The following is a 57,671-nucleotide window of genomic DNA, read 5'->3' on the forward strand; positions in this document are numbered from 1 at the left end:
TCGTTCTCGTGGGTCAACTCGCGGAACAAGCAGCCGCTGGTCTACCACGAGCTCAACGTCGCGGGGATGGCCGCGCACCGGCGGCTGGCGGCGGAGGTTCCGCTCGGCGACTGGTACCACGGTGGCGGCGGCATCGAGTGGGGCGACGAGGAGGCGTTGCGGGCGAAGGTCGACTCGCTCAACGGCCTCGGTTACCGCGCCGAACTGCTGACCCGCGCCGAGGCTTCGGCGCTGGAGCCGGGCATCGCCCCGGAGCGGTTGCCGGATGGCGGGATCGCGTACTTCCCCGACGAGGGGTGGGTCGAGCCGACCCGGTTGATCGCCCACCTGCTGGCGAAGGACGTCGAGGTGGTGGCCGGCGACGTGGTGACGGGGTTCGACCTCCGCAGTGACCTGGTGCGGAGCGTGCGGCTGGCGTCCGGACTGGAGCTCGCGGCAGACGCCGTCGTGAACTGCGCCGGGCCGAGGGCGGCGGAGGTGGCGGCGATGGCCGGGCTGGCGTTGCCGATGCGCAACCTGCCCTGCGTGCTCGTCTACACCTCGCCGGTCGCGGTGCCGTTGGCACGGGTGGTGCACGCGCCGGAGGTCCACCTACGGCCCGAGGGTGACGGTCGGATCCTGCTGCACTCCAGCGAGATCGACCGAGACGGCCAGGTCGAGAAGCTGCTGCGGGACGCCGCGTCGGTCTACCCCGGCATCCGGGCCGCGAGCGTCGAGAGCGTGCGCACCGGCGAGCGGCCGATTCCCGCCGACGGCCTGCCGGTGCTCGGGCGGGCTCGGGACGTGCGCAACCACTTCTTCGCCGTCTCGCACAGCGGGGTGACCTTGTGCCTGCACGCGGGTGGGCTCGTCGCGGACGAGGTGCTCGGCGAGGACCGGGACGACGCGCTGGCGGCGTTCCGCTTCGAGCGGTTCGAGGAGCGGCGATGACGACCGTCGTGCGGGGCGGCGACCTGGTGGACGGCCTGGGTGGCGACCCGCGGCGCGGGGTCGACGTGGTCGTCGAGGGCGGCACGATCAGGGAGGTCGTGGAGCCGGGCAACGGCGAGTACCCGTCGGCGGAGGTCGTCGACGCCTCCGGGTTGCTGGTGATCCCCGGCCTGATCAACAACCACACGCACGGAACGGCGTACGGCCCGTTGTTCCCCAGCGGTCACGAGCCGCTGCCCGTCGCGCAGGTCGACGCGAACCTCGACCGCCACCTGCTGGAGGGGACGACGACGCTGCTCTGCGTCGACGGGTTCATCACGGCGGAAGCGGCGGCGAGGACCGACGAGGCTCATCCGATCACCGTGAAAGCGGCCTCCTGCAACACGCCCGCGTGCCTGGAGGCGGCGGCCATCGCCGACGGCGGCGGGCTCACCGACGAGCACAGGGCGTTCACCGCCCGCCGGGCCGTGGCTGAGGGCGCGGTCGCACTCGGCGAGATCGGCGCAGGTCACACGCTCGGCGGTGGCGGAGCCAGCTACCTGTACATCCCCGAGCAGATCGCGCGGCGCACGGGCGTGACGGTGTCGGCGGTGCAGGCGAACGACCTGAAGGTCGCGGTGCTGGGCAGGCACATCAGCACGTCCGCGTTCGACCGCGACGCGGTGGAGGAGGCGCTGGCCGGCGCGGGACTGGCCGGGAAGCTGTCGGTCGAGGACGCCCGCGAGATCGTGTCGCGGGTGGTCCTGCCCGCGTTCGACGTCGCACTGCGCGGCCTGGCGGAAGCGGCCGAACTGGGCCGCGACCTGGGCGTTCCGGTGCTCGTGCACAACGCGGCCGCGTCGATGACCCAGGTCGCCGCCATCGCGGGCACGGACGTGCGGCTGGTCGCGGGGCACTCCAACCACCCCAGCTTCACGACGCGCGAGGCCGTGCGCCACGCGGAGTCGTTGAAGGAGAAGGGGGTGGTGGTCGACGTGTCCGTCCTGGACACCTTCGGCGGCGAACGACCGCACCTGACGGACCTGCTGTACGCCCTGTTCGAGGCGGGGCTGGTCGACACCATCTCGACCGACTACGCGGCGGGCCGCCACGACCCGATCCTGCTGGCGATCGACCGCGCCACCAGGGCGGGTGTCGTCGGCCTTGGCGAGGCGGTCGCGATGGCCACCTCGGCGGTCGCCGACGTCTTCCCGGGACTGGCACCGCGGCGCGGCCGGGTCGTGCCGGGCGCGGTCGCCGACCTGGTGGTGACGTCCCCGGCGGCGCTGGAGAATGTCCGGACCGTCATGATCGGCGGCAAGGTGGTCGTCCGGGAAGGCAGGCGGGTCGCGCATGAAGCGAGTCACGATCGGTGACGTCGCAGCGCGCGCAGGGGTGTCCACGGCGACGGTCTCCCGCGTGCTCAACGGCGGACTCGTCGCCGAGTCGACCGCCGCGAAGGTCCGGGAGGCGACCGAGACCCTCGGCTACAGCCCGAACGCGCTGACCAGGAGCATCTTCGCCGGGCGCTCCAGCACGATCGGCGTGGTCGTCCGCGACCTGAGCAGCCCGTTCTACCTGGACCTCATCCGCGGGATCGACGAGGTGGCCGCGGCCGCCGACAGCCCGGTCATGCTCGCCAACACCGACCGCGACCCCGCCCGCGAGGCCGCCCAGGTGCGGGCGATGGACCAGCAACGGGTCCGCGGCCTGGTCATCACCACCGACGAGACCGCCGACGACCACGCCCGGCGGATGGCGTCCAACGGCACGCCGTGCGTCGTCATCGCGCGCACGGCACCGGGCCTGCACTCGATCAGCCTCGACGACGTGGCGGCGGGCTGGCTGATGGCCGCACATCTCGCGGAACGGGGCCGGTCGCGCGTGGGAATCGTGAGCGGCCGAGACCGTCCGACGCAGGTCAAACGCGGCGAAGGGCTGCGGCTGGGTCTGGCCGGGCACGGTCTGCGGGCGCCCGACGAAGTCCTGGTGGCAAACGACGACGAGGTCGACGAGGCAGTCGGCTCGTTGTTGCGGCGCAACGACACAGTCGTGTGCACGACCGGCCGTCTCACCGTGGCCGTCCACACGGCACTGACAGCGCGTGGCCTCACGATGCCCGACGATGTCGGTTTCCTGACCATGGACGACTTCCCGTGGGCCGGGGCGCTGGGGATCAGCGTGGTCGCCCAGCCGTCGTACGAGATGGGGCGCAGGGCGGCGGAGATCGTCGTGGCGGAGCCGGCGGACCCGGTCGAGGTCGTGTTCGAGCCGACGCTCATCGCTCGCGGTTCGTGTTAGCGATCAACCGCTCCGCCAGCGCCCGGATCAGGTCGCGCAGCTCGTCGGGCTGCTCCACGACGAACGGCCGGTCGAGCCGCGCCAGCAGCGGCGGGATCCAGTCGAGGTTCTCGGCCCGGATCCGCACCCGCGTCCACGGTCCGTCCTCCTCCAGCGAGGCGATGGCCGACGGGAAGACGGCGCGGATCTCACCGGCAGTCGACCGGATGCGCACGGACACCTCGTGCCGGTGCGGGGCGCCGGCGATCGACGCCAGCACCTGTCGGCCGGGGTCGAAGCCGGCCGGGACGTCGAACGTTCCGGCGCGCGGTGCCGCGGCGGTGATGCGGTCGACGCGGAACGTGCGGACCTCGCCGCTGACCGAGTCGTGGCCGGTCAGGTACCAGCGGCCGGAGTGCGCCACGACTCCGTACGGGTGGACGACCCGGTCGCTGGCACCGCCGTGACCTGCGAGGTAGGCGAGTGCGATCGGGTGGCGGTCGCGTGTGGCGAGAGCGACGGTCAGCAGGACGTCAGCGTCGGCGGGGAGGGCGGGTTTCGCCGGAGCGGTGAAGTCGGTGACCTCCAGGAGCGCGTCCAGCCTGGGGCTCAGCGTGGTGGGCAGGACTCGGCGGACCTTCGCGATCGCGCTCTCCACGGCGGCGACCGAGGTGGTGATCTGGCCGGAACGGCGGCCGGTGACCAGGCCCAGCAGGACGGCGAGCGCTTCCTCGTCGCTGAGCATCAGCGGGGGCATCCGGTAGCCGGGCGCCAGGCGGTAGCCGCCGTAGCGGCCGCGGGTCGAGCGGACCGGGATGTCCAGGTCGAGCAGGCGTTCCACGTAACGGCGCACCGTGCGGTCGTCGACGTCCAGGCGTTCGGCCAGGTCCGCGACGGTGTGCGTGCCTCCGCCCTGGAGGATCTCCAGCAGGGCCAGGACGCGGGCGATCGGACGGGTCACGGGAAGATCCTGCTGATACCGGGCGGATCCTGTCCAGTATCGCTTCTAGCGTGGCGGTGTTCCCGAGGAAAGGACCCGCTGTGCAGTTCGTTTCAGTCCGCGTCATCACCCACGACGTCGCCCGCCTCGCCGAGTTCTACGGACGGGCGACCGGTCTCGAGGTGCGGTGGCGCGCGGAGCAGTTCGCCGAGCTTTTGGGCGGCTCGTGCACGTTGGCCATCGGCAGCGCGGAGACGATGACGTTGTTCAGCGCCGGCGCGGCCGTGCCCGAGTCGAACCGGACCGCGATCATCGAGTTCCGCGTGGACGACGTCGACGCCGAGTTCGAACGGCTCACGGATGCCGAGATCGTGCAGAAGCCGACCACCATGCCGTGGGGGAACCGTTCGCTGCTGTTCCGCGACCCCGACGGCAACCTGGTCAACTTCTTCACGCCGCCTGCCTGAGAATGGGCTCATGGTGATCAGGCCTGCCGAGCGCAGGGACGTGCCCGCACTGGTGGAGCTGCGCCTCGCCAACGCCGAGCGGCACGTCGAGCTCGACCCCGGGCTCTTCCGGGTCCCGGACGTGCGGGCGGTGCGCCGGTACTTCGAGGACGTCGTCGGGCACGCGCTGATCTCGGTCGCCGAGCTCGACGGCGAGGTGGTCGGCATGACCGAGGTGGTGCTGATCCCGCACGACCCGCCGGACCACCAGATCCTGGCGCCGCGGCGCACGGCCGACGTGCACACCGTGGTGCTGGACGGCCACCGGGGACGCGGAGTCGGCGCGGCTCTGGTGGCGGAGGCCGAACGCCTCGCCGCCGCTCACGGGGTTGAGCTCGTCTTCGCGAACATCTTCGCGCCCAACGACAAGGCGCACGCGTTCTACTCGCGGGCGGGGTTCGGGCCGCGCGGGATCCTGCTCAGCAAGCGCGTCACCGGCTGACGCACCCCGGACAGCACAGAGCCCCGGCGACACCGTCGTGTCGCCGGGGCTCTGCTTGTTACCGGAGGAGGGTGTTGCGCACTGCGGGGTGTGTTACAGCTGGCCGGTCACGGTGTCGAACAGGTGAGCCGGGTCGATCAGGGTCATCGCCGGAGCGGCGAACGGCAGCTGCGGCAGCGCGCGCTCCTGCGCCGGAACCAGGCCCTGGGTCGGGTTGAGGTTCAGGCCGGAGAGCGACGCGGGGCCGTCGACCGGCAGGCCCGGCAGCGAGCGCTCGGTGGGCAGGCCGGGCAGCTGCACCGGCAGGGCCGGAGCGGCGACGGGGAGCGACGGGACCGACGGCAGCGAACGGCCGGTGGCACCCACCGGGACCAGGCGCTTCGCGGCGTCGAGCACCTGGCCCAGGGGCAGGCCCTGGACGTTCGGCGTGATGCCGGCCGAGCCGCCGTTCAGCGGCAGGGACGAGCGCTCCTGCGCCACACCGGGCAGAGCCGGGGTGGGCAGCTGGCCCATGGGCAGCTGACCCGCGAGCGCGGTCAGGCCGGACGGGCTCGGGAGGGTGTTGACCGGCAGCTTGCCGAACGGCAGCTGGCCGATGCCGTGGAACGCCGGGACCTCGTCGGCCTTCATCAGGCTGTCGACGCCCTTGGGCAGCTGGATGCCCTTGAGCTGCGTGGCACGCAGGGTGCCCTCGTCCTCGCCGGTGATCTGCGTGTCGGCGTCCGAGCCGATCGTGGTCGCCTGGCCGACGACCTCGACGGGGATGCGCGCGAGCTTGGCGGCCGCCTCGACGGGGACGGTCATCTCACGGGCGGTCAGCGGTCCGCTGCCCTCCGTCAGCATCTCGCCACCGGCCTCGGTGTTGGACACCTTGTCGGTGGTCGTCGTGGCGTTGCCCGCCACCGCGACCGCGTCCGCGAACACGCCGGCGACGGCGTTGGCGGGGACGTGGAGCAGGTTGCCCGAGACGGAGGCGTCGTGGGCCTTCGAGTAGCTGTCGCCACCGGAGACGACGTTGGTGTCGCTCACCACGTCGGAGGTGGTGATGCCCGCCGCGGAGACGGTGTTGCCCGGAACGGCCGGGAGCACCGCCGGCTGCGCGCCGATCAGGTTGCCGGAGACGGCGCCGCCGTCACCGTTGCTGTTGACGTCGCCGCCCGCGACCGACGAGAGGTCGTTGGTGGCCACGGAGTCGACGTTGCTGCCGCCGCCGACCGACCAGCCGAGCACCTGCGTGCCGGTGGCGACCGGGGCCGAGATCGCGTTGCCCGCGATGGAGCCCTGCTCGCCGGTGGTGATGGCGTCGCCGCCGGCCTTCATGTCGGTGGCGTTGTCACCGGTGGTGGCGTTGTTGCCCACCAGGGTGACGCCGTCGGCGAAGACCTGGGCCGGCGTCGAGGTCGGGACCTGGACGATGTTGCCGGCGACCGAGCCCTTCTTGCCGGACGCGTGCGGGGCGTCGCCCGCGGTGACCGTGGTGTCGTTCGCCGAGTCCGACGCGGTGTTGCCCACCAGGCCGGCCGTGACCGCGAAGACCTGCGGCGCGGCGGCGGTGGGGGCGGTCACGATGTTGCTGGAGACCGTGCCGTTGTCGTCGTGGCTGTTCGGGGTGCCGCTGGAGCGGACCGCCTTGACCTCGTCGGCGGAACCGGTCGCCTGGCCACCGAGGGTGGCGGCGAGGCCGTAGACCTCGGCGGGCGTGGCGAACGGGGTCGACACGATGTTGCCGCCGACGACGGAGTCGTTGCCGAGCGTGCCCTGGTAGCCGCTGGTCGTCGACTTGACGTCGTTCTCGCAGGTGCCCACGGACTGGCCGGCGAGCGAGGCGCCGTTGCCGCACACGTCCACGGCGGTGGCCGGGGGCACGTCGGCGATGTTGCCCGACAGCACCGAGTTGTCGCCGATGGTGAAGACGGTGCCGCCCGCCGTCGACGTCGCCTCGTTGGAGTGGTCGGTCAGGGCGTTGCCCACGATCGACCCGCCGTTGCCGCCGGCGGCGACGGGCAGGGAGATCGGCGCGCCCGCGACGTTGCCGGAAGCCGTGGAGCCGTCACCGTTGGTGAAGGTCTCGCCGCCGGCGATCGACTCGTTCTTCGTGTCGCTGATCGCGGTGGCGTTGCCACCCGCGGCGGCCGCGTTGTCGTCGACCGTGATCGGGCCGGCGAGAGCGGGCGAGACGACGTTGCCGGCCAGGGTGGCCGGGTCGCCGCTGGTGAGCGTCTTGCCACCGGCGTAGGCGGCACCGGTCTGCACCGAGTCGGTGGTGGCGTTGCCGGCACCGGCGACCGAGTTGCCGTTCACCTCGAACAGCGGGGCGAGCGGGACCGGCACGGTGTTGCCGGAGATCGAGCTGTTGTCGCCGCTCGTGGTGAGGTCGCCCTCGGAGGAGGCGAACGTGTTGGCGGTCGAGTTGACGTCGGCGATGCCAACGGCACCGATGCCGTTGCCGGTGATCTGGACCGGGGTCGCGCCGCGCTCGGCGACGACGTTGCCGGAGACGGCACCCCTGTCACCGTTGGTGGTGATGTCGCCGCCGGTCGTGGAGACCTGCTCGGCCTTGGTGTTGGTGGTCGCGTTGCCGCCGGCGGCGATGCCGTTGCCGGTGATCTGGACCGGGAGCACGTGGTCGACGGCGACGACGTTGCCGGCGAGGGCCTGGTTGGCGCCGTCCGTGACGATCGTGCCGTCGCGGTGGGTGCTCTGCGAGCAGTCGGCAGTCGCCTCGGAGTTGGCGAGGACCGCGATCGCGTTGCCGCAGATGTTGATCGGCACGTCCAGGTGGCCCTGGATCCTGTTGCCGCGCACCACGTTCTGCAGTGCGGTGCCCTGCAGGTTCTGGCCGGCCTGGCGGATCAGCGGGTTCGCGACGGGCGACGCCGTGCGGGTGGGCACCACGTCGGTGACGCGGTCCGTGCTGATCGTCCGGTCCACGTTGGGAACGGTGACTTCCCGCAACGGGGTGGCGAGCTTGTTCTGGTCCGCCTTGACGGGGACCGACACCGCGATGTCGACGGGCGACGGGGTGGCGTCGGGGTCGACGTTCTCCTGAGCAGAAGCGATGCCCGTACCGAGCATCAGCAAACCACCGGTGACAAACGCGGTCTGAAGTCCGCGCTTTGCCCAGGTCTGCATTGGATCTCCTTTTTCCAGATGTCCCGTCTCTACGACGGGGGTTCACGGGGGTGGGGCCGGACGCGCTTGGGGAATGGGCGCGTCATCACCGGGGGAGTCGCACGCGGTGATCGACCGAAAGGAGCGCAACAAAAAAGCGCGACGGTCGACTTCCGGACAGCCAGGGGAGACGGCTGCCGCGGACCGCGCGCTGAAATCAGTCGGGGTTGATACCGGGCTGCTTGCCCGGCGTCACGGTCACCTCGTCGGTGGACGGCGCGAGGGCGCGCGTCACCGAGGTGCCGAGAGCGTTGCCGGACGCAGCGAGAGCAGCGAACGTGCTGCCCTTCGCAGAACCAGAACCGTCGGAGCACGAAGTGCACTGCACCGGCGCGGGGGCCGGGGCGGGCAGCTTCGGGAACGGGTTGACTGGCTGGGACGGGACCTGCTGGGAGGGCACGGCGAAGTCGTTGTGCTCCACCAGGTCGGTCCACGAGGCACCGGAGGAGCCGGTGACCTGCGGAACCACCACCGTCGTGACCGGCGTCTGGCCGGTCTCGGTGGCGGGTGCCGGGATCTCCGGGAACGTGACGTCCAGGGCCCGCTCGGTGGCGGGAGCCTGCGGCGTGACGATCGCGGGGACCTGGGGCAGGAGTCGTTCGGCGATCTTCTCGACCGCTTCGGAGACCTGCACCTCCGGCAGGGCTGCGCGAGCCTTCTCGTGCTCGGTGCGCAACGTTTCGTCGATCTTGTGCACTGCGGTGGCAGCGGGAGCGACGACCGGCAGCTTCTCGTCCGTCTTCGAGACGATCTTGGTGACGACGTCGAACTGCTGCACGTCGTCGGCTGCGTGCGCCGACGACGTGGTCAGCGCCCAGGCAACGGCCGTCCCGGCGATCGCACCACCGACAGCGAGCAGCGCTCGGGTGGCGAACCGGCGGATGCCGTTCGCTCCCGTCTTCGCTCGCAGATCGGCAGAGGACAACGCGGGAACCTCGCTACTCGGTGGCGCTCAAGGGATTCGCCGACGATCAACTGATCAAGTCGACGTCGGCGACTCTGCCATCACCGCCACCGCGAACGCACGCTCTGAGCGCTCTATTAACTACATCGTGTGACGATCAAACCCGCTTCAGCACCCGCGCCGCACCCGCCGCGGCGGTCGAGGCGAGCACCCAGCCGACCGCGACCAGCGTCGACGAGATCCACTGCGAAGCGCCCGTGAACTGCCACTTCCCGTCGTGGCCGAAGTCGATGATCGGGATCAGCAGGTCGAGCGCGAGCAGCCACGGGTTCCACACCGGGTCCTCGTCGGAGTTGAGCTTGACCATCGTGTGCCAGTTGAACCAGAGCGCGCCGCCGAGCCAGAACACGCCGAGCCAGCAGATCGCGAGCCACGGCCGGTAGCCGTACCCGACCGTCCACCGCTGGATCTGGCCCCAGACCCGGCCGGCCCTGCCGAGCTCGGAGTAGCGGCGGCGTTGCTTCTCCAGCTGGACCTTCTGCGCGAGCTCCTCCTCGCCGCCCTGCTGGTAGACGGCGGCGAGCTGCTCGTACGGTCCCGGCGCGAAGTCCGGCTGCACCTTGAGCAGCCACTTGAGCCGGGTCTCGACCGGCACGTCCGGGTCAGCGGTGATGCCGGCGAACTCGAAGTCGTCGACGGCGACGCCGCCCTCCGCGTCCCACAGGCCGGGCCCGTCGGTGACGGAGACGGCCTTCAGCCGGCTGAGCACGACCTTGCCCTTGGGCTGCTGGCCCTCGGGGATGTGCAGGCGGAACTGGTGCACGGTCAGGCCGTAGGCGTTCAACGCGATGTCCGCCGACGTCGAGCCGAGGTGCGAGTCGCTGAACGTCGCCATCTTGCCGACCTCGCCCAGCCGGATCCGCACGCCGCCGACGGCGGTGAACCCGCGGCTGCACAGGAGGTCCTTGCCGATCGTGATGGCGCGGGCGTCGAGCGACGGCTTCTGGGTCCCGTTGGCGCGCAGCCGGGGCAGCGTCAGCTCGGCGCCGGACATGTCGAGCGTGGAGCCGATGTTGGCGTTCTGGAGCCGGACCGAACCCTTGGCCTTCAGCTCGCGCAGGAACAGCGTGCCGCCGACGCGGAGGCGGTCGGCGAACAGGACGTCGATGCCGGGACCGTGCAGCGAGACGCCGGACATGCTGGCGCTGCCCATGATGTGCGCGTTGGACAGCCGGACCTGGCCGTAGGTCTGCAACGGCATCGACCGGGTGCCGGCGCCGTTGACCGCGCTGCGGGCCTCGACGTCGCCGCGCACTTCCATGCCGTCGGCGTGCAGTGCGACGGGGATGCGGTTCTTGATGTCGCCGGCGAGCTCCTCGGCGACGTCGCGCGGCCCGATCACCGCGCCGGACATCCGCAGGTACCCGCCGATGACCGCGTTGGGCAGCCGGACCGTGCCGGTGCTCGTGAAGCCGTCGTCCAGTTCGACGTTGCCCTCGACCCGGACGCGGTCGGCCACGAGCGTCGCGGCCTCGTCGGCCAGTCCGTGCGGCAGGACGAGCACGTGTTCGACGCGATGGGTGGAATGCAGCCGTGCGCCGGTGAACTCGAGATTGCCGCCGACGCGCGCGCCGTCGAGCAGCACCCGTCCGTCGACGGTGAACCGGCCGCCCTCGGCGTTGCAGAAGATGTTGCCCGCCACGACGATCCCGGACGCCTCCAGCGCGTCCCTGCCGGTGTTCATCAGCCGCGCGCCACCGAGGTGGACGCTGCCGCCGATGGACGCGCCGCGGAGCCGGACCTCCCCGCTGGCCCGCATCGCTATGGCCTGGACGGAACCGCTGACCCTCAGTCGTGCGCCCAAGAGGGCGTGATCGGTGTTGGAGCGGAGGACCGCGCCCGCGAGCCGGAGCGTGCCGTCGACGGCGGCGTCGGTGAGGTCGACCGTACCGGTGCAGGTGAAGCCGGCCTCGAGGACGAGGTCGCTGTAGACGCGCAGGTTGCGACCCTGCAGACCGGGAACGCGGGTGCCGCGCAGCCGCAGCCCGACGAGCCGGGCCATGCGGAGGTCGGGTGCCTCCTCGAACGCGCAGTGGGTGAGGTCGATGACGCGCGTGACGCGGGTGCCCTCCAGCTCGAACTTGCCGGTGATCCGGGCGTTTCGAAGTCGCAGGGCTGGCAACCCCTTGCGCGGCACCCGGTACATGCCGGTCAGCAATCCGGTGAGCACCTCGCCGCGCACGCTCTGCCCGGTCAGGTCGATCTCGGTGCCGCCCGCGTAGGCACCGGCGACCTGGCGTTCCACCTCGGTCAAGTCTTCCGGCTTGATCACTGTCGTCCCTCCCCCTGACAAACCGGATCATCCCCAATCAGCTTCCACCTTGGCGAGGGGCAGAACAGTTACCGTGAGGTCCGTGAGCACACCGGAGTCGGAGATCAGCAGCCGTGTTCCGAGGCTGTTGCGCGTGAGTGCCGCGCTGAGCTGGCGGTTCGTCGTCGTGGTGGCCGCGTTGTACGTGGTCGCGTACGTCTTCGGCTACCTCGCCTCGATCGTGATCCCCGTCGCGATCGCGCTGCTGCTGGCGGCGCTGCTGTCGCCGGGTGTCTCGAAACTGGTCGAGTGGCGCGTGCCACGCGGTGTGGCCGTGACCGTGATGATGATCCTCGGCATCGGCGTGCTCGGCGGCGTGCTGACGTTCGTGATCAGCGAGTTCTCCCGCGGCCTGCCCGAGCTCCAGTCGCAGGTCGGCAACTCGCTCGACGCGATCCAGCGGTGGCTGAAGGACGGCCCGGCGCACCTGTCGGACCAGCAGCTGCAGAACTACCTCAACGACATCGTGAGGACGATCAAGGAGAACCAGGCCGAGATCACGTCCGGTGCCCTGACGACCGCCGCGACCGTCGGCGAGGCGCTGACCGGACTGCTGCTGGCCCTGTTCACCCTCATCTTCTTCCTGCACGACGGCGACGGCATCTGGCGCTTCACGATCCGCGTGATCCCTCGCGACGTGCGCCAGCGCGTGGACGTGGCTGGCCGCCGCGGCTTCGGCTCTCTCGTTTCTTACGTGCGCGCGACGGCCGCGGTCGCCGTGGTGGACGCCGTCGGTGTGGGCATCGGCTTGGCGATCATCGGCGTGCCGCTGGTGGTGCCGCTGTCGGCGTTGGTGTTCCTCGGCGCGTTCATCCCCATCATCGGTGCGGTGTTCACGGGCGCCATCGCGGTCTTGATCGCGTTGGTGACCAACGGCCCGATCGCCGCCCTCATCGTCCTGGCCGTGCTGATCGGCGTCATGCAGCTGGAGTCGCACGTGCTCCAGCCGCTCCTGCTGGGCCGCGCGGTGAAGCTGCACCCGCTCGCCGTGGTGCTGGCCATCGCGATCGGGTTGGTGGCGGGCGGTATCGCCGGGGCGCTGCTCGCGGTGCCGTTGCTGGCGGTGCTGAACTCCGGGATCCGGTCGCTGGTGTCCGACGCGGACGCCGTGCAGAAGCCGGAGAAGGTGGACGTGTTGAATCCTCAGGACACGGCACCGAAGGACGACAAGAGCACACGCGTCGAGGAGCTCTAGAACCACGTGCGCACCGGCAACTTCGATTACACGATCAACGGCAGGGGCACGGTCGCGGAGGCCGTCGAGCTGATGGCCGACGTGCCCCGCCTGGTGACCATGCACCCGCTCGCGATCGGGACCAGGGCGGTCCCACCGGGACCGGACGTCCTGCGCAGCACCGCCGTGACGTCACGGCTCAAGCTCGTCGGCCCGCTGGGCTTCAAGATCACCTACCGCGCGGACCTGCTCGTCCGGGGCGAGGACGAGGTGGTCACCGTCGCGCACCAACAGCCGCGGACGACGCTGCACAGCCACGTCCGGGTCTCCGACGCCGGGGACGGGCGGGTGCGGATCAAGGTCGCCATCACGTTCGAGTCGCCGGCGCCGGTGTTCTCCTACGGCTTCGCGAAGGCCCGGTTCGCGCACGCGCACATGGCTAGTGAGATCGAGAAGCACCTGAACGACTAGGCCATCGACACCAGGTTGCGGCCGTACGCCTTCGCCGCCAACAGCGCCGCGTCCGCCGCCACCAACAGGTCCGGCAGCTCGTACCCGAACCGCCCGGTGGTCGCGACCCCTATGGACACGGTCAGCCCGCAGAGCTCGTGCGGTTTGCCGTCGGTGGCCATCGTCGGCACGGTCAGCTCCGCCACGGCCTTGCGCACCCGTTCGGCCACCGACTCCGCCTCCTCCGGGGTGGCGTCGGGCAGCAGCACGACGAACTCCTCGCCGCCGAAGCGGCCGACCAGGTCGCCGCGGCGGACGGTGCTGCGCAGCAGCAGGGAGATCGCGGCCAGAGCGGCGTCGCCCGCCAGGTGGCCGACCTCGTCGTTCACGCGCTTGAAGTGGTCGAGGTCCATGAGCATCACGGCCATCGTCCGTTCGCGGTCGGCTCCCTTGGTCAGCTCGTAGCGGGCGCGGCTGTCCCAGTGCACGGCGTTGGCGAGGCCGGTCTTGGCGTCGCGCTGGGCGGAGCGGCGCCACTGCGGGAGTTGCGCCGCTCGTTCCAGCAGGGCCAGGGACGGGCCGGCGATCAGGGCGTGGACGGCGTTCGTCTGGGCCACGCAGCCCATCAGGCCGCCGATGGACACGGCGACGACGCCGAGGATGACGTCGATCGGTTCGCCGACGTTCTCCTCGAAGGTGGCTGACGGGGTGCGCAGCTTCAGGCCGAACGCGATCAGGCCCGCGCGCAGGGCCAGCAGCACGGTGGCGCCGGCCACCATGAGCAGCAGGTTCGCTTCCGGGTCCGACCAGCCGAGCAGGTAGCGGGTGGCGAAGACGGCGAGGGCGGTGGCGCTGAGGGTGAAGAGCCAGCGGTGGGTCTCGGGGCGTTGCGCGAGCAGGCAGTGCAGGGCCGGGCCGAACAGGAGCAGCACCAGCAGGTTCGGCGGCAGGGCCAGGATTCCCGCGGTCAGGTAGGAGAGGTGCGCCGCCCACGGGTTGCGTTCGGTCTCGCCCAGGCGGTGGCTGTAGATGGAGCTGCCGATGATCACCGCGCCCGCGGTGCCCGCGATGGCGACGAACCTGCCGACTTCGGAGGGTGACGGCGTCTCGGTCGAGATGATCGTCCAGGTCACGGTCGCGAGGGCGGCCACGTCGACCAGGATCCAGTAGCAGAGCGCGGGCCGCCGCAGTGTCCACACCGGCCAGTCGCGCACCTGTATGCCCTCCCCACCTGAACCCGGAGAGCGTCGCACATTCCTCCGTTCGGCAGAAGACGGCCACCTGGGGGTTAGCCAGGCCACGTTCACGCGGCAGGATGGTGCTCGAAAGGAGCACAGCGTGCGCGAAGAGCCTGCCGAACGTGTGACGAAGGTGATCGACGACCCGGCCACGCCCCTGTGGCGCGGGGTGATTGCGCTACGCATAGTCACATTCCTGTTCGCGGCGGCGAACGTCATCGCGAACCAGGACGGGTACGTCCGGCCGTGGCTCGCGTGGGTCACGCTCGGGGCGATGGCGCTGTGGTCCGGGCTCACCAGCCGCGCCTACAGCACGACGTGGGGCAGGCGGTGGCCGGTCGTGCTGGTCGACCTGGTGCTGACCTGCGGGCTGATGTCGTTGTCCCAGCTCATCATGTCCGACCACCAGCTGCTGACGCTGAACGTCCCGCTGATCACGACGATCTGGGCGTGCGTCCCGGCGGTCGCGCTCGGGGCGCTCGGCGGCGCCTACGCGGGACTCGCGGGCGGGCTGGCGGTCGGGCTCTCCACCTACCTGTCCAAGGGCGTGCCGAGCCTCGACCTGCTGCGCGACGTCGTTCTGCTCGGCGGCGCGGGCATGGTCGTCGGCATGGCGTCGGCCACGGCACGGCGTTCGGCGGTGCTGCTCGCCCAGGCGCTGCGGGCGGAAGCGGCGACGGCGGAACGCGAACGGCTCGCCCGTTCGATCCACGACAGCGTGCTGCAGGTCCTCGCCCGTGTGCGCAAACGCGGTCTGGAGGTCGGCGGTGAGGCGGCCGAGCTGGCCAGGATGGCCGGCGAGCAGGAGGTCGCGCTGCGGAACCTGGTGGCCGCCGCGCCCGTCGACTCCACTGTGGATGGCGACGTCGACCTGCGGCCCGGTCTGCAGCTCCTCGCGACGCCCAGGATCCAGGTCTCGACGCCCGCGACGCAGGTGATGTTCGCCGCGGGCGCGGCGGGCGAGCTGACGTCGCTGGTGCGGGAGGCGCTGTCCAACGTGGACAAGCACGCCGGTGACGACGCACGGGCGTGGGTGCTGCTGGAGGACCTCGGGGAGGAAGTCGTGTTGAGTGTCCGTGACGACGGTCCCGGCATCCCCGAAGGCAGGATCGCGTCGGCTGCCGCGGAAGGCAGGATGGGCATCGAGAAGTCGATCAAAGGCCGGGTGGAGTCGCTCGGCGGGACGCTCGAGCTCCAGACCGGGCCGGGGGAGGGCACGGAGTGGGAGGTTCGGGTGTTCAGGAAGGGGGCGGCAAGATGACGGTCTCGGTGATGGTCGTGGACGACCACCCGATGTGGCGCGAAGGCGTGGCACGCGATCTGCAGGAACGCGGTTTCGAGATCGTGGCGACCGCGGGCGACGCGCCCTCGGCGGTGCGGATCGCGAAGGCCGTGCGGCCCAACGTGGTCCTGATGGACCTCAACCTCGGCGAGCTCTCCGGGGTCGACGCCACCGCGATGATCACCAACGAGCTGCCGGACACGCGCGTGCTGGTGCTGTCCGCGTCCGGCGAGCACGACGACGTGCTGCAGGCCGTGAAGGCCGGCGCCTCGGGTTACCTGGTGAAGTCCGCGTCGTCGGAGGAACTGGTCGAGGCCGTCTCCCGCACCGCCGCCGGCGACGCCGTCTTCACGGCGGGTCTGGCGGGCCTGGTCCTGGGCGAGTACCGGCGCATGGCCGCGGCGCCCGACGACTCCGAGGAGAAGCCCCAGCTGACCGACCGCGAGACCGAGGTGCTCCGGCTCGTGGCCAAGGGGCTGACCGCGCGGCAGATCGCGAACCGCCTGGTGATCTCCCACCGCACGGTCGAAAACCACGTCCAGTCGACTTTGCGCAAACTCCAACTGCACAACCGGGTGGAGTTGGCGCGTTATGCCATCGAGCACGGTCTCGACGCCGAACCGGAGGCAGAGAAATGACAGACCCGAGAGACTTACGCGTGTCCGACGCGGAACGCGAGCACGTCGTCAGCCTGCTGAACAAGGCGGTGGGCCGCGGCATGATCACGCTCGACGAGTTCACCGTCCGCACGGACACCGCCCTGGGCGCGAAGACCAGGGCCGACCTGAACGTCGTGCTGGTCGACCTGCCGGGCATGGTCAACAACGAGGTGGCGCAGGCCCGCACCGAGCTGAAGAACACGATGGGCACCACGACGCGCAAGGGCCACTGGGTCGTGCCGCGCGAGCTCGTCATCCGCAACACCCTCGGCACCACGAACCTCGACTTCACCGCCGCCGAGGTGCCGGAGGTCGTGAACGTCGACCTGGACGTGTCGTTCGGGTCGGTGAAGCTGCTGCTGCCCGCGGGGTCGTCGGTGGACGTCAACGCCGTGGAGATCACCGCCGGGGAGCTCAAGGACAAGGTGAACTCCGCCACGGGGAGCCCGCACTTCACGCTCAGGGGCGCGGTGCGCGGCGGGTCCGTGGTGATCAAGCGCAAGCGCTGACGTTCGTCCTGATCTGCACGGACCCACCGCAGACCGCAGGATCGAGGCATGCGATGTCTCGTGACCGGCGCGACCGGATACCTCGGCGGACGGCTCGTGCCCAGGCTGCTGGCGGAGGGGCACCAGGTGCGGTGCCTCGTCCGGTCGCCGGAGAAGCTGCGCGACGTCCCGTGGGCCGCTGACGTCGAGATCGTGCGCGGGGACGTGCTCGACGACCTCGACGAGGCGATGCGGGACGTCGAGGTCGTGCACTACCTCGTGCACTCGTTGAACTCGAAGGACTTCGCCAACGCCGACAAGAAGGCCGCCGAGAACACGGCGCGGGCGGCCGAGCGCGCGAACGTGCAGCGGATCGTCTACCTGGGCGGACTGCACCCCGAGCACACCGAGCTGTCGCCTCACCTGGCCTCCCGCAAGGAGGTCGGCGATGTCTTCCTCGCCTCGAAGGTCCCCGCCATCGTGCTCCAGGCGGCGGTGATCATCGGGTCGGGGTCGGCGAGCTTCGAGATGCTGCGGTACCTGACCGAGCGCCTGCCGGTCATGATCACGCCGCGCTGGGTGCACAACCGGATCCAGCCGATCGCCGTGCGGGACGTGCTGCGCTACCTCGTCGACGCCACGACGCGCGAGAACACGAACCGCACGTTCGACATCGGCGGCCCGGACGTGCTCACGTACCTGGACATGATGCTGCGGTACGCGAAGGTCGCCGGCCTGCCCAAGCGCCGGGTGGTGCCAGTGCCGTTCCTCACGCCGCGGCTGTCCTCGCACTGGGTGAACGTCGTCACGCCGGTGCCGAAGTCGATCGCCAAGCCGTTGATCGAGTCGCTGGTGCACGAGGTGGTGTGCCGGGAGAACGACATCCGCGAGGTGCTGCCCGGCGACAACGTCGGCTACGACAAGGCGGTCGCGCTCGCGCTCGCCAAGACCCGCGACGCCGACGTCGAGACGCGCTGGTCGGGCGCGTCGACCCCGGGAGCGGCGAGCGAGCCGTTGCCGACCGACCCCGACTGGTCCGGCGGCTCGGTCTACACCGACGAACGCGAGCACAGGACCACCGCGTCGCCCGACCGGCTGTGGGACGTCGTCGAGGGCATCGGCGGCGAACGCGGCTGGTACTCGTTCCCGCTGGCCTGGGCCGTGCGGGGCTGGATGGACCGGCTGGTCGGCGGGGTGGGGCTGCGCCGCGGCCGGCGGGACCCGCAGCGGCTGCACGTCGGCGAGGCGCTCGACTTCTGGCGCGTCGAGGAGATCGAACGCGGCCGGCTGCTGCGGCTGCGGGCCGAGATGAAGGTGCCCGGCAAGGCGTGGCTGGAGCTTCGAGTGGCGGCCAACGAGGGGTACGGGTCCACTTACCGCCAACGCGCCGTGTTCGTGCCCAAGGGCCTCGCCGGACATCTCTACTGGTGGGCCGTCTGGCCGTTCCACGGCATCGTGTTCGGCGGCATGGTGCGCAACATCGCCAATGAAGCCGAGCTGCACAAGAACTTCAGAAAGTCCTGATGGACTGCACAAGCAGCAAAGGGTGAGACTTCGGAGCATGAAGGCTCTCGTCAAGGTCGCCGCAGGGCCTGGCCTCGAACTGACCGACGTCCCGGACCCCACTCCCGGACCGACGGACGTGCTGGTCAGGGTGTTGCGCACGGGTATCTGCGGCACCGACCTGCACATCGACTCGTGGGACGACTGGGCGGCCCAGAACATCAAGGCGCCGCTGGTCCTCGGGCACGAGTTCGTCGGCGAGGTCGTCGAGGTGGGCGCCTCGGTCACCAGCGTGAAGGCCGGTGACCTGGTCAGCGGCGAGGGCCACCTCGTGTGCGGGAAGTGCCGCAACTGCAAGGCCGGACGGCGTCACCTCTGCGCCAACACGCGCGGTCTCGGCGTGCACTCCGACGGCGCGTTCGCGCAGTACGTCGTGCTGCCCGAGCAGAACGCGTGGGTGCACCGCACGCAGGTCGACCTGGACGTGGCCGCGATCTTCGACCCGTTCGGCAACGCCGTGCACACCGCGCTGAGCTTCCCCGTCATCGGCGAGGACGTGATCATCACCGGCGCCGGCCCGATCGGCATCATGGCCGCCGCCGTCGCCAAGCACGCGGGCGCGCGCAACGTCGTGATCACCGACATCTCCGAGCACCGCCTGGACCTGGCGCGCAAGGTCGGTGTCGACCTCGCCGTGAACGTCGCCGAGAAGACGATCGCCGACGCGCAGGCCGAACTGGGCATGGCCGAGGGCTTCGACGTCGGCATGGAGATGTCCGGCAAGCCCGTCGCGATGCGCGACATGATCGCGAACATGGCCCACGGCGGCCGCATCGCGATGCTGGGCCTGCCCGCCGACGAGTTCTCCGTCGACTGGAGCAGCGTCGTGCTGAAGATGCTGCAGATCAAGGGCATCTACGGCCGCGAGATGTTCGAGACCTGGTACTCGATGACCGTGCTGCTGCAGCGCGGCCTCGACCTCGCACCGGTCATCACGCACCGGTACGACCACACGCAGCACGCGGAGGCGTTCGCCACCGCGCGCGAGGGCAAGTGCGGCAAGGTCATCCTCGACTGGACGGGAGCCTGATGTACGGCGAGCTGAAGAACGACCTGGTCAAGACGATCGGGGAGATCCGGGAGGCCGGGCTCTACAAGTCCGAGCGCGTGATCGGCACCCCACAGAACGCCGCCGTCCGGGTCGGTTCCGGTGACGAGGTCCTGAACTTCTGCGCCAACAACTACCTGGGTCTCGCCGACCACCCGACGCTCGTCGAGGCCGCCAAGAAGGCCCTCGACGACTGGGGCTTCGGCATGGCCTCGGTGCGGTTCATCTGCGGCACCCAGGAACCGCACAAGGAACTGGAGCGCAAGCTCAGCGAGTTCCTCGGCACCGACGACACGATCCTCTACAGCTCGTGCTTCGACGCCAACGGCGGCCTGTTCGAGACGCTGCTGGGCGCCGAGGACGCGATCATCTCCGACGAGCTGAACCACGCGTCGATCATCGATGGCGTGCGCCTGTCGAAGGCGCGGAGGTTCCGCTACAAGAACCGTGACATGGACGACCTGGAGCGCCAGCTCAAGGACGCCGCCGACGCCCGCTACCGGCTCATCGCGACCGACGGCGTGTTCTCGATGGACGGCTACCTCGCGCCGTTGGACGAGATCTGCGACCTCGCCGAGCGCTACAACGCCCTGGTCATGGTCGACGACTCGCACGCCGTCGGCTTCACCGGCCCGACCGGCCGCGGCACGCCGGAGCTGTTCGGCGTGCAGGACCGCGTCGACATCGTCACCGGCACCCTCGGCAAGGCGCTGGGCGGCGCGTCCGGCGGCTACACCTCCGGCCGCGCGGAGATCATCGAACTGCTGCGCCAGCGCTCGCGCCCGTACCTGTTCTCGAACTCGCTCGCGCCCTCGATCACCGCCGCCGCGATCGCGACGCTGGACATGCTGTCGTCGTCCACGGAACTGCTGGCCCAGCTGCGGTCGAACACCGAGCTGTTCCGCCGGCGCATGACCGAGGAGGGCTTCGACCTGCTGCCCGGCGAGCACCCGATCATCCCGGTGATGATCGGCGACGCGGCCGAGGCGGCGCGGCTCGCCGACCTGCTGCTGGACCAGGGCATCTACGTGATCGGCTTCTCCTACCCGGTGGTGCCGCACGGCAAGGCGCGCATTCGCACGCAGATGTCCGCCGCACACACGACCGATGACGTCAATCGCGCCGTGGATGCATTTGTAGCCGCACGGGCGAAGATGTAAAGACGGGTAGGGCTTGGACCGGTTCTAAGGAATTACTTCCTTCGGGCAAACAAGGCTGGATTCATTGGAGCCGGTCCCCGTGTTTCTTCTAGCTTTGTCGGCATGCCACGACGTAAGTCCACTGTGGTGGGCCGCGAACTCGGCGAAGCCGTCCGCAACGCCATCGGTCCAACCAAGCTGAACCAGCGCAGACTCGCCAAAGAACTCGACTGGGACGAGGCCAAGCTCTCCGACCTGGTTCGAGGCAAGGGCGGCGTGAACGAAGCCGAGCTGATGCTGCTGCTGGGCTACTGCCGCGTCGATCCCCCCGAGGTCAGGCGTCTCATCGCCCTCTTCCACGAAACGCGCGACAACTGCTACCTCCAGATTCCCGAAGACGGGATTCCGGATCAGGTGCGCACCTTGATCGAACAGGAGCAACTCGCCAACGCGATCACGGTCTGGTCAGCACTCCTCGTCCCGGGCCTTCTTCAAACCGTCGATTACATGCGTGCACTCGTCGCCGAGTGGCCACCGAACGAATCGGTCGACTACGAGGACGTGATCAAGGCCAGAATCGAGCGCCGTCGACTCCTTCACTGGGATCGCACGTTCGTCTTCTACATCCACGAATTCGCGCTGCGCCTGCCGGTGGGTGGTCCGAGCGTCATGAAGGACCAGCTCATCCACCTGCTCGGGGTGGCGGAGCGCTCTTACGTCACCGTCAAAGTGGTACCGACTGCCATCGGACCGCATGCAGGCGCCTCCGGATCATTCCTCCAGCTCCGCTACGAGAAGTTCGATCCGGTGATCTTCATCGAGAGCAAGACCTCTTGCCTCTTCATCGAGGACCCGACATCGCTCGCCACATACGCCAGGGTCCTGAAGCGGCTCGACGCCCAAGCGCTGGATGCGGAAGACTCGAAGGAGCTGATCAGAAGCATCCAGTTCTGAGGAGATGTCTCGTATGTCGATCTGGCGCAAGAGCTCCTACAGCCCCGACGCCAGCGACTGCGTCGAGGTCGGGCGCGGCATCGGCATCCGCGACAGCAAGGCACCCGCCGCGCACGTCCCCGTGTCGGACGAGGCGTGGTCCGCGTTCCTCCGAGATGTGACCCGCGTCACTCAGCGGTAAGAACCGGCCGGCTCGGCGCACTTCCTGACGTGGAGGAATTCTCGAGCGTCTACCGCGAGTGCTACCCGCGGGTGCTCGCCTACGCGGCGAGTCACGCGGGGGCGAAGGTCGCCGAGGACATCACCAGCGAGACCTTCACGATCGCCTGGCGCAAGTCCGCGCAGATGCCGTCGAACGCGTTGCCGTGGTTGCTCGGCATCGCGCGCAACCTGGTGCGGCAGAGCCGGCGTCAGACGACGCACTACGAGCTCACCGACTTCCCCGCGGAGGACGAGTTCGCGGTGATCGAGCTGCGGGCGGCGTTGTCGAGCCTGTCCGAGGCCGACCAGGAGGTTCTCACGCTGATCGCGTGGCACGGGCTGGCGGCGGCGGAGGCCGCGCAGGTGCTCGGGTGCACGACGGCGACGTTCTTCGTGCGGCTGCACCGGGCCCGGCGGCGTCTGCAGGCTGCTCTCTGGACTCCGAAATTCGATCAAGCGAGGCAGTCGTGGAAGACCTCCTGAAGGACCTGGCCCAGGCCAAGCCGCCCACTCCCGAGGTCGACCGCGACCGGATGGAGAGCGACCTCGCGCGCATCACCGCGCTGCCGCGGGAGAGGCCCGCGCGCGGGCAGTTCGTGCGGCGGTTCGCTCCGCTGCTGGCCGCGGCCGCGGTGATCGCGCTCGTGGTGGTCCTGCTGCCCCGGTCCGTCGAACCCGTGCGGCCCGCCGCGCCGCCGCGGTGGTGGCACGTGTTGACGGAGGAACGGTCGCTGATGCTCGTCGGCGACCCGGCGGCCCCGTACCTGGTGGAGTTCCTGTCGAAGACCGACCGGTGGCTGAGCAGGGACACCGAGGTCGCGGTCCTGCAGAAGGACGGCACGGTGGCGCCGTACTCGCGGGAGAGCGAGGAGACCTGGGAGGCGGCGGGCCGCCCGGACACGGCACCGCAGGTCGGCGGGAGCCACTCCGTGCGCATCGGGCCGATGAAGCCCGCGCTGCGGAAGGCGTCCGTGTCCGGCTACCAGATGTCCCTGCACAGCGACGTGCGGCTGGACTCCGTCTCGTCGCTGCCCACCGACCAGGCGGAGCTGCGCAGGACGCTGGAGTCGCTCGTCGGCGAGGATCCCTACCGGGTGGCGACGCTCGCGATGGACCTGATGTCCGCGAACGTGAGCGACGACCAGCGGCGGGCGGTGTTCGAGCTGCTCAAGACGGTCGAGGGTGTGCGGTACCTCGGTGAGGTGCCGGTGACCGAGGACAGGACGGGCGTCGCCGTCGCGATCAAGGCGCCGCCGACGTTCCAGTTCTCCGACGTGGAGACGCGGCTGTTGGTCAACCCGGAGACCGGTCTGCCGATCAGGAGGATCGACCTGCTCACCACCTCCTACCGCGACCTGCCCGCCGGCCTGCCGATCTCGGTGGAGGACTACCTCCTGCTGGACAGCACGACGATCGACCCGATCGTGCCGCAGGACATCCCGGTGAACGGCGAAGTGGAATCCCCCATCATTGAGCGGTGATCGACCCACGACGGCTCCGCGTGCTGCGCGCACTCGCCGACCACGGCACCGTGACGGCCGCGGCAGCCGCGTTGCACCTCACGCCGTCAGCCGTCTCGCAGCAGTTGGCCGCCCTCGAGTCCGAGGCCGGCCATCCGCTGCTGCTGCGCAAGGGACGCCGTGTGTCGCTGACGCCGGCGGGTTCGCTGCTGGTCGCGCACGCCCACGTCGTCGCCGCTGAGCTCGAACGCGCGCAGGCCACGTTGGACGCGCTGGCCTCGGGTTTCGCGGGCCGGGTGGAGGTCGCGGCGTTCGCGTCGGCGATCACGCAGGTGGTGGCGCCCGCGCTGGCGGCGTTGAAGTCGCGGTCGGTCGAGCTGTCCGTGCGCGACGCCGAGGGGCACGAGAGCGTGCGGTTGCTGCTGGACGGCGAGATCGACGTGGCGATCACCGAGGAGCACCGCACCACGGACCGGCTGACCCGGTTTCCGCTGTACACGGAACCTTTCGACGTGGTGCTGCCGCCGGGTCGGGGGACGGTCGAGCCGGTGGACCTGGCTTCGCTGGCCGACGAGGACTGGGTGGTGACGCTGCCCGGCAACCCGCTACGGGACGTGGTGGAGATGGCGTGCGCGCAGGCAGGCTTCACGCCGCGGATCCGGCACACGTCCGACGACTTCCGCGCGATCGAGGCGCTGGTCGCCGCCGGGGCCGGGGTGGCGCTGGCGCCGCGGAACGCCGTGCGCGGGGTGCCGGTGTCCGGGGTCGCGCCGTTGCGGCGGGTGGTGGCTGCCGTCCGGCGCGGGTCGGAGGAACATCCGCTGATCAGGGCGGTGTTGGACGAGCTCCAAGCAGCTCGTTAGGGCGGCGGGATCGAGACCCGCAGCTTCGCCGCGATCCGCGTCAACGCCTGGCGGTCCTCCGCCGTGAGCGGGTCGAGCACGAACTGCCGGACGGCCCGCAGGTGCGTGGGCGCGGCCGCCTGGACCACCTCGAACCCCGAGTCGGTCAGTGACGCGATCGTGTACCGGCCGTTGTCCGGGTCCGGGTAGCGCTCCACCCAGCCGCGTTGCTCGAAGCGCTTGACCACGTTGGACAGGCGCGAGAGCGAGCCGTTCGCCAGGAACGCCAGCTCGCTCATGCGGATGCGGCGGTCAGGGGCCTCCGAGACGTGGCTGAGCACCAGGTAGTCGAACAGGCTCAGGCCCGACTCCTCCTGCAGCGGCGCCTCCAGCCTGCCCGGCATCAGCAGCAGCAACGAGACCAGGCCGGTCCAGGCCTCCTTCTCCTCCGTGTTCAGCCACTCCACGCCGCAGAGCGTACTTCACGCTTAAAGTCGTGTATGTTGACTTCAAGCGTGAATTCAAGCGTGAAGTCAGAGGAGGCAGAGATGAGCGAGGTCGAGTTCTTCGCGACGCCCGGATACGGCGAGACGCAGTCGGAGAACATGCACTACAGCCAGGCCGTGCGGATCGGCGACCGGGTCGAGATCTCGGGACAGGGCGGCTGGAGCGACGAGTTCGAGTTCCCGGAGACGTTGGAGGAGGAGATCGTCCAGGCCTTCGAGAACGTCGAGCGCACGCTGCGGACGGCCGGCGCGAGCTGGGCCGACGTCGTGCACGTCAACTCGTACCACGTGCTCGGCGACGACGGCTTCGACGAGCACAACCGGATCGTGGTCGAGCAGTTCCGCAAGTGGATGAGCGAGCGCAAGCCGATCTGGACCGAGAGCGGCGTCACCGCCCTCGGTCACCCGAAGATGCGCATCGAGATCCGCGTGACCGCGGTAACCCAGAAGACGAGCTAGTGCGGGGCGCGGGCCGCGAGCTTCGCCGAGCCGGGGTCGGCCGCCGCGAGGGCGCCGCGGGCCGCGAGCTGGCAGATGTCCATGCTGGACGTGGCCAGGCGGGCGCCGACGCCGGACAGTGCCGTGTGGTTCATCGACAGCGACGTCACGCCGAGGCCGATGAGCACGCACGCCAGCAGCGGGTCGGCCGCTGCCTCGCCGCACACGCCGACGGGCTTGCCGGTGGCGGTGGCCGCCTCGCCGACCAGGGCGATCAGGCGCAGCAGCGCGGGCTGCCACGGGTCGTTCAGCGCGGCCACGCCGCCGAGCTGGCGGTCCGCGGCGAAGACGTACTGGGCCAGGTCGTTGGTGCCGATCGACACGAAGTCGACGACCTGGAAGATCTCGCGGGCGGACAGCGCGGCCGACGGGACCTCGACCATCACACCGGCGCGGGCGATGCCGGCGGCACGGGCGCGTTCGACGAACCACGCGGCTTCGGCGGCGGTCGCGACCATCGGGGCCATGACCGAGACGTCGGCACCGGTCGACTTCGCCGCCGCGGCGATGGCTTCGAGCTGGCGCTCCAGCACCTCGGGGCGGTCGAAGGCGACGCGCAGGCCGCGGACGCCCAGGGCCGGGTTGGGCTCGGGGTCAGGGTTCAGGAACGCCAGCGGCTTGTCCGCGCCCGCGTCGAGGGTGCGCACCACGACGGGCTTGCCGGCGAACGGCTTCAGCACGGCCTCGTACGCGGCGGTCTGCTCGGCGACGGTCGGTTCCTCGGCGGCGTCCAGGAAGCAGAACTCCGTGCGGAAGAGGCCGACGCCCTCCGCACCCGCGGCGGCAGCGGCGGCCGCGTCGGCGGGCGAGCCCACGTTGCCGAGGACCTTCACGCGGTGGCCGTCCTTGAGGACGCCGACGCCGTTCCACTCGACCTTCTTGCCCGTGCCGGCGGAGCGGACCTTGCCGTCGGACTCGCGGATCTGGCCGGTGTCGCCGTCGACGTCGAGAGAGGTGGCCTCGAACGCCAGGATGCCGCGGCACGCGACGACGGCGGGGATGCCGAGCGAACGCGCGAGGATCGCGGTGTGAGAAGTGGGGCCGCCCTCTTCGGTGACCAGGGCGAGGACCTTCGACGGGTCGAGGCCCGCGGTGTCGGCGGGTGCGAGGTCGCGCGCCACCAGCACGGACGGCGACGCGAGGTCCGGCACGCCGGGAGCGGGCTGGCCCAGCAGCTCGGCCACCACGCGGTCGCGGACGTCCTGGACGTCGCGGGCGCGTTCGGCCATGTAGCCACCGGCGGCCTGCAGAGCACCGATGAACTTCTGCGCCGCCTGGTGCACGGCGCGGGCCGCGGGCAGCGACTCGCCGGTGACGAGCTTCTCCGCGGACTTGATCAGGGACGGGTCGCCGGCCATCGCGGCGGTCGTCTCCAGCACGGCACGGGCGTCGCCCTCGACGGTCTTCGCGCGCTCCATCAGGCGCTGCGCCACGACCTCGGTCGCCGGACGGATCCGCGCGGCTTCCGCGGCCGGGTCCGCGGGTCGCGGACCCGCGGGAGGTTCCGGCAGGGCCTCGGCGACCCTGACCACGGGGCCGGTTGCCCGGCCGCTGCTCACACCGACACCGCTCAGCCGCGCGCTCGACATGGTCTAGACCATACCCCTCACCGGTGTTGCGCCGACAGCACGGTTTGTTAAATCGAGCTGACCTCGGCCGTGGTCGGGTAGGACGGCTGCGCGCCCGCCTTCGTGACGGACAGCGCGGCGACCTTCACCGCGTACCGAGCAGCTTGCCCGAGGTCGTCGCCTTCGGCCAGCCGTGCGGACAAAGCACCGGCGAACGCGTCGCCGGCACCGGTCGTGTCGACGACCTCGGCCACCTCGACCGCGGGCACCTCGACGACTCCCGTCTCCTCCACGACGGCGACGCCGCGCGAGCCGAGCGTGACGATCGCCGACGTCGGTCCGAGCGCGAGGAGCTCGGACCAACCGGACGCGAGCTGCGCGGCCTCGTGCTCGTTGACGACCAGCACGGTGAGGGCGGCCAGCGTCGACGAAGGCAGCTCGGCCACCGGCGACAGGTTGAGCACGGTGCGGACACCGGCGGCGGAGGCGACGTCGATCGCGTGGACCACCGTCTCCAGCGGCACTTCCAGCGAGCACGTCAGCACCCGCACGCCGTCGAACGACAGACCGTCCACATCGGACGACGATACGTCGGCGTTCGCGCCGGGGGAGACGACGATCGAGTTCTCGCCGTCCGGGGTCACGGTGATGTAAGCGATCCCGGTCGGTCGCGTGGAGGTCTTCACCAGCGAGGTGTCGACGCCGGACGACGCCAGCGACTCGCGCAGCAACGAGCCGTACCCGTCGTCACCGACAGCGCCGACCAGTGCCACGGACGCCCCGACACGGGCGGCGGCGACGGCGGTGTTCGCGCCCTTGCCGCCGGGCAGCACGACGGTGTCGCCGCCGAGCACGGTCTCACCACCCGCGGGCCGCCTGCCGACCTCGACCACGAGGTCGGCGTTGGCGGACCCGAGAACCAGCAGAGGCTTCGTCACTTGGTGAACTCTGCCACGTTCTGCTTCGTGATGACCTTGACCTCGACGTCCACGACCTGCTGAACGGACTCGCCCTTCGCGGCGTGCACGGCCTGCTCGACGGCCTTCGACCCGAGCAGCTTCGGCTGCTGCGCCACGGTCGCGGCGAGCGTGCCCTCCTGGATCGCCTTCAGGCCGTCGGGCGTGCCGTCGAAGCCGACGACCATGACGTCCTTGCCCGCGCGGGCGCCGAGCGCCTTGATCGCGCCGAGCGCCATCTCGTCGTTCTCGGCGAAGATGCCCTTCAACGTCGGGTGGCCCTGCATCAGGTTCGTGGTCTCGTTGAGGCCCTTGGCGCGGTCGAAGTCCGCGACGGCCTCGGCGGCGACCTTGATGTTGCCGCTGTTGAGGCCCTGCTCGAAGCCCTGGCCGCGGTCGCGCGACGCCGACGCGCCCTGGATGCCCTTCAGGTGGCCGACCTCGCCGGAGGTGGCGCGGCCGAGCTCGATGGCCGCGAGGCTGCCGCCCTGCACGTTGTTCGACGCGACCTCGGCGGCGACCTTGCCCTCGACGGAGCGGTCGACCGAGATCAGCGGGATGCTCGCCAGCTCGGCCGCCTTCGCGGCGGGCGCGGACTGCTTGGAGTCGACCGGGTTGAGGATGATCGCCTTGACGCCCTGGGTCACCAGCGTCTGCACCTGGTTGACCTGGTTCGTCGCGTCGTTCTGCGCGTCGACCACGGTCAGCTTGGCGCCGAGCTGGTCCGCCATCTCCTGCGCGCCCTGCTGGAGCTCCACGAAGAACGGGTTGTTCAGAGTGGACACCGCGAGGCCGATCGTGATGTCACTTCCTCCTGACGCCCCGGTACCGCCGCACGCGGTCGCGGCCAGTGCCACCGCACCGAGGGTCAGCGCGATCCGTCGGGTCACCTTCATCAGTGTCTTCCTTACCTGTTGCGGGGTTCTTGCTCAGCGACGGCGGAGTGAGTCGAGCAACGCGGCGAGAGCGATCACCACGCCGATGACGACCTGCTGCCAGAAGGGGTGCACCTGCAGCAGGTTGAGGCCGTTGCGCAGGACGGCGAGCACGAGCGCGCCGACCAGCGTCCCGGTGGCGCGGCCGACGCCACCGGACAGCGACGCACCGCCGATGACGACGGCGGCGATGGCGTCGAGCTCGTAGCCGGCCGCTGCCTGCGGACCGGCGGACCCGAGCCGTCCCGCGAGCACGAGGCCCGCGGCGGCGGCGAACAGGCCGGACAGCGCGTAGATCCAGAGCTTCTGCCGGCGCACGTCGATGCCGCTGAGCTTCGCGGCCTCCTCGTTGCCGCCGATCGCGTACATGCGGCGGCCGAGGTTGGTGCGCGTCAGGATCAGACCGGTGATGCCGAAGAACGCGAGCATCAGCAGCAGCGGCAACGGGAGCATCGGCGCGAGGTTCGAGCCGAGGAACGTCACCAGCTCGTCGGTGTTGTGCGGCTGGCCTTCCGAGACCACGAGCGTGAGGCCGCGGGCGACGCTCAGCATGGCCAGCGTCGCGATGAACGGCGGCAGCTTGCCGTAGCTGATCATCGCACCGTTGACGAGGCCGCACAGCGCGCCGACGACCAGGCCGACCGGTCCGGCGGTGAGGGCGCCGACCATCGCGGCCAGCGCGGCGATGCTGCCGACCGACAGGTCGATGCCGCCCGCGACGACGACGAACGTCATGCCGAACGCCAGGATCGCGATGGCCGCGGCCTGCACGCCGACGTTGACGAGGTTCTGCGCGGTGAGGAACGCCGGGTTCGAGATCGCGAGCGCCAGCGCGAGGACGAGGAGTCCTGCGAGGGCGCCGTTCTCGCTGGCGTACTTGCGGATGCTGATCGTGGTCATGCGGAGATCTCCTGCACGGCGAGTGCCATCACCTGGTCTTGGGTCGCGCCACGGGGCAGCTCACCGGCCACGCGGCCGTGCGCCATCACGACGACGCGGTCGCTCATCCCGATCACCTCGGGCAGGTCGCTGGACACGAGCAGCACGGCCCGGCCCTGCGCGGTCATGCGGTTGACCAGCTCGTAGATCTCGACCTTGGCGCCGACGTCGACGCCGCGGGTCGGTTCGTCGAGGATCAGCACCTTCGGGTCGGCCAGCAGCCACTTGCCGATGACGACCTTCTGCTGGTTGCCGCCCGACAGCTCCTTCACGGGCTGGTCGACGCGGCCCTTCACGCGGAGCTTGCCCGCGATGTCGTGCAGGCGCTTCGCGTCGCGGTTCTCCAGCGTCACGAGCTCGAGGTTCTGGCCGACGGTCGCCGTGAGCACCAGGCCCTGGCCCTTGCGGTCCTCCGGCACCAGGCCCAGACCGGCCTTGATGGCGGCCTGGACGTCGTGGCGGCGCAACGGCTTGCCGTCGACCTCGACCGTGCCGCTGTCGTAGTCGTCCACGCCGAACGCCGCCCGCGCGACCTCGGTGCGCCCGGCGCCGACCAGTCCGGCGATGCCGACGACCTCGCCCGCGTGGACCTCGATGTCGATGTCGCTGAACACGCCGTTCTTCGTCAGGCCCGAGATCCTCAGCAACGGCTGCCCGGCGCGCTGCCGTTCGCGCGGGTACTGCTCGTCGATCGGGCGGCCGACCATCAGCTCGATCATGTGCTGGGTGGTGGCGCGCGGGCCGAGCACGCCGACAGACCTGCCGTCGCGCAGGACCGTGACGCGGTCGGCGATGCGCTGGATCTCGTCGAGGTGGTGGGTGATGAAGGTGAGCCCGACGCCGTTGTCCCGCAGCTGCGCCATGATCCGCAGCAACCGGTCGGTCTCGGTGTCGGTCAGGACCGCGGTCGGCTCGTCGAGGATCAGCACGCCCGCGTCCTTGTCGAGCGCGCGGGCGATCTCGATCATCTGCTGCTGGGCGATGCCGAGGTCGCGCACCTTGGCGTCCGGGTCGACGTCGAGGCCGACGCGGTTCAGCAGCTCCGGCGCCCTGCGGCGCATCTCGGCGCGGTCGACGAACCCGAACCTGCGCGGCAGCCGGTTGAGGAACAGGTTCTCCGCGACGCTCAGCTCGGGGACGAGCGCCAGCTCCTGGTGGATCACGGCGAGGCTGGTGCGGCCCTCGATCGTGCCGGAGTCGTGGCCGTGGATGCCCGCGAGGACCTTGACCAGCGTCGACTTGCCCGCGCCGTTCTCGCCGAGCAGGACGTGGACCTCGCCCGCGTTGATGTCGAGGTCGACGCCGTCCAGCGCCTTGGTGGCGCCGAAGTGCTTGGTGATGCCGCGTGCGGTGAGCAGCGTCGTGTTCCTGTGGGTGTTCACAGCTCGGCCTCCCCGAGCGAGCCGCGCAGCACGAGCTTCGCGGTCAGGCGGACGTCGTCGGGCTGACGGCCCTCGATCAGGGCGAGCAGGCTGCGCGCGGCGGCCTTGCCCATCTCGACGGTCGGCTGCGCGATGACGGTGATCGGCGGGTCGAGCAGCGGGAACCACGGCTGGTCGTCGAACACCGCGAACGCGATGTCGTGCGGGATCTGCAGGCCGCGGGCCCTGACCTCGCCCAACGCGCCCAGGCCCATCAGGTTGTCCATCGCGACGAGCGCGGTGGCGCCGTTGTCGAGGAGCCTGGCGGCGGCCTGGCTGCCGCTCTCCTGGCGGAAGTCGCCGTGCACGACCTGCGCGAGGCCGCCGAGCGACCCCGTGAGCACGTCCGTCCGTTCTCTTCCAGTGGAGGTGTTCGGCGGACCCGCGATCACTCCGATGCGGGTGTGGCCGGCGCCGACGAGCCGCCGGGCGAGCGCGGTCAATGCCTCGCTGCCGTCGGCGCGGACGACAGGGCATGTCGCGCCCTTGACCGTCCGGTCGAGCAGAACCAGTGGTACGCCGCCTGCGCTCACTTCGCGGACCAGACCCGGATCGTCTGTCGCGGGGCACAGCAGGAGGCCGTCCACCCGGCGGTCGAGCAGGGTGCGCACGTACGTGGCCTCCTGCTCGGCGCTCTCGTCGGCGTTCCCGATCACGACGCAGTAGCCGTGTGACCGGGCCTCGTCCTCGACCGCTCGCGCGATCTCGGCGAAGAACGGGTTCAGCAGGTCGCTGATGACCAGGCCCAGGGTCTGGGTGCTGGTGGTGCGGAGGGATCGCGCCAGGGCGTTGGGCCGGTAGCCGAGCTCCTCGATCGCGGCGAGCACGCGCACACGGGTCTCGGGAGTCGGCGCGGCATGGCCGTTGAGCACGCGCGACACGGTGGCCGTGGAGACGCCGGCGTGCTGCGCGACGTCCTTCATGGTCGTCACGAGGACTTAGTTAATCGATTACACATCTATGTAGTCAAGCTGAGACCGGTGGATGAGTAGGTGTACGGATGTCACTCGGCATGCGCTGCCGCACTCTGATCACATGAACGGACAGGATCGCCTCGGGGACGAGCAGCGGCTCGCGCTGGAGCTCGCGGCCATCGGGCAGCGGCTGGTGACGATCAGCTCGGAGATGCGGGAACGCACGTCGGGCCCGGTGGCGGCCGCGGCGACCGCAGTCGCCGAGGTCGTCGCACCTCCGACGCCCCCGCGGCCGATGCCCGCCCAGGCGCCGGTCCCCGGTCCGATCCCGCAGCAGGCCCCGCCGCCTCCGCCGGTTCAGGGCCCGCCCGTGCAGGCCAACCCGTGGTCGCAGGCCGCTTCGGCGCCGCTGCCGCCTCCGCCCGGTCCCCAGTTCCCGCCGCCTCCGCAGGCGCCGTGGCCCCCGCAGCAGCCGTGGGGTCCGCCGCAGCCGCGTGAGACGTTGTTCGAGAAGCTCGGCAAGGACGGCGCCGGCGCGAAGCTGCTGGCGTGGGTCGGTGGCGCGATCACCGTGCTCGGGTTCGTGCTGCTGCTGGTCCTGGCCGTGCAGCGCGGCTGGCTCGGCCCGTTGCCGCGGGTCATCGGAGGCGCGGTGTTCAGCAGCGCGCTGATCGGCATCGGCGTCTGGCTGCACCGCAACCCCGCCGGACGCGTGGGGGCGTTCGCGCTGGCCTTCACCGGTTTCGCGGGCATGTACCTGGACGTCATCGCGGCCACGAGCCTCCACCACTACTTCCCGGCGGCCGTGGGTCTCGTCGTCGGGCTCGCCGTCGCCGCGACCGGTGTCGTGCTGGCCGTGCGCTGGAACTCGCAAGCGCTCGCGGTCACCGTCGTCGTCGCCTGCGCCGTCTGCTCGCCCGCGCTCACCGAGGGCTTCACCGTCCTGCTCGTCGCGTTCCTGCTGGTGCTGAAGATGGCCAGCACACCGGTGCAGATCCGGCGCAACTGGCCGGGTCTCGCGATCGCCGGTGGCTTCCCCGCGATCCTCGCGTCGCTGGTCACGACCGCGACCGCCATCCCGCGCAGCTACGAGTGGACCGTCGTCGCCGTGGCCGGGGCGACGACCGTCGTCGGCATCGTGGTCGCGCTGCTGACGATCCGGAAGCGCCGCGACGACGTCGTGGCGATCGCCCTGGTCGCCGGGTCGGCGCTGCCGGCGCTGTTCGCGACGACGTTGCTGGACCGGACGTCCGCGTCGGTGCTCGCCGGTGCGGTGGCCGCGGTGCTGCTGGCGATCTGGATGGTCCCCGACCTGCCGCGAGCGTTTGCGACCGCGGCCGGTGCGACCGGCATGCTGGCGTTGTTCCAGACCACGGTCATCGCGCTGGACGGCAACGTGCGGACGGCGATCGTGCTGGCCGAGGCGGTGCTGCTGGCGTTCCTCGCGGCGCGGCTGAACAAGAAGAGCGCGCTGGTCGGCTCGATCGCGTTCGGCGTCGTCGGGTTCTTCATGGCCGTCGGACTGGCCGTGCCGATCACGTGGCTGGTCGACGAACCCCGCTTCTTCAACACCGTCTCGCCCGGCGACTACGCGGCCGGTCTCATCACCGCCGTGGTGCTGGGGATCTACGCGGCCGTCGCGCCGTGGGCCGCGCTGAAGATGCAGGTGCTGCGCGAGCCGGCCAAGCACCCGTTCCCGTGGATCGTCTCCGGCCTGGTGCTGCTCTACGGCGCGGCGGGTGCGGTGCTGTGCGCGGCGCTGCTCGTGTCGCCGGATGAGACCGGGTTCCTCTTCGGACACTCGATCGTCACCGTCTCGTGGACGATCGCGGCACTGTTCCTGCTGGTCAAGGGGATCGGCAACAAGGCGCTGCGGATCTCCGGCCTGATCCTGGTCGGTGCCGCGGTGGTCAAGCTGGTGCTGTTCGACCTGTCCGCGCTCGACGGCATCGCCCGCGTGCTGGCGTTCCTCGGCGCCGGTCTGGTCCTGCTCACCGCGGGCACCCGGTACGCGAAGCTGGTGGCCTCGGCGAACCAGCCGCGCCCGTGACCGGTACTACGAGAAGGCAAATGTTTCGCTCGACCGGGTGACCGAAGTGGATTGAAAGCACCCGGAAGTGGTCCCATCGCCGCATGGCAAAGCCACGCCTCGTGGCCGCGGTTGTAGCGCTCTCAGCGGCCTTCGCGGCGATGGGTGTTCAGCAACGGCACGAGTACACGACCACTTCCACCGCTTCGGTCGCCCCGCTCGCGTACGTGGTCGGCAAGACGGGTCTCGTGCAGATCGTCGACACCAGGACGGGTGCCGTTCTCGCGAAGGCCGACACCGGGGGCCGGGCGACGGGGGTCGCCGTCTCGCCCGACGGGCGGCGGCTCTACGTGGTCAACGGCTGGACCGGCGCGATCACCGTGGTCGACCCGCGGACGGGCGCGATCCTCGACCGGATCTTCACCCAGGTCCAGCTCTCGCACGCGGCGATGCGCCCGGACGGTCAGCGGCTCTACGTCTCGGCGGCCGGCAGCGTCGCGGTGGTGGACCCGGAGAACTTCCGGCTGGTGGCGGCGGTCAAGGTCGGCGGCGGTCCGCAGGGGCTCGCGGTCCACCCGAGCAACAGGGTCCTCTACGTCGCGAACTCGCAGGACGGCACGGTGAGCCTCGTCGACACCGCGACCGCGTCCCAGACCTCGACGATCCAGGTCGGCGGCATGCCGCAGTTCCTCGCGATCTCGCCCGACGGCACCCGGCTCTACGTGAGCGGCATGCGCCTGGGGGACACCACGCCCGGGACGTTGTCGGTGATCGACACGACCACGAACCAGGTCGTCGGCTCGGTGGAGACCGGCAGGGGAGCGGGCAGCATCGCGGTGACGCCGGACGGTGCCACGGTCTACCTGACGCTGCCGAAGGACGGCGAGGTCGTGGTCGTCGACGCGGCCACGATGCAGGTGCGCGAACGTCTGCCCATCGACTCGCCGGGCGTCGCCATCGCTCCTGGCGACTCGAGGGTCTTCCTCGCGACCGGAGCGACGACGACCGTGCTGGACAGCTCGAACACCGTGCTCGCCACGTACCGGATGAAGACGGGCGAGCTGGAGGAGGCGAGGCCGCGCCAGTTCGACGCGGCCATGATCGCCTTCCCCGTCGCTCAGCCGACCGCGACCGGCTTGCGGACCTCGTCGTCGAACGGGTCGTCGAGGTCGTCCGCCGGCTCGTCGTGAAGCGCGAGGCGTTCCTGGATCCGCTTGAGCGGACCGGGTGACCACCACGCGGCGTTGCCGAGGAGCTTGAGCACCGCGGGCACGAGCAGCATCCGGACGACGGTGGCGTCGAGCGCCAGCGCGAGGATCATGCCGACGCCGACGAACCGCATCATCGCGACCTGCGAGAACGCGAACGCGCCGGTGACGACGATCAGCAGCAGCGCCGCCGAGGTGATCACGCGGCCGGTCTTGGCCAGGCCGGTGGTGACGGCCTCCTCGGTCGTCGCGCCCTGGCTGCGCGCCTCGACCATGCGGGACAGCAGGAAGACCTCGTAGTCCGTCGACAGGCCGAACACGATCGCCGCCATCAGCACGACGATGCCGGACTCGAGCGGTCCCGGCGTGACGCCGAGCCAGTCGGCGCCGTGACCCTCCTGGAAGATCCAGACCAGCACGCCGAACGTCGCCGACAGCGACAACGCGCTCATCAGCACGGCCTTGATCGGCAGCACGACCGAGCCGAACGCGAGGAACATCAGGATCAGCGTCGCGCCCACGAGCAGCGCGATCATCAACGGCAGCCCGGCCGCGATGGCGTCGAGCGAGTCGCTGACGATGGCGGTGGTGCCGCCGACCAGCACCTCGGCCCCGGCGGGCGGGGTGAGCGCGCGGACGTCCTTGAGCGCCTGCTTCGACTCGTCGCTCAGCGCGTCGCCGTCGAGGCCGGCCGAGGCGGACGTGACGCCGTTGGCGGAGCCGGTCGGCTGGACACCCTTGATGCCGGAGACCTCGCCGACCTTGCCCAGGTAGTCCTGGACCGCGGCCTGGTCGCCGCCCTCGACGACGACCTTGAAGCCCTGGCTGGAGAGCGCGGAGAAGTTCTGGTTGATGTTCTCGGTGGCGACGCGCACGGCGTTGCCCTCGGGCAGCACCTTCTCGGTGACCTGGCCGAACTGCACGTTCAGGAACGGCGAACCGAGCGCGACGAGCACACCGATGATCGGCACGGCGATCAGCAGGGGCCGCTTCATGACCGCGCCGCTGAGCTTGCGCCAGCCGCGTTCGCTGGGCTCCTTCTTGCGCCACGGCATAGCGAGCTTGTCGACCCGCTTGCCCAGGACGCCGAGCAGTGCGGGCAGCAGCGTCAGCGAGACCAGCGCCGCGATCGCGACCGAGGCCACGCCGCCGTACGCGAGGGACTTCAGGAAGCCGTGCGGGAAGAGCAGGAGGCCGGCCAGTGCGATGACCAGCAGTGTCGCGCTGAACACGACGGTGCGACCGGCGGACGCGACGGTGCGGCCGACGGCCTGTTCGGTCGTGCGTCCCTGCGCGAGCTCCTCGCGGAACCGGCCCACCATGAACAGCCCGTAGTCGATCGCCATGCCGAGGCCGAGCAGCGACGCGACGTTGACGGCGAACGAGTTGACCTCGGTGAAGATCGCGACGGCGTGCAGCACGCCGAGCGCGCCCATGATCGCGAGACCGCCGACGACGACGGGGAGGGACGCGGCGACCAGTCCACCGAAGATGATCACGAGCAGGAGCAGGACCAGCGGCAGCGAGAACATCTCGGCGCGCGTCAGGTCTTCCTGCGACATGTCGTTGATGGCCTTCTGGGTGGGCACGAGCCCACCGACCTGCTGGGTGAAGCCGTCGATCGCGAGCTGGCCCTCGACGTCCTGGAACTGCTTGATCTGCTCGTTCGAGTCGCCGCTGCTCAGCGTGATGGCGACGAGCGCCTGCTTCTGGTCGTCGGAAGGCACCGGCCCGACGGTCTTGAGCACGTCGTCCTTGGGGAAGCCGCTGATGTGGTCGGCGACCTTCTTGAGCTCGAGCGGGTTGGCGAAGTCGCCGCGGTAAATGACGATCACGTCACCGTTCTGCCGCCCGAACGCCTCCTCAGCTACCTTGTCGGCCCGCGCCGCCTCGCTGGAAGGAGCTTCGTAGCCGCCCTGGCTGAGCCTGTCGAACACGCCCAGGCCCCACACGCCGCCCAAGACGGCGAGCAGCACTGTCGCGACCAACACCACCCACCGGCGGCGATATGCGATCGAGCCCCACTTCGCGAACATCGGCGACGGCCTCCTGGGTTACCGTTCTGTAAATCTCGTGAACTCTTGTAAACACCGTTCACTGAAACCGTACGGGGCCGTGGACAGGGTCTACAACCCGATGGAGTGACATATGACCGAGGCCACTCGCCGAGAACGACTTCGTGCTGAAACCGAGCGTGAGATTCGGCAGGCGGCCCGCGCCCTTTTGGTTGAGAGCGGACGTGACGCGGTTACCCTCCGTGCCATCGCCCGCAAACTGGGGATCACCGCGCCGGCCCTGTACCGCTACTACGACTCGCACGACGCCCTGCTGCGGCAGCTCTGCGACGACATCTGCGACGACATGGCCACCGCGCTGCACGAGGACCTGGCCGCGGACCCGACGGCGAAGGTCGACTGCAAGGTCAGGACGGTGTGCCACGCGTTCCGCCGCTGGGCGCTGGCCCACCCGCAGGAGTTCGCGCTGGTCTTCGCCTCACCCCGCGACCCGCTCGGCGCCGACCAGTTCGGCTCGGTGTTCCTGCGCCTGGCCGGCCCGCTGATCGCGTCGAACCAGGCGGCGAACCACGTGGACGCGGAGGTGCCGTCGGTGCTGCACGAGGACCTGGTGCGGTTCCAGCAGGTGCTCGCCGGCGCGGTGTCGGCGACCGGGGTGGAGCTGGACGGGCACGTGCTCAACCTGGGCAAGATCTACCACGTCGTGCAGTCGTGGGTGCGGCTGTACGGGCATGTGGCGCTGGAGGTGTTCGGGCGGTTCCCGTTCGCGGTGACGAACCCGGAGCCGATGTTCGACTCGATGCTGGACCAGATGCTGATGGACATCGGGTTCTCGGAGGCGCCGGAGTCGGCTGGGGCGCCGGAGTCGGCGGGGCGTTGATGTAGCGCGGGGCGGACGTTCGGCGACATACGCCCCGTGGCCGACGCCAAGAACCCGGAAGCACCCGCTGACCTGCCCGCTGTCGTCGAGGAACCTGTCTCGTCGCCGGGCGGGCCAGGTCAGGCGATCCTCGATCTGCTGGACAAGGCCATCGGCCTGCAGACGCCGCTGGTGCGCAAGAACATCGCGAGGGCCCGGCAGCGCAATCCCGAGGCGACGCCCGCCGAGGTCATCGGCACGCTGGAGAAGATGTACGTCAGCGCCCTGGCGGGCACGGGGGCCGCGGTCGGTGGAGCCGCGGCCGCGCCCGGTGTCGGCACGGGGGTCGCCCTGGCGTTATCAGCGGGTGAGGCGCTGACGTCCTTCGAGCTCAGCGCCCTGTTCGTGCTCTCCGTCGCCGAGGTCCACGACATCCCGCTCGACGAGATCGAACGCCGCCGGACCCTCGTGCTGGGAATCCTGCTCGGCGAGTCGGGGTCCAAGACCATCGGCAAGGTGGCCGAGCGCACCGGCCAGCACTGGGCGCGTCAGATCATCAGTGCGGTGCCGACGACGACGCTCAAGCAGATCAACCGCGTCCTGGGCGTCAACTTCGTCACCAAGTACGGCACCAAGCAGGGGATCGTCGTGCTCGGCCGCGTGATCCCGTTCGGCATCGGCGCCCTGATCGGCGGCGGAGCCAACGCGACCATGGCCGTGCTCGCCGTCAAAGCCGCGCGGCACGCGTTCGGCGACGCCCCAAAGTCGTGGGGGCCGACGCAGCCGTAGCCGCGCCGGCCCCCACCACAAACCAACTACAGGACGATGTTCACCAGGCGGCCGGGGACCACGATCACCTTGCGCGGTTCGCCACCGGCGACCAGCTCCGCGATCTTCTCCTCGGCCAGCGCCGCGGCCTTGATCTCGTCCTGCGACGCGGACGCCGGCACGACGACGCGCGAGCGGACCTTGCCGTTGACCTGGATCGGGTACTCCACGGTGTCCTCGACCAGGTACTGCTCGTCGGCGGCCGGGAACGGGCCGTGTGCCAGCGAGCCGGTGTTGCCCAGCTTCGTCCACAGCTCCTCGGCCACGTGCGGGGCCTGCGGGGCCAGCATCAGGACCAGGGGCTCCGCCAGCGCTCGGGGAGTGCCGGCGGCGTAGTGCTTGGTGACGTAGTTGTTCAGCTCGATCAGCTTCGCGCCCGCCGTGTTGTAGCGCAGGTTGGCGTAGTCGTCGTGGACGCCGGCGATGGTCTTGTGCAGCAGGCGCAGCGCTTCCGCCGAAGGCTCCTCGTCCACTACCCGCAGCGAGCCGTCGGTCTCGTCTACCAGGTTGCGCCACAGGCGCTGCAGGAAGCGTTGTGCGCCTACGACGTCCTTGGTCGCCCACGGGCGTGACACGTCCATCGGGCCCATGGACATCTCGTAGAACCGGAAGGTGTCGGCGCCGTACCGCTCGCACATCTCGTCGGGCGTGACGACGTTCTTCAGGCTCTTGCCCATCTTCCCGTACTCACGGCGCACTTCCTCGCCGTTGTGGAAGAACTTGCCGTCCTCCTCGACGACCTCGTCGGCCGGGACGTAGACACCGCGCGGGTCGACGTACGCGTACGCCTGGATGTAGCCCTGGTTGAACAGGCGGCGGTATGGCTCGTCGCCGGACAGGTGGCCCAGGTCGAACAGGACCTTCTGCCAGAAGCGCGAGTACAGCAGGTGCAGGACGGCGTGCTCGACGCCGCCGATGTACAGGTCGACGCCGCCGGGGTCGGTCGGGCCGTGCTCGGCCGTGCGCGGGCCCAGCCAGTACTTCTCGTTCTCGGCGTTGACGAACCGCTCGGTCTCGACCGGGTCGACGTAGCGCAGCTGGTACCAGCACGAACCCGCCCAGTTCGGCATCGTGTTGGTGTCGCGGCGGTAGGTGCGGACACCATCGCCCAGGTCCAGCTCGACGGTCGTCCACTCCGTGGCGCGCGACAGCGGCGGCGACGGCTCGGTGTCCGCGTCGTCCGGGTCGAACGTGCGGGGGGAGTAGTCGTCGACGTCGGGCAGCTCGATCGGCAGCATCGACTCGGGCAGCGCGATGGCGGTGCCGGCCTCGTCGTAGACGACCGGGAACGGCTCGCCCCAGTACCGCTGGCGGCTGAACAGCCAGTCGCGCAGCTTGAACTGGACGGTGCCGTGGCCGTGGCCGTTCTCCTCCAGCCAGCCGATGATCGTCTTCTTGGCGTCGTCGATCGCCATGCCGTCCAAGAAGCCCGAGTTCACCGCCGGGCCGTCACCCGTGTACGCCTCGCCCTCGAAACCCTCCGAGGGCTGGACCGTGCGGATGATCGGCAGGTCGAACTTCTTCGCGAAGTCCCAGTCGCGCTGGTCCTGGCCGGGCACGGCCATGATCGCGCCGGTGCCGTAGCCCATCAGCACGTAGTCGGCGATGTAGACCGGGATCTGCTGGCCGTTCACCGGGTTCGTGGCGTACGCCCCGATGAAGACGCCGGTCTTCTCCTTGTTCTCCTGACGGTCCAGCTCGGACTTCAGGGACGCTGCGCGCCGGTACGCGGCGACATCTGCCACGCGATCGGGCGTCGCAATCTGGTCCACCAGCTCGTGTTCCGGTGCCAGGACAACGTAGGTCGCGCCGAACAGCGTGTCCGGACGGGTCGTGAAGACCTCAATGTTCTCGCTTCCCACCGCAAATCGGACACGGGCGCCGTGCGAGCGCCCGATCCAGTTGCGCTGCATGGCCTTGACCTTGTCCGGCCAGTCCAGCCGGTCCAGGTCGTCGATCAGCCGGTCCGAGTACGCGGTGATGCGCATCATCCACTGGCGCAGGTTTTTCCTGAACACCGGGAAGTTGCCACGCTCACTGCGACCGTCCGCGGTGACCTCTTCGTTCGCCAGCACAGTACCCAGTCCGGGACACCAGTTGACGGGCGCCTCCGACATGTAGGCCAGGCGGAAATCGCCCAAGATCCTTTGCTGGTCGGCAAAAGACAGCTCAGACCACGTGCCGCCACCCGGAACGTCCCGCTCGCCGGACTCGAACTGCGAGATCAACTCGGCGATCGGGCGCGCGCGCTTCAGATCCGCGTCGTACCAAGAGTTGAAGATCTGCAGGAAGATCCACTGAGTCCACTTGTAGTACTCGGGGTCGATCGTCGAGATGCGGCGGCGCTCGTCGTGACCCAGACCCAGCCTGCGGATCTGGCGCAGGTAGGTGTTGATGTTGTCCTCGGTGGTCTTGCGCGGGTGCTGGCCGGTCTGCACCGCGTACTGCTCCGCGGGCAGGCCGAACGCGTCGAAACCCATGGTGTGCAGCACGTTGCGGCCGTTCATGCGGTGGTACCGCGCGAAGACGTCCGTGCCGATGAAGCCCAGCGGGTGGCCGACGTGCAGGCCGGCACCGCTCGGGTACGGGAACATGTCCTGCACGAACAGCTTGTCCGCGGGCACGTCACCCTTGAGCGCTCCAACGGGGTTGGGCGCGTAGTAGGTGCCGTGGTCCTCCCAGTACTGCTGCCACCGCTTCTCGATCTGGTTCGCCAGTTCGGCGGTGTAGCGGAAGGCGGGAATCTCCGCCGCGTCCGTGCTCATCTCAGGCGTCCCTCTCACATCGATCCTGCCCCTGATACGACGAAACCCCCCAGCCCAGATGGGCATGGAGGGTGGCCGCGCCGACCGTCTTGCGATCAGGTCGTCGCGGCTAGCTAAGGAGCAGGCGGGCCGTGCTCATGCCCTCAACGGTATCAGCGCAGCGCAAGCTCGATGAACGCGGTGGCCTGGGGCACACCAGACGAGGGTTCGTTCCCGGCGGGCGGCGGGGGAGTCTTACCCTCATGGGGTGAACATCGTGCTGTCGGTCGTCCTGGGTGTGCTCGGCGTCGCTCTCGGCGCGGTCGGTCTGCTGGGTCTGCAGGGCAAGCTGCGGCGCAACCGCTACGTCGGTGTGCGCACGGCGGCGGCTGTCCGCGACGAGGAGACGTTCGCGCTGGCCAACCGGGTCGCGGGCGTGCCGAACGTCGCGGCCGGTGTCGTGGCGATCGTGTCGGGCGCCATGGCGTTCGTCATGGAGGACCTGGCCGTCACCGCCGGGATCATCGGACTGGTCGGCGCGCTGGCCATCGCGTTCGCCGGCGGGATCGTCGGCAGCCGGGCGGCGGCGCTCGTGCCGGAGCCGGTCAAGCCCAAGGGCTGCGGTGGCTGCGCCTGCGGTGGCGGCGGCTGCTCGCCCCTCGCGGGGCTCTGACCCCGAAGCTCTCCTGACAAGGCCGGATCATCAGTTGATCCGGCCTTGTTGTTTCACGTGAATCAGTTGTCGCGGACGTCCTTCGGGTAGGTCGCCAGCAGCGCGAGCGGCATGCCCTGCCGGCGCAGCACCCTGCCCCACAGATCGGTCTTCGCGGCCGCCAGCACGTCGTCGGCCAAGCCCGTGACGACCATCCAGTCGCCGCGTTCGATCTCACCCGCGAGCTGACCCTCGCCCCAGCCCGAGTAGCCCGCGAACACGCGCAGGCCCCTGACCAGCGGCAACAGGTCGTCCGGCTCGGCGTCCAGGTCGATCAACGCCACCGGGCCCTGCACACCGACCAGGCCCTCCACCTTCGCCGGGTCGGTGCCCGGCTTCAGGGCCGCCAGGCACAACGCCGTCTTCTGCTCGACCGGACCGCCGACGTAGATGCACTGCGGCTTGCTGACGTGCTCGCCCCACGGCGGCAGCACGTCCACCACGGCCACTTCGGACGGACGGTTCAGCACGACACCGAGGGTCCCCTCGGGCCGTTGGTCGATGATGTAGACGACGGTGCGTGTGAAGTTCGGGTCGTTCAGGCTCGGAGCGGCAACCAAGAGGGAGCCTGGCTCGACTTCGGCATCGGGACGCACGTCACCATGAAATCACCCGTGATCGTCGGAACAACTCAGGGCCGCGCCCCGTTAGACTCAACTGTCGGATGTCTTTGTGTCCCCCGGGCTCAACAGACAACTGCCTTCGCGGAATACCGTCCGGCTGGAGCCGCGTAGTGCATCGCGCCGTGAGGCGACCTGGCATCCGATCCACCTGAGCCGGACCGCGAGGTCCGGCTTTCGTGGTTTTCACGGCGGCGCGCATACAGTGCAGCGGTGACGACGCTCGCGGTGGAGAAGAACCACTGGGGATCACGCCGGTTCCTGGGCATCCCCGAGTACCGCAGGCTCCTCGCCACCCGCCTCGCCTCGCAGTGGGGCGATGGGCTCTTCCAGGCCGGTCTCGCCGGCGCCGTCCTCTTCAACCCCGAACGGCAGGCCGACCCGGCGGCGATCGCGGCCGGCTTCGCGGTGCTGCTGCTGCCGTACTCGCTGATCGGACCGTTCGCGGGCGCCCTGCTCGACCGGTGGGACCGCAAGAAGGTCATCGTCGTCGCGAACGTCCTGCGCGCCGTGTTCGTGCTGTTCACCGCACTGGCCGTGGGGGCGGGTCTGAGCGGGGTGCCGCTCTACGTCTCCGCGCTCGTCGTCATGGGCATCGGCCGGTTCGTCGGCTCCGGGCTGAGCGCCTCGCTGCCGCACCTCGTCCCCGAGGACCACCTGGTCGAGGCGAACGCGCTGGCCACGACGGCCGGGGCGATCATGGCCGTGGTCGGTGCCGCCTGCGCGATCGGGTTCCGCACGGTCCTCGGCGCCGGCGACGGCGGGTCCGGGTGGACGACCGGCATCGCCGCGGCCGGGCTGCTGCTCGGCGCGTTCATCGCCAGCCGGTTCAAGGCGGGCGCGCTCGGGCCGGACGAGGTCCGCGAGCCGCACAACGCCGTCAAGGCCGTCGCACGCGGTCTGCTGGACGGCGGCAGGGCCACGCTGCGGACGCCGAGCGTCACGGCGGGCCTCGCGGCACTGCTCGCGCACCGGGCGGGGTTCGGCGTCAGCCTGATCATCACGCTGCTGCTGATGCGCTACAGCCTGGAGGACGTCGGCATCCTCAAGGCGGGCATCGGCGGCCTCGGCGAGATCGCGGTGGCGGGCGGTGCGGGCATCCTGCTGGCCGGCCTGCTCACCGACCGGCTGGTCAGCCGGTTCGGCGTGAAGCGCACGATCTGCGGCGCGTTGTTGCTGACGGCGGCCGCGCAGGCGGGTCTCGGGCTGCCGATGACGCTGCCGACCATCCTCGCGGCCGGGTTCTTCGTCATCTTCGCCGGTCAGATCGTCAAGCTGTGCGTGGACACCGCGGTGCAGCACGACGTCGGCGACGAGGTGCGCGGGCGCGTGTTCGCGCTCTACGACACCCTCTTCAACGTCACGCAGGTCACCGCGGTGACCATCACCGCGACGGTGGTCCCCCTGGACGGGCGCTCGCCCGGCCTCCTGCTCACCGCCGCCGGCCTCTACCTGGTCGGCCTCGCCGCCTACCTGGTCCTGTCAGCGCGGAAACGGCAGGTGCAGCATCCCGGCCTCGTGCGCGAAGACGACGGCGGCCACCCGATCCGGTAGGTCGAGCCGCCGCAGGATGTCGGCGACCTCGTCGGTCACCTGCTGCAGGCCCAAGCCGAGCACGCGGGCGATCTCGTGGTCCTCGTGACCACGGGCCAGGCATCGCAGCACGACCCGCTGCTCGTCGGTCAGCACGTCCAGGCCGTGCACTTCAGGACTCGCGGACAGTCCCCAGGAGAACATCTGCACCACCCCCCATGAGCAACACCCATGGTGCATCGCCGCGCTGACGCTTCGCTAACGCGGCGATGTCATGCCATCACGTCGCGTCACGAGACGGGCGGCGTGATCCCCTGGTCGCGCGCCCAACCGACCAGGGCGGCCTCGGCCTCGTCGCGGTCCAGGGGACCCCGGTCGAGCCGGAGCTCCTTGAGGAACTTCCACGCGGCACCGACCTGCGGGCCCGGCGGCAGGCCGAGGAGCTTCATGATCTCGTTGCCGTCGAGGTCGGGACGGACGCGCGCCAGGTCCTCCTCGGCCGCGATGCGCGCGATGCGCTCCTCCAGGGAGTCGTAGGTCCGCCGCAGCAGGCTCGCCTTGCGCTTGTTGCGCGTCGTGCAGTCCGCGCGGACGAGCTTGTGCAACCGCGTCAGCAGGTCACCGGCGTCCGTCACGTACCGGCGCACGGCCGAGTCGGTCCACTCGCCGTTGCCGTAGCCGTGGAAGCGCAGGTGGAGGTAGACGAGCTTGGCGACGTCCTCGGTGATCTCCTTCGAGTACCGCAACGCCCGCAAGCGCTTGCGGACCATCTTCGCGCCCACGACCTCGTGGTGGTGGAACGAGACGCCGCCGCCGGACTCGAACTTCCTGGTGGCCGGTTTGCCGATGTCGTGCAGCAGCGCGGCGATCCTCAGCACCAGATCGGGTGACTGATCGACATCTTCAAGATCGATTGCCTGCTCCAGCACAACCAGGGAGTGGTCGAAGACGTCCTTGTGCTGATGGTGTTCGTCGATTTCCAGCTTCATGGCCGTGAGCTCGGGCAGCACGATGTCGGCCAGCCCGGTCTCGACCATGAGCTCGATGCCGCGGCGGGGGTGCGCCCCGCACAGGAGCTTCGAGAGCTCCACCTGCACGCGCTCCGGCGTGATGCGGGTGAGCTGTGCTGCCATCGACCGCATCGCCTCGACCACCCGCGGCGCCGCGGTGAAGCCCAACTGGGAGACGAACCGGGCCGCGCGCAGCATGCGCAGCGGGTCGTCGCCGAACGACTCCTGCGGGGTCGCCGGGGTGTCCAGCACGCCGTCGCGGGCGGCCTGGAGGCCTCCGGTCGGGTCCACGAACTCCTCGGCGGCGATGTCGAACGCCATCGCGTTGACGGTGAAGTCGCGCCGGAGGAGGTCACCGTCGATCGAGTCGCCGAAGGTGACCTCGGGGTTGCGGGTGACGCCGTCGTAGACGTCCGCGCGGAAGGTCGTGATCTCGATGATCTCGCCCTTCTTGGACGCGCCGACCGTCCCGAACGCGATGCCGGTGTCCCACTGCGCGTCGGCCCAGCCCTTCAGCAGCTGCTGGATCTCGGCCGGGCGCGCGTCGGTGGTGAAGTCGAAGTCGTTCGTCGGGCGCTCCAGCACGGCGTCGCGCACACTTCCGCCCACGAGGTAGAGGCGTTTGCCCCCGGCTGCGAACCGGGCGGCGAGCTCGGCGACGACTGGCGTGATGGCGGGCGTTTCCACCATCGCATTCTGCTGGAGCGGTCGAGACACGAGAAACCAGCGTACTCAAGGTTCGTAAGTACGATCGGCCCCATGTCCCCGTCAGCCGCACGTTCCGGAAGCCCCAAACCGGGGCGCAGGAAGAAGCGCAGGGGCAGGAAGCTCAAGACGGTCGACGAGACGTCGGCGGGCGGCCTGGTGCTCGACGGCGAGCAGCGGGCGGCGGTGATCGGGAGACTTGACCGCCGGGGCCGGTTGCTGTGGTCTTTGCCCAAGGGCCACATCGAGGCAGGCGAGACCGCGGAACAGACCGCGGTGCGCGAGGTCGCCGAGGAGACCGGTATTCATAGCAGGGTGCTGCGCCCGTTGGGGTCGATCGACTACTGGTTCGTCGCGGACGACCGCCGGGTGCACAAGACGGTTCACCACTTCCTCCTCGAAGCGCTGGGGGGAGAGCTTTCCGACGAAGACGTGGAGGTCACCGAGGTGGCGTGGGTGCCACTCGGCGAGCTGGACGAGCGACTCGCGCATGCCGACGAGCGCCGCCTGGTCCGCCGAGCTGCAGAACTGCTCTCCGACCGCTGCCGGAACGGGGCGGAGTCGGCGTGAGCCTGAGGAAGCTCCTCTGCACAGCCGCCGTCGCCGCGTTCCTGGTGACGGTCACACCGCCCGCGGGCGCCGTCGAGCAGTCGCAGCCGGACGAGATCGACGCACTGCCCTTCATGCCGGCTCCCGCCACCCAGGTGTGGGCGACCAGGTCGCTGTCCGCGCAGCCGGGCCAGCAGGCGCCGCAGTTCCTGCGGCTCGACATCGCCCGGCTCACCCCCCGGTTCGTGACGAGCGACTCGCCCGGCACCGTCACCATCACCGGCTCGATCGTCAACGTCGGCGACCGCAAGGTCTCCGACATCGTGCTGCGCCTGGAGCGCGGTGAGTCGCTCGACACCGAGGACGACCTGCGCAAGGCGCTGCGCGAACCGGCGGCGGCCGAGGCCGTGCAGCCCAAGTTCACGCCGATCGCCGGCTCGCTCGAGCCCGGTCAGCAGAAGGACTTCACGCTCGACGTGCCGTTGCGCGGCACCGACCCGACGTCGTTGCAGGTCGACCAGCCCGGCATCTACCCGATCCTCGCCAACGTCAACGGCAGGCCGGACTACGGCGGCCAGGCGCGGCTCGCGGCGCTGTCGACGCTGCTGCCCGTGCTCGGGGTGCCCGGCGGCGAGACCAAGGGCAAGCCGGGCGCGGTCGCGAAGCTGACCGTGCTGTGGCCGATCGCCGACAAGCCGCGCCTGGTCCGCCTCGGCGGCCCCGGCCAGTCGGAGCTGGTCGACGACGAGCTGACCACGTCGCTCTCGGTCAACGGCAGGCTGTACGGCCTGCTCCAGGCCTACGAGCAGGCGATCACGTCGATGAGCACCGGCATGTGCCTGGCCATCGACCCCGACCTGCTGCGCACCGTGCAGGCCATGAGCACCGGGTACTCGGTCCGCGGTGGTGCCGAGGGCAGGGGCGAGGTCGAGGCGAAGCTGTGGCTCGACCGGCTCAAGCTCGCCGTCGCCGGCCGGTGCGTCGTGGCGCTGCCGTACGCCGACGCCGACCTCGTGGCGTTGAACAGGGCGAAGCTCGGCACGATGCGCTCACTCGCGGTGACCGACGGCCCCAAGCTGATCAAGGACGTCCTGGGCGTGCAGCCGCTGCCGGACCTGGTCTGGCCAGAGGACGGCGTGCTGGACCAGTCGACGTTCGACGAGCTGGTCACCCCGCAGCCGGACAAGCGCTACACCGGCGTGAAGTCGGTCCTGCTCGACCCGTCCGGCGTCGCCGACGCCCCCGGCACCGCGCCGGTCGTCATCGGCGGCCAGCACCCGGTGACCGCGGTGAAGATCGACTCGATGGTCTCGGACGCGCTGCAGGGCAGCGACTCGCGCCCGCGCACGCTGTCCGGCGTGACCTCACCGGTCGAGAGCCAGCCGGTGTCCGTGCAGAACGCGCTGGCGGTGCTCGTATTCCGCGCCGGCTGGCAGGGCGACGGCCGCAACGTGCTGGTCACGCCGCCGCGCCGGTGGAACGCGCCGCTCTCGGAGATGACCGAGTTCCTGGCCGCCGCCCAGAAGCTGGTCGGCAGCGGCTACGCGGCCCAGACCGGGCTGGAGGAGCTGACCGAGTCGACCCCGTCGGTGACCAACGCCAAGGTCGCCTACCCGGCGGAGGCCGGCGCGCGGGAGATCTCGACGGTCATCTCCGACTCCGTCACGAACCAGAGCGTGCAGCTCAACGGCCTGGTCGCGGCGATGCAGCAGGAGGACAGCGAGCACGCGGCGCCCGCCGACCTGGCCGACCCGCTGTGGCTCGGCCTGCTGCGCGCGATGTCCGGCGCGTGGCGGTCGAACGAGCAGGGCGCCCGGTCCGCCGCGGACATCAGCCAGGGCGAGATCAACGGCCTGACCGGCATGGTCGGCGTGACGCAGCCGAACAGCCCGATCCTGCTGGGGTCCGGTGACAGCCCGATCCCGGTCACGATCACGAACAAGCTCGACGTGCGCGTGACCGTGCGGATCGCGCTGGCCGACACCCCCGGCATCCGCAAGCTCGACCTCGCCGACCAGGTGCTTCCCGCCCGCGGCGAACGGGTCGTGCGGGTGCCGGTCGAGGTGCTGCGGTCGGGGCGGTTCCCCGTCAACGTCCGGCTGACCACTCCCGAGGGCGTCGCTCTGGGTGACAGTGTCAAGCTGGAGGTGTCGTCGTCCGCCTACGGCACGATCACGGTGATCGTCACGGTGATCGCCGGGATCGCGCTCGTCCTGCTTTCCGGGCGGCGCATCTACAAGCGGGTCCGCGCCCGCAACGGCGAGAACGGCGGCGCACCGTCCATCGAGAACGTCACACCGGAGAAGTCGAGCGCGTGAGCGAGACAGCCACGACCACCGAACCAGAGCAGCAGAAGCAGGGACCGTCGGTCGCCAAGGCGAGCGGCTCGATGGCGATCGCCACGATCGTCAGCAGGGCCACCGGTCTGCTGTCGAAGGTGCTGCTGATCGCCGCGCTGGGCGCCGCGCAGCTCAACACGTCGTACCAGGCGGCCACCACGCTGCCGACGATGATCAACGAGCTGCTCCTCGGCGGCGTGCTGACCAGCGTGGCGATTCCGCTGCTGGTCCGCGCGGAGAAGGAGGACGGCGACGGCGGTGAGTCGTACGCCCAGTGGCTGATCAGCATGGGCACGCTGGTCCTGGGCATCGGCACGATCGTCGCGGTGGCCTGCGCGCCGCTGCTGACCGACCTCTTCATCGCCGACTCGCCCGAGGCGAACCCGGCGCTGGTCACCGCCTTCGCCTACCTCGTGCTGCCGGGCATCGTCTTCTACGGCCTGACGGCGCTGCTCAGCGCGGTGCTCAACGCCCGGCACGTGTTCGGCCTGCCCACCTGGGCGCCGGTGCTGAACAACGTGGTCGTGATCCTCGTACTGGGCGTCTACTGGATGATGCCCGGCGAGATCTCGCTCGACCCGGTGCACCTGACCGACGCGAAGCTGCTGGTCCTCGGCATCGGCACCGCGCTCGGCGTCGCCGTCCAGGCGCTCGTGCTGTTCCCCGCGCTGCGCAGGACCGGTTTCCGGTTCAAGTGGCGGTTCGGCTGGGACTCGCGGCTGTCGGAGTTCGGCGGCCTGGCGTTCTGGGTCCTGCTCTACGTGGGCCTCGGCCTCGCCAGCATGACCGTGCTGACGAACGTGGCCACGCACTCCGAGACCGCGCTGGTGGCGTTCAACTACCAGTGGCTGATCGCCCAGGTGCCCTACGGCGTGCTCGGCGTCTCGCTGCTCACCGCGCTGATGCCGAAGATGAGCCGGTCGGCCGCGAACGGCGACAACGACCAGATCGTCCGCGACCTGCTGTTCGGCAACCGGATGTCCGCGGTGCTGCTGATGCCGTTCAGCGTGCTGATGACGGTGTCCGGTGTCGCGATCGGCCTGGCGGCGTTCGGGTTCGGCCGCTCGGGCATCGAGGGCGGCACGGGCATCGGCACCGCGCTCGCGCTCTCGGCGTTCGGCCTCGTGCCGTACGCGATCACGCTGCTCCAGCTGCGGGTCTTCTACGCCATGAAGGACGCCCGCACGCCGACGTACATCCAGGGCCTCATGGTGGCGGTCCGGATCGGCCTGCTGTTCTTCTTCCTCAACGTGTCCGATCCCGACCAGCTCGCCGTCGGGGTGTCGCTCGCGATGTCGCTGAGCTTCGTCTTCGGCGCGGTCGTCGGCCAGGTGTGGCTGCGGGTCCGCCTCGGCCGGCTGCGCACCGGGTTCACGATCTGGACCATCTGCCTCACGGTGGTGGCGTCGGCGATCGCGTTCGGGGTGGCCAAGGGCGTGAACTGGCTGCTCCTGGACGCGATCGGGTTCGGCGACCCGCGCGTCGCCGGGTGGTTCGAGACGATCCTGGTGACCCTGATCGGCCTGCCGCTCGCGTTCGGTCTGCTGGCGGCGTTCCGGGTGCCGGAGATGAAGCCGGCCATCGACAAGATCAACCGTTTGGTGCGGCGACGATGACTCCAGGCCGTGACCGTCTTACCGTAGCCTGGTCTCCGTGAGTAGCGGAGTCCACGCCGCCCTGGTTCCCGGCGGTGTCATCGGCAATGGCCGCTACCGGCTGCTCGCGAGCTCGGGAGCGGACGCGAGGTCGAACGCCGAGCTGTGGCGCGCGCGCGACGGTCAGCTCAACCGGGACGTGGCGCTGACCATCCTGCTCGGAGACCTGGCGGACAACGAGGCCGCTGCCCGCGCCCGCCGGACGGTCGAACGCGCGATGCACGCGTCGTCGTTCACGCACCCCGGCGTGTCCAGGGTGATCGACGTGCTGACGCCCGGCACCGGCATCCGCCCGGACGAGGGCATCCTCGGCATGGTCGTCGCCGAGTGGACCCAGGGCACCGACCTCATGGACCTCATCGCGGAGGGCCCGCTGCCGGCGGGCGCCGCGACCCGCCTGCTCGAACCGCTGGGCGCCGCCATCGAGGGCGCGCACCACGCCGGTCTCGTGCTGGGCGCCGACCACCCGCAGCGCATCCGCGTCACCTCGGACGGCCGGCTGCGCCTCGCGTTCCCCGGCCCCCGGCCGGACGCGATCGCGCGCGACGACGTCAAGGGCCTCGGCGCGATCCTGTACCTGCTGCTCACCGGCCGGTGGGCGCTGCCGGGCGGCCCCCAGGGCGTGCCGGCGGCCCCGACCGGGCCGGACGGCACCGTGGTCGCGCCGAACGCGTTGCACCCGTACCTGCCGCACGACCTGTCGTCGGTCGCGGTGCGGTCGCTGGAGGACACGTCGGTGGGCGGCATCCGCACGTCCGCGGCGATCCTCCAGGTCCTGGACCAGATCGCCGCCGAGGAAGCCCAGACCGCGCTGATCCCCGCCGTCTCGTCCCGCGACGATGACGACGACCAGGTCGTGTGGACGACGCAGCGCCCGCGGCAGGACAAGCAGCAGAAGAAGAAGCTGTGGATCAGCGTCGGCGTGCTCGCCCTGGCCACGGTGGCCGTGATCGTGTGGCTGAGCGTGCAGATCGTCGGCTTCTTCAGCGACGAGCCGACCAAGGGCGGCGGCCCGACCGTGGTGATCAACCAGCCGGGGTCGAACGGCCAGACCGCGCCGCCCGCCGTCGCCGCCGGACCGGTGCAGCCGGGCCAGATCGGCGTCTACGACGTGACGAACCAGCCCGACAACGCCAACCAGGCGAGCAGGGCGGTCGACACCAACGCGACCACGTTCTGGCGCACGGACAACTACTTCCAGCAGTTCCCGGCCCTGAAGCCGGGGATAGGGCTGATGGCGTCGTTCGCGGAGCCGGTGAAGCTCGCGTCGGTCACGATCACCTCGCCCAGCAAGGGCACGCACGTCGAGATCAGGGTGGCGTCGGCGCAGAACTCGCCGATCGAGGAGACCAAGGTCATCGGCGTGGCGGACCTGTCGGACGGGCAGACGCAGATCCAGCTCAACGAGCACGAGCCGACCAGCCACGTGCTGATCTGGATCACGCAGCTGTCGAGCGCCGGTGGCGGCAAGAACCAGTCGGAGATCCGGGAGATCCTCTACACCCGAGCCCAGTAGAACTACGTGCACACTGTGAGTAGGCCTGTTCGGGTCTCCTGTGATCACCCTCGCTAAAGTGCCAACCGTGACCGCCGCAGCCAGCTCGGACGCCGATCTCATCTCGGCCCACGCCGCAGGTGACCCCTACGCGTTCTCGGAGCTGGTGAAACGGCACCGCGACCGGATGTGGGCGGTGGCGTTGCGCACGCTGCGCGACCCGGAGGAGGCGGCGGACGCGCTCCAGGAGGCGTTCATCTCGGCCTTCCGGGCGGCGTCGTCGTTCCGCGCTGAGTCACAGGTGACCACCTGGCTTCACCGGATCGTGGTGAACGCGTGCCTCGACCGGATGAGACGCCGACAAACAAGACCGACAGTGCCGCTGCCCGAGGCCGGACCCGGCGAGCCCGTCGCGCCCCGTGACGCGATGAGCGACCGCGAGACCAGCCTGATGGTGCAGCAGGCGTTGATGGAGCTGCCGGAAGAGCAGCGGGCGCCCATCGTGCTGGTCGACGTCGAGGGCTACTCCGTCGCGGAGACGGCGAAGATGCTCGGCATCGCGGAGGGCACGGTCAAGAGCCGGTGTGCGCGAGGTCGCGCCAAGCTCGCCAAAGTTCTCGGGCACCTCAGGAACCGAATCGCAGATGCGAACGTCCCAGCTGACGGTGTGAATGTGCAAGAGCAACGTCAGTGGGAGGGTCGATGACCGGCATGGAGCGCGTGCCGATGGGTCCGCCGTGGTCTGTCGACCTCATCGCGGACCTGCACGCGGGCGTGCTGCCCCCTGAGGTCGCCGCACAGCTGCGCCCGAGGGTGGAGGCGGACGCGGAGGCCCAGGAGATCCTGCGGGCGCTGGACGCGACGCTGGCGGACCTGGAGTCGCTGCCGCCGATCCCCATGCCCGACCACGTGGCCGCCAGGATCGACGCCGCGCTCGCGGCCGAGGCCAGGCCGGTCGCCCCCGTCGTGTCGCTCGACGACGCCCGCCGGCGCCGCAACCGCAGGCTCGGCCTCGGTGGCGGCGTGCTGGTCGCGGCCGCCGCGGCGTTCGGCATCGTGTTCGCGGTCCTGCCGGGCGGGAACCAGGCGAACACGCCGCCCGCCGCGCAGCAGACGCCGACGCAGAACTCGGACGTCGCGGCCCAGCCGCCGCTGGCGGTGAAGGAGTCCGAGCTGGGCGCCGCGGTCGGCGAGGTGCTCAAGGCCCAGAACTACGGCCCGCTCGAGACGCCCGACCGCCTGGCCGGCTGCCTGCAGGGCGGCGGCATCACGAGCTCCGGCAAGCCGCTCGGCATCAGCCCGATCAACCTGGAGGGCAAGGACGCGGTGATGGCGATCCTGCCCGCCGGTCTGGGCCAGTACCGGCTGGTCGTGCTGGACCCGAAGACGTGCGGACCGGACAAGCCCGAGGGCGTTCTGGAAGACGAGACCATCAAGCCGAGGTAGTCGCTCAAGTCACGGAATTAGCTGCACCTACGATCCGTTGAGCCAGTCAGACGACGAGATCGAGGAGTTGCAGGCCAGTGAGCGTGCGCAACGTGATCATCATTGGATCGGGACCGGCGGGCTACACCGCGGCGGTCTACGCGGCACGCGCGCAGCTGGAGCCCCTGGTCTTCGAGGGGTCGCAGTACGGCGGCGCCCTCATGACGACGACCGAGGTCGAGAACTACCCCGGCTTCCGCGAGGGCATCATGGGCCCGGAGCTCATGGAGCAGATGCGCGAGCAGGCCCAGCGCTTCGGTGCCGAGCTGCGCGCCGAGGACGTCGAGTCCGTCGAGCTGACCGGCGAGGTCAAGAAGGTCGTCGCGAACGGCGTCGAGTACGAGGCCAAGGCCGTCATCCTCGCGATGGGTGCCGCGGCCCGCTACCTGGACATCCCCGGTGAGCAGGAGCTGCTCGGCCGCGGTGTGTCGGCCTGTGCGACGTGCGACGGCTTCTTCTTCCGCGACCACGACATCGCGGTGGTCGGCGGCGGCGACACGGCGATGGAGGAGGCGACGTTCCTCACCCGCTTCGCCAAGTCCGTGACGGTCATCCACCGCCGCGAGGAGTTCCGCGCCTCGAAGGTCATGCTCGAGCGCGCCCGCGCCAACGAGAAGATCAAGTGGCAGCTGAACACGCAGGTCACCGACGTGCTGGGTGACGGCACCGTGTCGTCCATCAAGGTCAGGGACACGCAGACCGGCGCCGAGTCCGAGCTGCCCGTCACCGGCTTCTTCCTGGCGATCGGCCACGACCCGCGCTCGGCGCTGGTGAAGGGCCAGGTCGACCTGGACGAGGAGGGGTACGTCCTCACCAAGGGCAAGTCCTCCTACACCAACCTCGACGGCGTGTTCGCCGCCGGCGACCTGGTCGACCACGAATACCGTCAGGCGATCACCGCCGCCGGGTCCGGCTGCAGCGCCGCGATCGACGCGGAGCGGTGGCTCGCCGAGCACGGCGAGGAGCACGCCGAGATCGCCGCGGAGGCCGTCGGCGGCGGCTACGGCAAGAGCATCTGAAGTTCCTTCAGCGAGACGTTTTAGGAGATCAACATGGCAGGCGCCACCGTCACGGTGACCGACAAGTCGTTCGCGGACGACGTGCTGACCAGCGAGAAGCCCGTGCTGGTCGACTTCTGGGCGACCTGGTGCGGCCCGTGCAAGATGGTCGCGCCGGTGCTGGAGGAGATCGCGGCCGAGCACGGCGAGAAGATCACCGTCGCCAAGGTCGACATCGACGCCAACCCGTCGATCGCCCGCGACTACCAGATCATGTCCGTCCCGACGCTGATCCTGTTCCAGGGCGGCCGTCCGGTGAAGCAGATCGTCGGCGCGAAGCCCAAGGCAGCGCTGCTGAAGGACCTGCAGGACGTCCTCGCGTGACGCAGGTCGTCGCGTGAGCTGAAATTCCGGTGCAACGCGCAACGTGACCCGCCCGTCTATCGATAAGACGAGCGGGTCACGTTCGTTTTGCGGGTCGGTAACGGCCCGCCGGCACCACTGTGAGCAGCCCTGCATCGATCACTGAGCGCAGCAGGGCACAATGAGGACTTCCCAACTGACGCGCCGACCAGGTTCGGCGCCCTAGTCGAGCGAGGGTGCATGCAGCTGCTCCGCCGCGGGGACGTCGGAAGTGATGTTGCCGAGATCCGGTCGATCCTGACCAGGCTCGGACTGCTTCCGCCGGCCGACCCACAGGCGCCGCCGGTGTTCGACCAGCAGGTCGAGCACGCCGTGCGCGCGTTCCAGCAGCAGCGGGGGCTGATCATCGATGGCATCGTCGGCCCGGCCACCTACCGTTCGCTGCGTGACGCGACGTTCCGGTTGGGGGACCGGCCGCTCGCGTTCCTGATGTCGCAGCCGACCACCGGCGACGACGTGCTGACGTTGCAGGAACGCCTGCTGGAGCTCGGCTACGACGTCGGTCGCGCCAACGGTGTGTTCGGCCAGCAGACCGAGGGCGCGCTGAGGAACTTCCAGCGCGACTACGGCCTGATCGTCGACGGCATGTGCGGGCCGGACACGGTGCGCGCGTTGCGCCAGCTCCAGCCGAAGGTCCGCGGCGGCCGTCCGCAGCTGCTGCGCGAGCAGGAGCGGCTGCGCGGTGCCGGGTCGAGGCTGTCCGGCAAGCGCATCGTCATCGACCCCGGGCACGGCGGCCAGGACCGCGGTGTCGTGGTCGGCGGCCTGTCCGAGGCCGACCTGATGCTGGACCTCGCGCGCAGGCTCGAGGGCAAGATGGCCGCCACCGGCATGGAGGCGCTGCTCACCCGCGGTCCGGACAACTGCCCGGACGAGGCGGAGCGCGCCCGGTTCGCGAACGAGGCGGGCGCCGACCTGATCCTGTCGCTGCACAGCGACGGCAACTCGTCGCCGAACGCGCAGGGCGTGGCCACGTTCCACTTCGGCACGGGCAACGGCACGTCGTCCACGGTCGGTGAGGCGCTGGCCGGGTTCATCCAGCGCGAGGTCACCGCCCGCACGACGATGTCGAACTGCGGCTCGCACCCCAAGTCGTGGGACCTGCTGCGGCTCACCCGCTGCACGGCCGTCCGCGTCGAGGTGGGCTACCTGACGAACGCCGAGGACCGCGCTCGCCTGGCCACGCCCGGTTTCCGCGACATCGTGGCCGAGGGCATCCTCGTGGCCGTGAAGCGCCTGTACCTGCTGGGCAAGGACGACCAGCCGACGGGCACGTTCACGTTCAACGACCTGCTGCGCTACGAGATGTCGAAGAGCTGACGCTCTGACGAGAACGGCCCCCTCGCTCGCGGCGAGGGGGCCGTTTTCGTCTGGTCTCAGACCGGTCGGAAGCTGGGTTCCGCCGTGGAGACGGTGACGCTGTTGAGGAGGCGTTCCAGCGCTGCCTCGACGTCTTCCTTCCAGGTGATGGAGCTGCGGAGCTCCATGCGCAACCGGGGCCAGCGGGGGTGCGGCCGCACGGTCTTGAAGCCGACGCTCGTGAGGAAGTCGGCCGGCGTGACGCAACTGGCCTCCTCGTCGTCCGGGCGCATGTCGCCGAACGCCTCGATGGCCTTCACGCCACGACGGGTCAGGTCCTTCGCCACGGCCTGCACGAGCACGCGCGCGAGTCCTCCCCCTCGGAACTCCGGGAGGACGTCCAGCGACGTCATCAGGACCGCGTCCGGGCTCACCGGGGAGGTGGGGAAGGCGGCGCTGCGCGGCACGGCGGCCGGCGGTGCGTAGAACACCGAACCGGCGGGGATGCCGTCGCAGTAGATCAACCGGCCGCACGAACCCCATTCGAGCAGGACGCTGGAGACCCAGGCCTCCTTCTCGAACTCCGTGTCCCCGTACTCCTCGGCCTGCTCGCGCAGGTGAGGAGCCAGTTCCCAGAAGACGCACGTCCTGCTGTGCTTGGAGAGATGCTCCAGGTTGTCCAGCGTGACGCCCACGACGCGACGGGACACCCCGACCTCCACCCGTTAACACACACAGCGAACTCGTACGAGGGTAGGCGAATGTGACGGAAGCCGGAAGGCGCGTGCCCTGAACGGGACGACGGTTACACTCGCTCGGGACATTTCCTATTCAGGAGTCCCACATGACTGTGCCCGGACAGCCCGCGAAGCAGGGCCCCAGAAGCCTCGACCCCCACCTCCGCCGCTACGCAGCGCGCACGGCAGGGATGACGGCATCGGAGATCCGGGCACTTTTCGCAGTCGCATCGCGTCCCGAGGTCGTCTCGCTGGCCGGCGGCATGCCGCACCTGGCCGCGCTGCCGCTCGAGTCGCTGTCCGCGGAGATCGGCCAGCTCGTCGCCACCGAGGGCCTGGTGGCGCTCCAGTACGGCTCGGCGCACGGCGTCCCGCTGCTGCGCGAGCAGATCTGCGACGTGATGGCGCTGGAGGGCATCAACGGCCACCCGGACGACGTGGTCGTGACCGTCGGCTCGCAGATGGGCCTCGACATGGTCACCCGGATCTTCTGCGACCCCGGTGACGTGGTCATCGCCGAAGGGCCGTCGTACGTGGGGGCCCTAGGGTCGTTCACCGCCTACCAGGCGAAGGTCGTGCACGTCGCGATGGATGCCGACGGACTGGTGCCGTCGTTGCTCCGCGAGGCGCTGGAGGCGTGCAAGCGCGCGGGGCAGCGGGTCAAGTTCCT

Annotated in this window: 53 protein-coding genes (1 of these 53 running past the window's edge); 35 read left to right on the forward strand and 18 right to left on the reverse strand. The window is 70.2% G+C overall.

Features of this window, described 5'->3' with window-relative positions; genetic code table 11:
• From VF330_RS34660 to VF330_RS34670, 3 genes are all read left to right on the forward strand, one after another.
• The coding region (locus tag VF330_RS34660) for an FAD-binding oxidoreductase (protein ID WP_330855951.1) at positions 1-930 on the forward strand (930 nt) is incomplete at its 5' end.
• Positions 927-2,285 (forward strand): amidohydrolase family protein, encoded by a 1,359-nt coding sequence (locus tag VF330_RS34665; protein ID WP_330855952.1) that lies wholly within the window; start codon positions 927-929, stop codon positions 2,283-2,285. The genes VF330_RS34660 and VF330_RS34665, both read left to right, overlap by 4 nt.
• Positions 2,263-3,210: a LacI family DNA-binding transcriptional regulator gene (locus tag VF330_RS34670; RefSeq protein WP_330855953.1), complete on the forward strand. Its 948-nt coding sequence runs from the start codon at positions 2,263-2,265 to the stop codon at positions 3,208-3,210. The genes VF330_RS34665 and VF330_RS34670 overlap by 23 nt, the downstream gene beginning before the upstream one ends.
• Here the strand turns inward: VF330_RS34670 and VF330_RS34675 are convergent.
• Positions 3,188-4,150: a YafY family protein gene (locus tag VF330_RS34675; protein WP_330855954.1), complete on the reverse strand. Its 963-nt coding sequence runs from the start codon at positions 4,148-4,150 to the stop codon at positions 3,188-3,190. The two genes, VF330_RS34670 and VF330_RS34675, sit on opposite strands and share 23 nt — an antisense overlap.
• Before the next feature lie 80 nt (positions 4,151-4,230).
• On the opposite strand from VF330_RS34675, the gene VF330_RS34680 reads away from it, so the two are divergent.
• Both VF330_RS34680 and VF330_RS34685 read left to right on the forward strand, forming a co-directional pair.
• Positions 4,231-4,596, forward strand: a complete 366-nt coding sequence (locus VF330_RS34680) for a VOC family protein (RefSeq protein ID WP_330855955.1) — start codon at positions 4,231-4,233, stop codon at positions 4,594-4,596.
• A gap of 10 nt (positions 4,597-4,606) precedes the next feature.
• Positions 4,607-5,077, forward strand: a complete 471-nt coding sequence (locus VF330_RS34685) for a GNAT family N-acetyltransferase (RefSeq protein WP_330855956.1) — start codon at positions 4,607-4,609, stop codon at positions 5,075-5,077.
• Between the two features lie 93 nt (positions 5,078-5,170).
• On the opposite strand, the gene VF330_RS34690 is transcribed toward VF330_RS34685, so the two are convergent.
• The 3 genes from VF330_RS34690 to VF330_RS34700 form a co-directional block, all read right to left on the reverse strand.
• Positions 5,171-8,209, reverse strand: coding sequence for a beta strand repeat-containing protein (locus VF330_RS34690; protein WP_330855957.1), 3,039 nt, complete (start codon positions 8,207-8,209; stop codon positions 5,171-5,173).
• Between the two features lie 196 nt (positions 8,210-8,405).
• Positions 8,406-9,173, reverse strand: a complete 768-nt coding sequence (locus VF330_RS34695) for a hypothetical protein (protein ID WP_330855958.1) — start codon at positions 9,171-9,173, stop codon at positions 8,406-8,408.
• A gap of 136 nt (positions 9,174-9,309) precedes the next feature.
• The gene (locus VF330_RS34700) at positions 9,310-11,484 is read right to left on the reverse strand and encodes a hypothetical protein (RefSeq protein WP_330855959.1); all 2,175 of its coding nucleotides are present in this window, start codon (positions 11,482-11,484) and stop codon (positions 9,310-9,312) included.
• A gap of 82 nt (positions 11,485-11,566) precedes the next feature.
• Between VF330_RS34700 and VF330_RS34705 the strand changes: the two genes are divergently transcribed.
• Entirely contained in the window at positions 11,567-12,718 is a 1,152-nt protein-coding gene (locus tag VF330_RS34705; RefSeq protein ID WP_330855960.1) for an AI-2E family transporter, read from the forward strand.
• A gap of 6 nt (positions 12,719-12,724) precedes the next feature.
• Positions 12,725-13,168: an SRPBCC family protein gene (locus VF330_RS34710; protein ID WP_330855961.1), complete on the forward strand. Its 444-nt coding sequence runs from the start codon at positions 12,725-12,727 to the stop codon at positions 13,166-13,168.
• On the opposite strand, the gene VF330_RS34715 is transcribed toward VF330_RS34710, so the two are convergent.
• A complete protein-coding gene (locus VF330_RS34715) occupies positions 13,165-14,361 on the reverse strand; it encodes a diguanylate cyclase (protein WP_330855962.1) in 1,197 nt (398 codons plus the stop codon). The two genes, VF330_RS34710 and VF330_RS34715, sit on opposite strands and share 4 nt — an antisense overlap.
• 124 nt (positions 14,362-14,485) lie before the next feature.
• On the opposite strand from VF330_RS34715, the gene macS reads away from it, so the two are divergent.
• The 11 genes from macS (at position 14,486) to VF330_RS34770 (ending at position 24,042) form a co-directional block, all read left to right on the forward strand.
• A complete protein-coding gene (gene macS, locus VF330_RS34720; protein WP_330855963.1) occupies positions 14,486-15,646 on the forward strand; it encodes a MacS family sensor histidine kinase in 1,161 nt (386 codons plus the stop codon).
• Complete coding sequence (locus VF330_RS34725; protein WP_330855964.1) at positions 15,643-16,305, forward strand: response regulator transcription factor; 663 nt, start codon at positions 15,643-15,645, stop codon at positions 16,303-16,305. Before macS ends, VF330_RS34725 begins: the two co-directional genes overlap by 4 nt.
• Before the next feature lie 20 nt (positions 16,306-16,325).
• Positions 16,326-16,835 (forward strand): DUF1707 domain-containing protein, encoded by a 510-nt coding sequence (locus tag VF330_RS34730; protein ID WP_330855965.1) that lies wholly within the window; start codon positions 16,326-16,328, stop codon positions 16,833-16,835.
• Between the two features lie 48 nt (positions 16,836-16,883).
• Entirely contained in the window at positions 16,884-18,338 is a 1,455-nt protein-coding gene (locus VF330_RS34735) for an SDR family oxidoreductase (protein ID WP_330855966.1), read from the forward strand.
• Between the two features lie 37 nt (positions 18,339-18,375).
• Positions 18,376-19,407, forward strand: coding sequence for an L-threonine 3-dehydrogenase (tdh, locus tag VF330_RS34740; protein WP_330855967.1), 1,032 nt, complete (start codon positions 18,376-18,378; stop codon positions 19,405-19,407).
• Positions 19,407-20,585 (forward strand): glycine C-acetyltransferase, encoded by a 1,179-nt coding sequence (locus VF330_RS34745; RefSeq protein WP_330855968.1) that lies wholly within the window; start codon positions 19,407-19,409, stop codon positions 20,583-20,585. The genes tdh and VF330_RS34745 overlap by 1 nt, the downstream gene beginning before the upstream one ends.
• Positions 20,586-20,687: 102 nt before the next feature.
• Positions 20,688-21,518, forward strand: coding sequence for a DUF5753 domain-containing protein (locus tag VF330_RS34750; RefSeq protein ID WP_330855969.1), 831 nt, complete (start codon positions 20,688-20,690; stop codon positions 21,516-21,518).
• 13 nt (positions 21,519-21,531) lie between these two features.
• Complete coding sequence (locus tag VF330_RS34755) at positions 21,532-21,699, forward strand: DUF397 domain-containing protein (protein WP_330855970.1); 168 nt, start codon at positions 21,532-21,534, stop codon at positions 21,697-21,699.
• A gap of 29 nt (positions 21,700-21,728) precedes the next feature.
• On the forward strand, positions 21,729-22,202 hold the full coding sequence (locus VF330_RS34760) for a sigma-70 family RNA polymerase sigma factor (RefSeq protein WP_330855971.1): 474 nt from the start codon (positions 21,729-21,731) through the stop codon (positions 22,200-22,202).
• Positions 22,187-23,200, forward strand: coding sequence for a hypothetical protein (locus VF330_RS34765; protein WP_330855972.1), 1,014 nt, complete (start codon positions 22,187-22,189; stop codon positions 23,198-23,200). The genes VF330_RS34760 and VF330_RS34765 overlap by 16 nt, the downstream gene beginning before the upstream one ends.
• Complete coding sequence (locus tag VF330_RS34770; RefSeq protein ID WP_330855973.1) at positions 23,197-24,042, forward strand: LysR family transcriptional regulator; 846 nt, start codon at positions 23,197-23,199, stop codon at positions 24,040-24,042. Before VF330_RS34765 ends, VF330_RS34770 begins: the two co-directional genes overlap by 4 nt.
• Here VF330_RS34770 and VF330_RS34775 read toward each other — a convergent pair.
• Positions 24,039-24,488 (reverse strand): MarR family winged helix-turn-helix transcriptional regulator, encoded by a 450-nt coding sequence (locus tag VF330_RS34775; RefSeq protein ID WP_330855974.1) that lies wholly within the window; start codon positions 24,486-24,488, stop codon positions 24,039-24,041. The genes VF330_RS34770 and VF330_RS34775 overlap by 4 nt on opposite strands.
• An 81-nt stretch (positions 24,489-24,569) precedes the next feature.
• On the opposite strand from VF330_RS34775, the gene VF330_RS34780 reads away from it, so the two are divergent.
• Complete coding sequence (locus tag VF330_RS34780; RefSeq protein WP_330855975.1) at positions 24,570-24,986, forward strand: RidA family protein; 417 nt, start codon at positions 24,570-24,572, stop codon at positions 24,984-24,986.
• Here the strand turns inward: VF330_RS34780 and ptsP are convergent.
• Genes ptsP through VF330_RS34810 form a run of 6 tightly spaced genes read right to left on the reverse strand, consistent with a single transcriptional unit; the run spans position 24,983 to position 31,767 of the window.
• Positions 24,983-26,614 (reverse strand): phosphoenolpyruvate--protein phosphotransferase, encoded by a 1,632-nt coding sequence (gene ptsP / locus VF330_RS34785; protein ID WP_330855976.1) that lies wholly within the window; start codon positions 26,612-26,614, stop codon positions 24,983-24,985. The two genes, VF330_RS34780 and ptsP, sit on opposite strands and share 4 nt — an antisense overlap.
• A 47-nt stretch (positions 26,615-26,661) precedes the next feature.
• Positions 26,662-27,531 carry a ribokinase gene (locus VF330_RS34790; protein WP_330855977.1) on the reverse strand — a complete coding sequence of 290 codons (870 nt, stop codon included), beginning with the start codon at positions 27,529-27,531 and terminating at the stop codon, positions 26,662-26,664.
• On the reverse strand, positions 27,528-28,445 hold the full coding sequence (locus tag VF330_RS34795; protein ID WP_330855978.1) for a substrate-binding domain-containing protein: 918 nt from the start codon (positions 28,443-28,445) through the stop codon (positions 27,528-27,530). The genes VF330_RS34790 and VF330_RS34795 overlap by 4 nt, the downstream gene beginning before the upstream one ends.
• Positions 28,446-28,478: 33 nt before the next feature.
• Positions 28,479-29,384, reverse strand: a complete 906-nt coding sequence (locus tag VF330_RS34800; protein ID WP_330855979.1) for an ABC transporter permease — start codon at positions 29,382-29,384, stop codon at positions 28,479-28,481.
• Positions 29,381-30,805: a sugar ABC transporter ATP-binding protein gene (locus tag VF330_RS34805; RefSeq protein WP_330855980.1), complete on the reverse strand. Its 1,425-nt coding sequence runs from the start codon at positions 30,803-30,805 to the stop codon at positions 29,381-29,383. Before VF330_RS34805 ends, VF330_RS34800 begins: the two co-directional genes overlap by 4 nt.
• Complete coding sequence (locus VF330_RS34810; protein WP_330856002.1) at positions 30,802-31,767, reverse strand: LacI family DNA-binding transcriptional regulator; 966 nt, start codon at positions 31,765-31,767, stop codon at positions 30,802-30,804. Before VF330_RS34810 ends, VF330_RS34805 begins: the two co-directional genes overlap by 4 nt.
• A 112-nt stretch (positions 31,768-31,879) precedes the next feature.
• Between VF330_RS34810 and VF330_RS34815 the strand changes: the two genes are divergently transcribed.
• Complete coding sequence (locus VF330_RS34815) at positions 31,880-33,808, forward strand: DUF2339 domain-containing protein (RefSeq protein ID WP_330855981.1); 1,929 nt, start codon at positions 31,880-31,882, stop codon at positions 33,806-33,808.
• 83 nt (positions 33,809-33,891) lie between these two features.
• Entirely contained in the window at positions 33,892-34,977 is a 1,086-nt protein-coding gene (locus tag VF330_RS34820; protein ID WP_330855982.1) for a YncE family protein, read from the forward strand.
• Here VF330_RS34820 and VF330_RS34825 read toward each other — a convergent pair.
• On the reverse strand, positions 34,905-37,031 hold the full coding sequence (locus tag VF330_RS34825; protein ID WP_330855983.1) for an MMPL family transporter: 2,127 nt from the start codon (positions 37,029-37,031) through the stop codon (positions 34,905-34,907). The genes VF330_RS34820 and VF330_RS34825 overlap by 73 nt on opposite strands.
• A 112-nt stretch (positions 37,032-37,143) precedes the next feature.
• Here VF330_RS34825 and VF330_RS34830 point away from each other — a divergent pair, with 112 nt between their 5' ends.
• Complete coding sequence (locus tag VF330_RS34830) at positions 37,144-37,890, forward strand: TetR/AcrR family transcriptional regulator (RefSeq protein ID WP_330855984.1); 747 nt, start codon at positions 37,144-37,146, stop codon at positions 37,888-37,890.
• A gap of 36 nt (positions 37,891-37,926) precedes the next feature.
• Entirely contained in the window at positions 37,927-38,658 is a 732-nt protein-coding gene (locus VF330_RS34835; protein ID WP_330855985.1) for a hypothetical protein, read from the forward strand.
• Positions 38,659-38,684: 26 nt separating this feature from the next.
• On the opposite strand, the gene leuS is transcribed toward VF330_RS34835, so the two are convergent.
• A complete protein-coding gene (gene leuS, locus VF330_RS34840) occupies positions 38,685-41,462 on the reverse strand; it encodes a leucine--tRNA ligase (RefSeq protein WP_330855986.1) in 2,778 nt (925 codons plus the stop codon).
• A gap of 247 nt (positions 41,463-41,709) precedes the next feature.
• Here leuS and VF330_RS34845 point away from each other — a divergent pair, with 247 nt between their 5' ends.
• Positions 41,710-42,114 (forward strand): SdpI family protein, encoded by a 405-nt coding sequence (locus VF330_RS34845; RefSeq protein WP_330855987.1) that lies wholly within the window; start codon positions 41,710-41,712, stop codon positions 42,112-42,114.
• 62 nt (positions 42,115-42,176) lie between these two features.
• Here VF330_RS34845 and VF330_RS34850 read toward each other — a convergent pair whose 3' ends face one another.
• Positions 42,177-42,749, reverse strand: a complete 573-nt coding sequence (locus tag VF330_RS34850) for a YqgE/AlgH family protein (protein WP_330855988.1) — start codon at positions 42,747-42,749, stop codon at positions 42,177-42,179.
• A gap of 237 nt (positions 42,750-42,986) precedes the next feature.
• On the opposite strand from VF330_RS34850, the gene VF330_RS34855 reads away from it, so the two are divergent.
• On the forward strand, positions 42,987-44,327 hold the full coding sequence (locus VF330_RS34855; RefSeq protein ID WP_330855989.1) for an MFS transporter: 1,341 nt from the start codon (positions 42,987-42,989) through the stop codon (positions 44,325-44,327).
• Here the strand turns inward: VF330_RS34855 and VF330_RS34860 are convergent.
• Positions 44,256-44,510 (reverse strand): LuxR C-terminal-related transcriptional regulator, encoded by a 255-nt coding sequence (locus tag VF330_RS34860; protein ID WP_330855990.1) that lies wholly within the window; start codon positions 44,508-44,510, stop codon positions 44,256-44,258. The genes VF330_RS34855 and VF330_RS34860 overlap by 72 nt on opposite strands.
• Before the next feature lie 86 nt (positions 44,511-44,596).
• A complete protein-coding gene (locus VF330_RS34865; protein WP_330856003.1) occupies positions 44,597-46,006 on the reverse strand; it encodes a CCA tRNA nucleotidyltransferase in 1,410 nt (469 codons plus the stop codon).
• Between the two features lie 69 nt (positions 46,007-46,075).
• Here VF330_RS34865 and VF330_RS34870 point away from each other — a divergent pair, with 69 nt between their 5' ends.
• The 9 genes from VF330_RS34870 to VF330_RS34910 all read left to right on the forward strand — a co-directional run bounded on the left by VF330_RS34870 (position 46,076) and on the right by VF330_RS34910 (position 56,285).
• Positions 46,076-46,591 (forward strand): NUDIX hydrolase, encoded by a 516-nt coding sequence (locus tag VF330_RS34870; protein WP_330855991.1) that lies wholly within the window; start codon positions 46,076-46,078, stop codon positions 46,589-46,591.
• Positions 46,588-48,888 carry a DUF6049 family protein gene (locus VF330_RS34875; protein WP_330855992.1) on the forward strand — a complete coding sequence of 767 codons (2,301 nt, stop codon included), beginning with the start codon at positions 46,588-46,590 and terminating at the stop codon, positions 48,886-48,888. Before VF330_RS34870 ends, VF330_RS34875 begins: the two co-directional genes overlap by 4 nt.
• Entirely contained in the window at positions 48,885-50,525 is a 1,641-nt protein-coding gene (gene murJ, locus VF330_RS34880; protein ID WP_330855993.1) for a murein biosynthesis integral membrane protein MurJ, read from the forward strand. Before VF330_RS34875 ends, murJ begins: the two co-directional genes overlap by 4 nt.
• A gap of 37 nt (positions 50,526-50,562) precedes the next feature.
• Positions 50,563-52,080 (forward strand): protein kinase family protein, encoded by a 1,518-nt coding sequence (locus tag VF330_RS34885; RefSeq protein WP_330855994.1) that lies wholly within the window; start codon positions 50,563-50,565, stop codon positions 52,078-52,080.
• A gap of 67 nt (positions 52,081-52,147) precedes the next feature.
• Entirely contained in the window at positions 52,148-52,765 is a 618-nt protein-coding gene (gene sigM / locus VF330_RS34890) for an RNA polymerase sigma factor SigM (RefSeq protein ID WP_090071983.1), read from the forward strand.
• The gene (locus VF330_RS34895; protein WP_330855995.1) at positions 52,762-53,505 is read left to right on the forward strand and encodes a hypothetical protein; all 744 of its coding nucleotides are present in this window, start codon (positions 52,762-52,764) and stop codon (positions 53,503-53,505) included. Before sigM ends, VF330_RS34895 begins: the two co-directional genes overlap by 4 nt.
• 83 nt (positions 53,506-53,588) lie before the next feature.
• Positions 53,589-54,563 carry a thioredoxin-disulfide reductase gene (gene trxB / locus VF330_RS34900; protein WP_330856004.1) on the forward strand — a complete coding sequence of 325 codons (975 nt, stop codon included), beginning with the start codon at positions 53,589-53,591 and terminating at the stop codon, positions 54,561-54,563.
• A gap of 33 nt (positions 54,564-54,596) precedes the next feature.
• Complete coding sequence (gene trxA, locus VF330_RS34905; protein ID WP_093595124.1) at positions 54,597-54,926, forward strand: thioredoxin; 330 nt, start codon at positions 54,597-54,599, stop codon at positions 54,924-54,926.
• A gap of 219 nt (positions 54,927-55,145) precedes the next feature.
• Positions 55,146-56,285: an N-acetylmuramoyl-L-alanine amidase gene (locus VF330_RS34910; protein WP_330855996.1), complete on the forward strand. Its 1,140-nt coding sequence runs from the start codon at positions 55,146-55,148 to the stop codon at positions 56,283-56,285.
• 56 nt (positions 56,286-56,341) lie between these two features.
• Here VF330_RS34910 and VF330_RS34915 read toward each other — a convergent pair whose 3' ends face one another.
• Complete coding sequence (locus tag VF330_RS34915) at positions 56,342-56,974, reverse strand: GNAT family N-acetyltransferase (protein WP_330855997.1); 633 nt, start codon at positions 56,972-56,974, stop codon at positions 56,342-56,344.
• A 134-nt stretch (positions 56,975-57,108) separates the two neighbouring features.
• Here VF330_RS34915 and VF330_RS34920 point away from each other — a divergent pair, with 134 nt between their 5' ends.
• Positions 57,109-57,671 carry the beginning of a PLP-dependent aminotransferase family protein gene (locus VF330_RS34920; protein WP_330855998.1) on the forward strand. 754 nt of this gene lie beyond the right edge of the window, so the window shows 563 of its 1,317 coding nt (coding positions 1-563); the start codon lies at positions 57,109-57,111; its stop codon lies off the right edge, out of view.

Origin of the sequence: Lentzea sp., from assembly GCF_036380075.1 — a bacterium.
Lineage (GTDB): Bacteria > Actinomycetota > Actinomycetes > Mycobacteriales > Pseudonocardiaceae > Lentzea.

Excerpts from the sequence above, each read along its gene's own strand:
- VF330_RS34665 (WP_330855952.1), top strand. The coding sequence starts at position 927 with ATGACGACCGTCGTGCGGGGCGGCGACCTGGTGGACGGCCTGGGTGGC.
- VF330_RS34670 (WP_330855953.1), top strand. The coding sequence starts at position 2,263 with ATGAAGCGAGTCACGATCGGTGACGTCGCAGCGCGCGCAGGGGTGTCC.
- VF330_RS34685 (WP_330855956.1), top strand. The coding sequence starts at position 4,607 with ATGGTGATCAGGCCTGCCGAGCGCAGGGACGTGCCCGCACTGGTGGAG.
- VF330_RS34690 (WP_330855957.1), bottom strand. The coding sequence starts at position 8,209 with ATGCAGACCTGGGCAAAGCGCGGACTTCAGACCGCGTTTGTCACCGGT.
- VF330_RS34725 (WP_330855964.1), top strand. The coding sequence starts at position 15,643 with ATGACGGTCTCGGTGATGGTCGTGGACGACCACCCGATGTGGCGCGAA.
- VF330_RS34735 (WP_330855966.1), top strand. The coding sequence starts at position 16,884 with ATGCGATGTCTCGTGACCGGCGCGACCGGATACCTCGGCGGACGGCTC.
- tdh (WP_330855967.1), top strand. The coding sequence starts at position 18,376 with ATGAAGGCTCTCGTCAAGGTCGCCGCAGGGCCTGGCCTCGAACTGACC.
- VF330_RS34745 (WP_330855968.1), top strand. The coding sequence starts at position 19,407 with ATGTACGGCGAGCTGAAGAACGACCTGGTCAAGACGATCGGGGAGATC.
- VF330_RS34750 (WP_330855969.1), top strand. The coding sequence starts at position 20,688 with ATGCCACGACGTAAGTCCACTGTGGTGGGCCGCGAACTCGGCGAAGCC.
- VF330_RS34755 (WP_330855970.1), top strand. The coding sequence starts at position 21,532 with ATGTCGATCTGGCGCAAGAGCTCCTACAGCCCCGACGCCAGCGACTGC.
- VF330_RS34780 (WP_330855975.1), top strand. The coding sequence starts at position 24,570 with ATGAGCGAGGTCGAGTTCTTCGCGACGCCCGGATACGGCGAGACGCAG.
- ptsP (WP_330855976.1), bottom strand. The coding sequence starts at position 26,614 with ATGTCGAGCGCGCGGCTGAGCGGTGTCGGTGTGAGCAGCGGCCGGGCA.
- VF330_RS34795 (WP_330855978.1), bottom strand. The coding sequence starts at position 28,445 with ATGAAGGTGACCCGACGGATCGCGCTGACCCTCGGTGCGGTGGCACTG.
- VF330_RS34800 (WP_330855979.1), bottom strand. The coding sequence starts at position 29,384 with ATGACCACGATCAGCATCCGCAAGTACGCCAGCGAGAACGGCGCCCTC.
- VF330_RS34810 (WP_330856002.1), bottom strand. The coding sequence starts at position 31,767 with ATGAAGGACGTCGCGCAGCACGCCGGCGTCTCCACGGCCACCGTGTCG.
- VF330_RS34815 (WP_330855981.1), top strand. The coding sequence starts at position 31,880 with ATGAACGGACAGGATCGCCTCGGGGACGAGCAGCGGCTCGCGCTGGAG.
- VF330_RS34820 (WP_330855982.1), top strand. The coding sequence starts at position 33,892 with ATGGCAAAGCCACGCCTCGTGGCCGCGGTTGTAGCGCTCTCAGCGGCC.
- VF330_RS34825 (WP_330855983.1), bottom strand. The coding sequence starts at position 37,031 with ATGTTCGCGAAGTGGGGCTCGATCGCATATCGCCGCCGGTGGGTGGTG.
- VF330_RS34830 (WP_330855984.1), top strand. The coding sequence starts at position 37,144 with ATGACCGAGGCCACTCGCCGAGAACGACTTCGTGCTGAAACCGAGCGT.
- leuS (WP_330855986.1), bottom strand. The coding sequence starts at position 41,462 with ATGAGCACGGACGCGGCGGAGATTCCCGCCTTCCGCTACACCGCCGAA.
- VF330_RS34860 (WP_330855990.1), bottom strand. The coding sequence starts at position 44,510 with ATGTTCTCCTGGGGACTGTCCGCGAGTCCTGAAGTGCACGGCCTGGAC.
- VF330_RS34865 (WP_330856003.1), bottom strand. The coding sequence starts at position 46,006 with ATGGTGGAAACGCCCGCCATCACGCCAGTCGTCGCCGAGCTCGCCGCC.
- VF330_RS34870 (WP_330855991.1), top strand. The coding sequence starts at position 46,076 with ATGTCCCCGTCAGCCGCACGTTCCGGAAGCCCCAAACCGGGGCGCAGG.
- VF330_RS34895 (WP_330855995.1), top strand. The coding sequence starts at position 52,762 with ATGACCGGCATGGAGCGCGTGCCGATGGGTCCGCCGTGGTCTGTCGAC.
- trxA (WP_093595124.1), top strand. The coding sequence starts at position 54,597 with ATGGCAGGCGCCACCGTCACGGTGACCGACAAGTCGTTCGCGGACGAC.
- VF330_RS34910 (WP_330855996.1), top strand. The coding sequence starts at position 55,146 with ATGCAGCTGCTCCGCCGCGGGGACGTCGGAAGTGATGTTGCCGAGATC.